Origin of the sequence: Variovorax paradoxus, assembly GCA_016806145.1 — a bacterium.
In the GTDB taxonomy this organism is placed as follows: domain Bacteria; phylum Pseudomonadota; class Gammaproteobacteria; order Burkholderiales; family Burkholderiaceae_C; genus Variovorax.
The window spans coordinates 115,343-173,013 of sequence record CP063168.1; the positions used below are offsets into that span (position 1 = coordinate 115,343).

Below are 57,671 nucleotides of genomic sequence, written 5' to 3' on the forward strand. Positions count from 1 at the left end.
ACCATTTTTCGGGCGCAGGGCTTTGCAAAAGGCGCCTTGCTCTATTCACATCAATAGTAGCGCTATGGTCGGACGGATACAACAATCATCCCGGATTTGTGGGGCTCAACACTCTGAGAGGCCTGCGCCATGAAGAAATCGAACAAGTTTTAACCTAAGCGTGAGCTGCAGTCAGGGTGCTGCAGGAGCGCCGTGGGGAGTATCCGTAGCTGTCGGCGCACTCGAGTCGATCGCACGGAAGATTGTCACAGGCACTGAATGAATGGGTCAAGCGCTACGAGGTTGACAACTGCGATCGAGAAGGCGGGACGACGGCGAGGCCCGGCCGCTGAAGGAACTCGAACGAGGTCAAGGAATTGCGCCGGGCCAACAAGTTCTGATACCTGCGAGCGTTCTTTTTGCCTCGGCGGGGCTTGACCGCCGACTCGAGTCTGCGGCATTCATCGACAAGCATCGCGCCACCTACAAGGTCAAGCCGATCTGCAACACCTTTGCAGGTCGCTCCGGCGGTTTATCGGCGGCATTGGAATTCCCGATAGCACCGCCCAGTAGGCCCACGATGAAGCTGCGGCTGCGCTTCAGGCTACTCGCTTCGAGGTTACCTGACAAGCGTGAATCTCTCTCGGACGAGGCCAGTGCCGTATTGGCAGCGGCGGCACTGCCAATTGTCTACCGCTAGCAGTGCAACCGCTTATGCAATTTACTTCCGCTGTAGCGGAATCTTGCCGGCGTCCTTCTCCAAATTCCACCTGCAGAACCTTCGAGCTAATAGATTCGCGCTTGCATCGAATTGATCGATTCGATGGTAAGGGTGAAAAGAATATTTTCAATACAGTTCTGTCAGCTGAAATGTAGGTGAGAGTCTTAGTGGCAGTGATAGGTTTAAATAAGAAACTCGGACTCAACTCTTGAGCGCCAGGCGGGATAGCTGGTTGGGACGGTGGGTTCCAGTTCTTGAGCGATTCGCAGTAGAAGGATGTTGAGTTCGTCAGACATTAGAGAGACACCGGCAATATTCGCAGTCGACTGGATGATTTTCCGAGTTCCGTCAACGACGTCCAGGCTTCGAAGTATTGTCTCGTCGTGCGCCAACGTGAAAAACCAGTTCTGCAGCGAAGAAACAACTTTGCCTTCGCGGTAGGAAGTATGAACGAGATCTGCGTCCGGCATAGCATAGACCAAGGACATGATGTCAAAGCTCGATAGCTCTATCAAAGAATCCGAATCTTCCTTCATATTTTTTAGCAGGCGGATGGCTTTCTTGCATCCACCAGCAGTGCGATCGTCCTTTGCATTTATAAAGGATCGGACTTTAAAAGGATAGTTGGTTATTATTTTCCCGCTTTTTTTGTCGTATATCTGAACTCCCCTGTCATCGCTATTTTGAGTTCGCTGATAGGTCGCTGTTTTGTAGATCACCGCGGGGACTACGTCAATCTCCCGAAGGAGTGAGCCTTCTGATACTGTTATGCACTTTGCGCCGGAATCATCAATCTTTGCGGCAGGAAATGCGGAGCGAATTACGGTACAGCATTCGGCGCGCAACCCTGATATAGTCGCTGGCGCAGTACTTTTACTCGCGGTATAGGTCGACGCGGCCGGTCCATGTGGGTCATAAACGAAATAATCCGTTGGAGCTACGAGCATATCTACATCACTCACGCGCCGCAGATGCACATTTAGTGGAAGCGAGCCTTGAAGCTCCACCGTCACAAGCGTCGAGCGCCTTTGCAATCCACTATCAATCTGCTTGGCTACTCTTTCGGCCTCGCGGTAGCTAATGGCTGTGTACTGCGCGTCGACTTCTTGCATCGACACGAGGGCATACTGAAAACTCGAAGACCTAGTTTTTTTCTGATAGCCTTTTGTGACTGAATCTAAGATGGAACTGTCTTGAGCAGTTGTAGCACTTTCTCCAAAAGATACGGCTCCACTGTTGCGCCGTGCATTTACTCGACTGATGCGCTTTGAATAGTCAGTTGCCACGGGTTCTCCTGGTTATTTTCATTCGACCGCCTGTATGGCGCCCTCCACCATTAAAGTAGATCGCGTCGGCACTTGAGCCGTCGGCAGAGATATGCCATTCGGCGTAACCGTGATGCGCTTTTAGTTGTGGCTCTCCAGGCCGAGGCTCATTACGATAGCTGTACATTAAGATATAGCCCAGATCTTCTTCGACAATGATTGAGGCCGCTACACTGTGAGAGCGCGAGTTCTTCGTTTGAGAGTAGATCCTGATCTTTTCCCAGCCTTGCGAGACGGTAATCTCTGACGACCATTGGTACTCGACGTGTCCTGTGGTTGGATTGATTGTCTCGCCAACACAATCCCATTTCCCGCGCAAGTCGGGTATATCAAGAGCATAGTGTACGAGCCATGTGCGCCAAGCCCATTTATCAAAAGCCAAGTGCCCCAAAGCATAAAAAATGGCCGCCGTGAGTGGCAAAGACCAAAATGCACGCTCTTGAATAAGACCCCAGCGCTCAGCGTAAGTTATCAGCGTGGCAACTAAAACGGCCAAGGATGAACTTGCTAAGCCTGCAAGGATTCCGAGAAATCGTCCAACAGTGGCCCTGCTGTGTCCAACTACAGCATACTCATGGTTTGATGCCAATGACTATTCTCCTTGCGATCTTTTTCTGGATCTGTGAATTATCACGGCCAAGGGAAATTCGTCAGTTGTTAATTAATTTTTAAAAAGACTTATATCCCAAAGGGTACATTTTGCGGTTAATTGAAAATTAATTTGAACACAAGGGTTGATGCGACCCTTATTCCTATCGTCTAGCGGAGGCGCGGGGGCAGGCGGCTTTGCTTCATCATCCGTGTCGGTACTTCAGTCTCTTCGACAATTATCGCACCATCGGCTTCGGTATCGTTCAAATTTGTCTCTGAGATCTGCGCATCGCAACAGATCGCCTCGAAGTGGGCCTTTCGGGGCATTCAATGAGTGAAAGGCCCGCCATCCTCATATGGATCGCTTTTTTGCTGCGTACGCACTTGGCTCGGCGCGACGCGCACTGAGCGCCATCGATTGATGCCTAGTTCTTCAGTTCAGGTGGCTTAATACGTCTGTGACTTTTTCTAGAGCAGGCATGCCGGACCCTGCCGCCGCATGTGCTTCTTTCGAGTGGTGGGAGTAGTTCGAGGATCTGACTCGGAACGGGGCCCGAAGAGGTAAGCCAGTCTTCGAGGATTTGGTCACGATTCAGCGCTCCAGGCGTCCCATGTTGCGGATGTCGCGTGAGCCCTCGGACGCAATGGGTCCCCCGGCTTTCATAGAAACCGGGCGGTATGAAGGTCAGTCTGGCGAGTTACGAGGGGTAGTTTGCCTTCTGCAGGCGCGTGCTAAGCAACGGATTCGAGCAGGTGATTATTCCGAACCGGGCTATGAATTCAATCGCCGCAGTTGCAATGAAATAAACAATCTATATTATGTTTAATCCATGTTCGTGGTTTTTATAAGCGCCATATGAGCACGGACCGGAGAAGCAAAGCAGAAAACTTGTAGGTCAAGCCGCTGGCACCTGCAAAACTCCGAAAGCGCCTTCTGGAAGTTTGAACACATTGCACCATTGATCTCGTGTCTCGATCTTAGAACGACGAGAGTCGAGAGCCTTACTCAGAAGCGAAGATAGCTCATACGCGTACCTATCGCTCAAGTCTTCGCAACGTAGAAGTACAGGTGCTTCCGAAGCCGCGTCTTGAAGATAAATGTCGCTTTTCGCAAGCTGAATTAAAATTCCAGCGTACACATTTATCGCTTTTGAGTCTTTGAGTTGGATTTCTTGGATTTCTTGCGGAACACTTAATAGTATTCTTATTGCTCTCGACGCAATTACCGTTAACTCCGAATCGTCGGGCATTCCCTTGGCAAGGTTTTCCAGCGCAGACCGATGACTCTCTACATCGAACTTTTTAGAAAAGCAGGCGCCCACACCTATGAGTACCAGCAACGCTCGCCTGGTTGAATCTTTATTGCACGCTTCAATTAGAGGCAGCAAATTATTTTCCATCAATCTGGAGGGAGCCCATCTTATAAACCTTGTACATTCCAGAAGTAAGTGTACGCAAGCCTCATCGCTCCACGTCCGGTCATGAAGCGAAAAATAAAATGTCGAGTATGGACTTGCAGTTTCCAGTCTTAGCGATTCTGTTAGAAAATCTTGCAAGACGGCGCCAGGCTCAACGTTGCTGGAATCCCAGCCGACCGTGCAAAAGTTGCATATCTGGATGAGCTTTTTCTTTGCCTTATCCGCGATCCCATGACCAATCGCACGGCTAATTAATTTTTTAAGATACTGATCTTTGTCGCTTGTGTGGGAAATTTGAAGGCCGATAGCAAAAATTGGCACTCCAGCCGCCGATATGTGTGAACCAAAAGGCGGTTTTGAGCTAGCACTTGCAAAATCATCAAAGGACAAACCGGTCGTAATCCAGCGATCCTGAGCATCGGCCCAGTCAGCCGAGGTGCCGTGCTCGCCGAGTTCAATATCGCGCGCAAGATCCTGAAGCTGTTCCTCGGAATCTATGTAATCAATAAAGTTGGCAATCTGCCAGGGAAGCAAACGTAGAATAGTTTTTGCAGAATTTAAGCTCACCCCGAGGCCAATTTCTCTCAAGCAGGCCGCTAGTGCTGCAGGACCTGGATTATTGGCAAAACGGGCCGCCCATCGGATAGGGGCCCAGCCCGAACTCAAATTTTCAATATCCGCAGCATTTGCAAGCCAGCCGCGAAAATGCTCGGTGGACCTTAGGTTTAAAGTAAGTCCCGTTGACGCCTCGCCAAGCGATAACTTACAACCTATCCGTCCTTTGTCAGAGTTCCAAGGAAGGATCAACGTGCTCAACCTTGCATATTTTTCTCTTTCCAAATCACCTATCTTTGTGGGTTGATCCCGCTCTAGGAAGTGCGCAAGACGATCTGAAAATTCGTCGAGACTCAAACCAAGAGGGTCGCTTCTCGATATCAAATGCGTTAACGCTTCCGGTCCAATCCCGGCAGGTAGCGGCAACGGGAGCACATCCAATAACTGTAAAACCGAGTCAGAATCTAAAGGGAGTAGAGACGAGAGAAGTGGGGAAAACTTGCCTGGATCCATAGAGCACATGTGAAGTAACAACTCCCATCCTTGCTTGGCCGCCGGCAACGGCACAGAGCCTAAATGGTTCGAGAGGCTGTCTATCGCGATAGTGCTGGTGCTCGCCTCGAAAAGATCTGGCATGCGCGGGTCGAGCCGCTGCGCAGGACAGCTCACCAACTCGAGGGCGTGTTTGGCTAAAAGGCGCCTTGAGAGCGGATGGTCCACTCCTATGCCGTCCACAAACATCTCCAGCGCCAGCTTGGCGCCGACTTTCACGGTTTCATAAGGATTGCCCAGTTCAATCTCCCGGGGAATTCCTACGATGGATCCTCTCAAGTGATGAAGAACATCCTCGGCAAAACATCGGCTTGCAGCGATGAGGAATACGTGGCGCCAATGCGCGCTACGAGCAAGTAGCCCGAGCCGTTGCAATACAACTTCATGAGGTCCAGCAGTTAGCGCACCAGCTGCCATAAATTCTTGAAGCGATCGCACATCGAAAGTGATACGACCTTCATCCCTGGCCGCTAACAATACAAGCCGATGCAGAGCGACTTTTACCAACTCAAAAGCTCGGGATTCCACCTCCTCGGAATCGTGCCCTTGCTCTAGAAGATATTCTTTTACAAGCTTTATGAAGCGGGATTCAGTCAAATACGACTGCGCCGCGCCCCGATGCTCACTATCGGTTTGAAGAATCAATCCGGCGCGCTGGTGGATAGGCCCAAGAATGGTCCAATTCTTCTCGATGATTCTCTGATTACCTCCGCCTTTGGCCTTTTCACGCTTTCGAAGTATATCGAAATACTCATTGAAAAGGCTCCATCTGGCGCTTGGAATGCTCCCACCTGTATCAACAATCATATGCATGATGGTGACTTGTAGCGGGCTAATCATTAGCCGTGAAATCGCCGGCTTCTCTGTGGCAGCTTGAATTTGAATTAAAAGTTCGTTTCGCCGATAGCTGTCATCCGGGTATCTTGCCTCACCCAATGCTTCGCCGTACGCAATAGCTTCAGCCGGAGAAAGATCCGCTAAGGTCCAATGCTCCCAAAGGCTGCCCGCAAAATCATCGTTGTACCCTTGGGGTCTAGTCGTGACAATGAGGAGGGCATCCGCTTCTGCGGAAATAATCTCTCCCTCTAATACTTGGACAGCTTCTAGTACGGACGAACGCTCTCCTGACGGCGGGACCTCGTCGAGGCCATCTAAAACAATCACCCAAGGATATTGTTTGAGCCAATTTCGAAAATCTGCTTTATCAATGTTTTCATCTGCCACATCGCTCAAGTCACTCACAATATGAGACAGTAGGGTAGGAATTCTTTCCCGCTCTTCCCGAGCGGAACTTATAGAATCGGCGAAACGCGGCAGAGAAATGAAAAGTGGAAATCTTCTTGCAAAGTTTTCATCAATACCCTGAGTTCTGGCGCGCTTAATTATTTCCTCCGACAATTTAAGCGTTTGCGGATCGTTCGCGGCGGCCCAATCATGAAGAAGATGGGCTCGAAAAAGTTGCACTATAAAAGTACTTGCCGTCGATTTTCCCTGCCCCGGCCCTCCGAGCAAAACAATTTTGTTGCGAGGCGCGGTGCTCGATAAAGTCAAAGCCGCGCCGCGTTCAGGCGAAGGAGTAGTTAAAAATTTCTCTTTTGAACGCTGGGTTAGTGAATCAACTACCCGTGCGCGCCCAGACTCCGGGTCTGAGACTGAAGAACGTAATGGAAGATCTACAAAAATTTGGCTGGTTCGAATTTGAGGATCTGCAACATCACCTGCGTCTCTCAGTCGAGCAAATTGGTCTTTCCTAAGTGAATTTCTCAGGGATCTTCTTATGATCTCGTGAAACGCAGATTTTTTAGTATCAAGATCTTCCATTAGCTTGGCTATTACATCCCCGGGAGTCAACCAAGCCGCATAAGCCTTCCGTATGGCGTCATGATGCATTAAAAGATCTGAAATCTTATCTGCCGGCCATACGTCGAAGCCTTTGGTTCCAATGTCTTTCCAACCGGAAAGAGTGTCCTTTATTTTTGTTAAACCACCCTTAGTCTCGGTGGTTCCAGATTTTCCATCGGCGCCCGAAAGACGTACATTGGTTGCAACGATATAGTACACAGGCGCGCGTAAATTTCGCTGTTCGTATTTTTTGTGTTCACCGGACAGCTGCTTTTTCAGCCACGCCAGATCTTGAGCGGCGGACTGAAGTCTCTCTTTAAACTTCGCCTGAACAACAAGGTACCCGTCCCACCCATAATCTTTAATTGCGCCTTCGAATGTAAAATCTCTGGCGCCGTCTGCTCCTGCAGAGAAGACGGTTCCTGCCGTCCCGAAGACTTGGAAGCAAAGCGCCCGAACTAAGCGCTCGAACGACTGCTCATTAAAGCGACCAAATTCCAAGTTCATGATTAGTAAATTTTTCGGTGGTGGTCTGACGCAAGGTGATAATAATCGAGTACGCGATGGTCGAATGCGGTTTTATGCTGTATGTCGGATGTTTTTCCCTTTTCTGTAGCAGCATTTGGTGCGTACTGGGTGCTCAGTAGGGACGAAGACTATGAAGGCGAGAACCGCATCACGGTCGAACACCCCTTTCGCGTGCGAGACTGCGTCAATGGCATCCGTACAAGGGTATGAGCGTGCGCTCATCGCGAGTTGAGGTTCAAGGGTGACCGTATACAGCGGCAACCTCAACTGCGACAGTCGCAAGGGCCGTAGAAATTGGCCGCTGAGCGCGCTCGCCATAGGGCGCCCTTCCGTCTCCGGGCCCATCTAGGTGAGAGAAGGGCTTCGACGCCCTTTTCTTAACCTGCCCTCCCCCTCAGCTCTTGTGCTTCATAATGGCGTCTGCGAGGACCCACATCGCGGATTAAGCTTCACCCCCTGATCGATGCCCTGCACGGCGCGCGTCGAAGTCCGACGGTTCGTGCGCGTACGGGCGTCGAGACCCCCGCGCATGACGTTCTCCTGCACCCGATTGAAGGTGGTCCACAGGTCCGAGCCTTGATCGGCCAGAGGACGGGGTCGAAGTAGCTGGTCTTCGGTGATCGGGGCGGGCTTTGTGACGCTGGGTTCGTAGCGATACTCAAGAACGGCCCTTGCGTATGCCTGCTGTTCGCCCTGGTCCAGCGTGATCCGTCGCATGTCGTCACGGACCTCCCGCACGAGGTCGAATCCGTCGAGGACATCGTAGGCTCCTTGGATGACGCCATCCACTGCGTTCCCGCAATGCTTGATCCGTACGTCCTCGACCACGTCCCCGCAAACCAGCCCGTTCTTGCAGACGAAGCGAAGGGCTCCCGCTAGCATTTGGTAGGCGCTCGTGCCGTCGTGAGAATTGAGCAGGATCACTTCATCGACAGCCTCTTGATCCGCCTTCCGCGTCGCATGGCGAAGCCGCATCATGTGCTTGGTGTACTCGCGGCGACCCTCATCGCGCACGCGCGTCTGTGCAACCATGAACGGCTCGAATCCTTCTTTGCGCAATCCGGCGAGCACCGTCGCCGTGGGGATGTAGCTGTACCGTTCGGAGCGGCTCGCGTGAGGTTGATCGGCAAAGATCGACGGCGCCACCCGGCGAATCTGGTCGTCCGAGAGAGGGGTAGAGCTGTACAGCACGGGGGCATTGCTGCCAAAACGAGAAGCGAGTATTGGGAGTTTCTTTTCTTTCATCACTGACCGGGTTCCAAGATTCAGAGCCCTTAGGTTTTTGGCTCTGAGGGCATGCGGCAGATCCGGTGTTTTTGGCGCCGTACTTCCTGAGTTCGTCGCCCGGTGCGCTGCCGCGCAGGGGCTGGACTGGGAGCAAGGGCGGGCCCGGAGACCGCATGCGCAGCGCAGCCGCAGGCGAGCAGCGAACGGGTGAGGACCTGGGCGCAGCCGGACCCTTGCAGCGAAGCGGGCCCTGGCCAGGCATGGAGCAAAGTCACCGGAAGAAGCGATGAACTCAGGAAGTGCGGGGACAACGGCAGAGCCGTGCGGGCACTCAGATGCCGGCGCGCGCCGAGCGCCTATCAGGCCGCAGGCCTGCCGATCGCACGCATGTGCAGGAAGGCCGCTCGAGCGGCCGTGGCCGGCGCCGGCGGCGCGGGCCTCGAGGAGCTGCAGGCGCAGCTGCGGATCGGCGGCGGCAAGCGGCAGCGCAGCGCCGGCGGTGCCGGCGCGAAGGGGAATGGGAGAGCGAGATCCGCTGCAGGCGGCTGGTCGACGAGCTCGGGCCGCAGGCCTGGTGGTTGGGCGCGCAGCGCGGTGCGGCCGCTGGCGCGGCCGTGGCCAACGCCCACGGCGCAGGCCTGGCAGAGCTGCAGGCACGGCTGCAGGTGATCAGAGGGCGTGCGGATGCGCGCCGCGCCGGCGACGCCGGCGCCAGGAGCTGGGGAAGGAGTTCCGCTGCAGGTAGCTGGGCAGCGGGCTCAGGCCGCAGGCTTCGTGATGGGACCGCAGCGGGATGCGGCCTCCAGCTGCGGTCGGCGCATACGGCACACGCACGCACGGAGCCGCAAACGCAGTGAAGAGGCCACAACGACAGCAGCTGCCTGCAACGCAGCGGTGCGTTGGTCATGGCAGAAAAAATAGGAGGCCCTGCCCGGACTCGAACCGGGATCTTCGTGCTGGAGGCCACCTTCCGGGGGCGGCATACGCACGACGCTCTTTCCATTGAGCTACAAGTCCACCGACGCCTGGATTTGAACCAGGACCTCCGGTGCATTACTATGGGATACCACCCCCAGTCGTTAGCCCTTCTCCGCGAAGGGCACGCGCACCGGCGCTACTTCCTTTGAGCTTCGTCGGATAACCCTTCTGCCCCCGCCCCGGCATCAGGCACGGGTTCGGGAGGCAGTGAAGTTGTGTCGCCGGCAGGCCTTCGCCTCCCAGCCAAATAGTTCGGATTCGCGGGGGCTGCCGCGGGCACCTGCGCCAACGGCGTCAGCGCGAACCCCTTCAAACGCGTCACCGTGCCCTGCAGGTCATAACGGGTGACTGTTTGGTTTTTGCCTTTCATGGTCACTTGCCCCTTGACACGGGCAATCAGCCCCTTCTTTTCCAGCTTATCCAGACAACGCTGCACCGTCCGGGGCGACGCGCCCATGCGCGTCGCAATCGTGGCTGTCCGGGGATACGGGCGGTCATCGGCGTACCACCAGTGCGACAGCAGGTTGAGAAGCACGACCAAGTCGTTATCCGCCAGCCCAAGTTCGCTCTGACGCCGGAGCAACTCGAGGGGAATCACGACGAACCCCCTGCCGAGTGCTTGGCCCCATTTCTCCTGAAGTTCCGTAGACGTAGCTTCGCTGCTACTAACTTCACTGTTAGCAGTAGAGGAACTGAGCGCTGCGTTGTTCATGGTGGCTACTATCTCAAAAAACGGGAGGGTTTTCAATACATATTATTCAATGCGACACCAGCGACGCAAAATTTGTGGCGCATGCCTGCTTCGGGCGGCCAAAAGGAATCCGCCCCGGCGCTCGGACAGGAAACGGAAACCGGAGAACTGATGAGTCCAGCCGCGGGCCCCGCCCTTGCCTGCCGACTCTGGCGCTGCACGGCCTCACCAAGCCGTCTCTACTTGGTCAGTGCGTCGCACACCAGCGTCTGCTGATCCATGTCGAGGTAGATGTCATAGGGTGCGCCCTTCGCGTCCTCAACGCGAAGGACGCGCTGAGCGTCCAGAAGAAGCGCGAACTGCGCTTCCGAAATGCATGCACCGACGACCTCGAGATCGTCATCCAGGTGAATCACGATCACCGCGCCTCGGTGAGCCTCGGAGGGAGCGGGAGCAACGCCCGCTGCGCCCGTTGCTGCGCTGTCCGTGATGGGAGTGTGCTGCGTCATGACCTAGTCCTTTCGTGTTTGTAGATCTGCTCTTCGGAGCCGCCTCGACGCTATGGAGCGCCGGCGGGGGCCGTGAGCAACGCCGCGCGGAGGCCGCAGCCCGCAGGGACCGGGCGAGCACGGAGGCAGCGGGAGGGCCACGACTGCGCTATGCGTCGAAGAAGGGGCGGTCCCGGAAGCGACCTACGAGGAGGACTGGCCGGGCCCGGCGCTGCCAGCGGCAGCGTTGCGCAAGTGGTGGCCTGAAGGGGCGGCGACGCCGAGTCCGCAGGACCAAGCGCGGACGCGCGCGCCCAGAAGGGCATCCCGGTTCTCGCGAGAGAATGCGCCTTGGATGCTCCCCAACTGCCCCGGTTCACAGCACAGTTCGACCCCGAAGCGATCGTCACGATGATGAAGCTGTGGCGTGATGCGGTAGATCTGCGCATCCCGCTCAGAACGGACATGCAGCCGCACTTCCTCGAACGACGCAAGCACATGCTCTACAACTTCGAGTCGCAAGGTAGAGCTTGGAGGCTGCTGCTACAGAGCTTCTCGGCCGAAGGGAGCGATGTTGATGGGCTCGACCAACTGCGGCGACAAGTAGACGACTTCTGGGAATGGGCCGATGAAGGCCTGACCGAGTTGGAAAAGCTCGCGCTCGAGCTAGCGGAATCGAACCACGACACGGAGATCCTGGCAGACCCCCTGCTCGAGTCGCACATCCGCAAGTTGAGGAGGGGCCCTCCAGAGGGCGAGAGGCCCTGACGCATACTCGCAGCCTCTGGACAACCCATTTCCCCATGAATCTGACCCACACCGAAGAACACGCTTGCTTTGACTTGCGCTACTTCGTCGACGGGACCACCGGGAGACTCGGTCCTGCCAAGGGCGGAAGGGTCGAAATCTTGCGCAAAGAGGTGTGTGAGTGCTGCCTCGACACCATCGATCGGCTGCGCGCCATGTGTTGGGAGTGGATTCGCGAGCAAGACGCTCGCGACTTTCAGAAGGTGGACTTCCAAGCCACGGAGTTCTGACGGAGAGCGCGTGGTCGAGGCCAGCGGAAACTTCAGGATCTACTTCGCGGGGCCTGACGTCTTAGACGTTGATGCGTCAGCCCGGTTGACCCGCATCAAGCAGCTGGCCGCGGCACGCGGCCTGCAGGGCCTGGTCCCCGTTGACGTCCCCGGAACCGAGCAAGGACCGGAGAAAGCGGCGCGGATCTGCAGCGCAAATCTGGCGCTGTTACGTCAGGCCAACGTCGTGATCGCAAACCTCCGCCCTTTCCGCGGCCTCGAGCCGGATCCGGGAACAGTCTTCGAGGCCGGCTTCGCAGTGGCGCTTGGGATCCCCGTGATCGGCTACGGGCTGCCGTCCGGCACTTACGCGCAGCGCGTCAGTGCCGCGCTCCCATGCGGCACCGACGAAACCGGCGTGTTGCGCGAGACGCGAGACCGCGTGGCCGTCGAAGACTTCGACCTACCGGTGAATCTGATGCTTTCATGCACCGCTGTCGGTGTTGTGGGAACCGCGGACGAAGCCCTGGCGCTGGCGGCTGAGCTGGCGAAGGCTCAGCGATGAAGCTCAAGGTCAGCGAGCTCTCCACGAAAGAGCTCGATCACTTCATCGCGATTTTGGAGCGGAGGGAGCCTAGGCCCGACTTTTCCCCATCTACCCTGCATGCGGACGGAAGCCAGCTGCTCGACCGCGAAGACGTCATGCTGTCGCCGATGCCCATTGAGGCGCGCGATTGGCTAGCGGTGGCCATGGACCGTGAGGGAGCGCCGCGGGGGCTGAACCGCGGCACGTACCAGCGGGGTTCGAGCCAACTGATCGCAGGCATGCGTGCGATGCTTTCGAAATACGTCGGGCCGGAGTTCGAGGCGGCCGACGTTGTCGCGACATCAACGCGCAGACGGCGCCCGCGCTGAGCCAAGCAGCAGCACTGAAGAAGTTAGCGCTTGAGCTTCCCGGCCAGGTGCGCGCGCACCGCCTCGGCCGAGTTGCCCACCTCTTTCACTGCGTCGCGAAGCTGCGTTTCTGAGCACCCGAGGTTCTCAGTCCAGGAACGCACTTCGTGCGGTTCGGTGAGAGAAATCAGCTTCCGGTCCAGACCGGGCTTGCGGGGATCGTCTGTCATCGCAGCTCCTGAGGTCGAAGACAGCGTTTTTCCGACAGATGCGGAGGACCTGGCGTAGGCCAGGCTCCGACGGTCGCTGACAGCGGCGGCCGACGCCTCGTGCCATGCTGGATTTCACGTCGCTCCGCCCGATGCTCCAGGATGAGCGGCCGATCGACATTGCCGACCCCGGCTGGATCGTAGAGCTCAAGCAGGACGGGTGGCGGTTGATGGAGCAGGTCGACGCCGGCGTCGAACTGCGTACCCGAGGCTGGGCCAACGCAACCACGTGGTTCCCGGAAGTCGCGAACGGACTTGCCGGCCTGAAAGGCGGCCGCTTCGTATTCGACAGCGAGCTGGTTGTGCAGGACGAGCTGGGACGAAGCGATTTCGACCGCCTCCAGGACCGTGCGAAGCGCCGTCGGCTCTACCCCGGTGCGGATCCTGTCGTCTACTGCATCTTTGACCTGCTGGTGCACCGCGGCACCGACGTCAGTCAGCGCCCGCTCAAGAAGCGGAAGGCGATGCTGGCAAAGCTCCTCGCACGACTGCTGGCCAACATCCTCTACGTCAGGCACTTCTCCGGCGCCGACGGCGCAGAGGTGTTCCACCAAGCTGTGCTGCCGCTCAAGCTCGAGGGTCTGGTGGCAAAGCGGAAGACGAGCGTCTACCAACCCGGGATTCGATCGGCCGACTGGGTGAAAGTGAAGCGCAAAGGGGCCATCCCGCCGGAAAGGTTCAAGCGTTCGAGCCGCTGACGAACGCCTTGCGCGCGGAATAACCTACGGACCCAAGGGGAATTAGGAAAAGCGCTCTGCGATATCGAAGCCCTAAAAAAGGCGCTGCACAGGGCCTTTTCCTCGACGCCAAGCCAAAAAGCCGCTTCCTTATTGATTGGTCATCGGATTCAAATCGGCCCGAATTGGCCCGATCGCTTCCCATTTATTCGCGGGCAGCATTAGAATCACGCCGGACCGCTTTTTAACCCATTGAATAGAGCGTCCAGATGTTGGGAGCAGGCGGTCTCACGCGCCCGTCCCTTCATCTGCTCCCGTCGTGGCGAAGGGAGGCGAACCACTGCACTGAGCAATAATTCCTGCGTTGCCAGTGTCGCATGGTTCGGTAGGTCAAGCCAGACCCTTTTCCCCTAACCATTCTTGAATCATGAATGTAGATGTTCGTTATGCCACGAGGCATACAGACCCGGGACGCCCAGGAGTGGCGCTGATCGGGGCGCTTGACCCGTCTGGCAGGCTGTGGACGTGCCCAGAAGAGGACGCGATTGGGCGCATCCGCCATGGCGTGCGGCACTGGGTATGGATCGGCGATGTACGTATAGAGATTGTGGTCATTCCCGGCACCGCGCTGTGGAGTGAGCACCTCGGAACGGCTGCCGACGGCCAAGCGCGCCGTGTCCTGACTGCCCTGCCTTCGGTGCCGAGGACGCTGCACTGAACGTTTGAAATCAACTTCAAACGCTGAACCCCGGTTTTGAGTCAGTTCAAAACCGGGGTTTTTTACGCATGTTCTTTTTCGTTGAATTTGAAGTACCAAATTCCCGGCGCGCTCAACAGATCGTTAATAACGAACCGCATCAACGAAACGTGGCAAAAAGGTGCGACGAAAAACGCAGCGAATTCAGCATCGCAGATGTTGCAAACGTTAATAACGAAACGTTGCACTGTTCGAGATGCCGAAATCAAGGAAGAAGATGGAGGCGAACACGACATCGAATTCAGTCCAACGAAATCAAGGCTGTTGAAACAGCGATCGTGGAGCGTGTGGGACGGCAAGACAACGACCGATCGGTCACCTCGGGAGCGGACATCTCGGTCCGTAGGGGCCTACAGGGACGCGCAATCAATTGCGGCGCGATGCGCCAGGTCATCGCTCAGCTGGCACCGGCTGGCCACGTGTTGGCGGCGTCGCAGGGTTCACGCATGCGCCCAACGACGAGCCCTGGGACCTGGGGATCATGGACTTCGATGAGCTCGCGGGGCGGAAGCCGGGCGACGACCCCCCGCCCTATGCCGAGCTGCACTGCCGCTCGGCGTTCACGTTCCTTGTCGGGGCCTCGCAGCCCGAAGAATTGGTGGAGCGGGCGGCAGAGAAGCGCTACTCGGCGCTGGCTCTCACTGACGAGTGCAGCGTTGCAGGCGTCCGGGCCCACCTCGAGGCACGGGAGCGCGGCCTCCACTTCATCGTCTGTTGGCGCCGACCGGAAACTGAGCCACTTTTGTAGGTAGGGGATGCGGACACATCTGCGGGTCTTGGCGTCGACGACGATGGCCGTGATGATGGGTTCGCCCTCTCGCTTACAGTCATGGCCAAGGCGGCCCAGTGCGGTGGTCAGCGGGTAGAACGTCAATCCGGAGCGCTCCATCACCTCGGTGTACGTCAAAGTGCCCCTGGAGCGACACACCTGCTCGAACAAAGTCCGCATTGCCGGAATCTCGAGCTGGAAGGCGTCCGTCGAGACACCTGTCTTCATGGAGGCGTCAGCCGGAAGCGGACCCTCTCCGGCTGCGATTCTGAACGTCTGCGCATGAACTGCCAGCTCGCGCAGCGGCACGAAGTCACCAAGTACTGCGGTCAGCTTGCCGTCTGGACGCATTTCAAGCCGGTCGATGCAGAACACCCCGTCGTCCCGGTATTCCTTGATTTCTCGAGGACGCACCGTGGGGTCCTTGACAGTGGCCATCACGGTGTACGCGGCAACCCCTCCAGCCCACACTGCCTCCAGCTGCCGGTAGCACTCGTCGAGGCCGTAGGAGTCTCCAGCACGGTAACCGGCCGGCTCTCGCAACACCGTTGACCCGACGCACGCCGCCATGCCTGGTGAACTCATCCGACCAGGTGCGAAGCAGCAGCGTCGAGCCTGCTGTGGCGCCCCAGGACCATCGGATGTTCTTCAGTGGAAGCCCAAGGTCGCTGAAGAAGCGGCTGATTGATTTGGCCATGCGAGGGAGCTACGGCCTGAACAGTTCTTGGTCAACGAAGCGACCGGTTTGCCGGAGCGGAGGCACAAGCTGGTCGTCCGCGTACGGGCAACCGGTGCTCGCGATGGCCTTCTGCCCCTGCTTCTCGGCCGCCTCCGGCGAGTGCCCCTGTCCGGCCAGCAGCGCCAGCAGCATCGGCCCATAACCAGGCTGCCACGCCGTCAGTTCAGGGAAGCTGGACCGCATCGCCGCGAGGATGCGTAGGCCCGACCAGTCCAAGTCTCCCCAGAAGTACGCCGGCTGGGCGCCCTTGCCGAAGAGCCATGCTTTGAACCCATCTCGCAGGTCTCGCGCGTTGCCGCCGCGGTCGGAGAAGAACAACGAGCACCCGTCGGGCGTCCGCAGCCGCTGAGCACTACCCATGAAACCGGAGGCGTACACCAGGGCCAGCCCGTCAAACTCCGGGCTGGTGGAACGTACTGCCCTGTCGTACGTCATCAGGTTCTCGATGAAAAGGACGCCGCGAAAGCCGGCTGAGGGCAGGTAGACCTGCAGTTGCACCGGCGACTCCGGGAAGGGACAGTCGTCAAGCCCGAGCAGCGCGGCAACCAACGCCTGGCGCTTGTCCAGAACCTTGGACATCCCCCAGAACAGCTGAGCGGAAACCTCGCGAAGCAGCAGAGACTTGTTCCTCAAGGCAGGCAGTTCGTTCAGGCGGGCTACGACCTCGTCCACCGTGCGGTCGGGCATGTCGATGCAGAACTCACCGACCTGGCGTTTGACCTCCTCCGAGGCCGCCAGGCCTGCGAAGACGGCTTCTCTCCACCGTTCAGAGGCACTTCGAACTCGCTCGGGCCGGCCAACGGCTGCTCGCAGGGCGGCTTCATCGAGGACTGTGACACGCGGATCCCGGTCGTACCCGGAGCGCAGCTTGGTTACGCCATCAGGTTTGACTGCCAACCAGCCCCACCGCACGATCTCGCCGAGGTGTTCCCAGAGCGTCTCCTTTGCTGACTCAAATGGCGCGTCGTAGAGGGCCGGCCAGGTTTTGGCGCCGAGCGCCACTGACTGCGCACGCGTCCCCCGCTGGTCCGCACTGTCGAGCCGGTCAACCAACAGGTTAAGCAGCTGCTGAATATCAGCGCCCTGCAGCCAGAGCGGAGCGCGCTCGCTCAAGGTGCGGCCTCCGCGGAGCTTGCAGGTGCTGCATTGGCAAGTGCCCCTGGCATGAACAGGTCGCCAGGCTGCGGCACTGCGGGCGCAGGCTCCTTCGTTTCAAAAGCCAAGCGCGCTTGCTCCCTGGCCTTCTCGCGATGGGCCTCCCACATCTCGCGCATCCGGTCTTTCTTGAAGTGACGCTCGTCGCACTCGATGATGAAGTCGAGTTCGCCGTTCATCTCGTCGACACCGGCGCGGCTGTAGCTGAACTCACGGTCAAACTCAGGACGCAGGCCGCCGGCGCCGCGGGTCGGCATGGCGCTGATGAGCTGCAGGCCCAAGCTGTCACGGAGGTACCGAAGCACCGCTCGAGCGCGCAACTCGTCCATGCGCGAGAACGACTCGTCGCTCACAAGCAGCTTCAGACTTGGCCCCCTGTCGAAGAGCTTCATCCGATTGGTCACCACCGCGGCTCGAACTATATATGCGGGCGTCTCCAACTGACCGCCGGAGCCGGTGCCCCAGGTGGACAACGCGATGCGACCGCCACTGTCGGACTCGTTCCAGATTTCGTAGCGGCGGTAGTTCCGGTAGTCGGCAATGCGCAGGAGGTCGCGTTCGGCGCGTTCCTGGTCCTTGTCCAGCAGCAGCTTCACCAGCCGGTCGCGCACCGCTTGGTGCTTGTCGGAAAGCGTCGTCTCTGCGAACAGGTCCACCGTGTCGGGAGAGTCGGCCAACTCAGCCACCGCCTTGAAGAAGCCGTAGTAGTCCTCGAACTCAGGCTCCCACTTGGACCAGTCGATGGTGAAGCGGTCGGTCCCAAACTTGAGGTTCTGCAGCTCAGCGTTCATGTGCCGCAGCGTGCGGACACCGTCGTCGACCTTGGCTTTGATTTCGACGCAGAACTGCTTGGTGAAGACGTCGTGGAAGGACCGTTCTGCTTTTCCTACCTCATTGCGGTTGTTGTAGAGGCCCACACCTTCGAGGTCTGCGTGCAACGAGCCAACGGCACGTCCCAGCTGCACAAGCGGCCCGTAGCATGGGTCGAAACCCTCGCCTTCGTGCGAATAAGGCAGGTGGGTTTGGAAGCGTTCCTCGGTCTTGGCCAGGCTTTGGTGCTCGCTAAGACGCTCCCGAACTTCCCCGATGCGCATGGCCGGCAAGCTCCGAAGTGTTTCCCTTCGGGCCATCACCTCGTTGACTGACACCACGGTCAGGAGCTCTGTCACCTGCTCGGACAGCACGGTGTAGGTGCGCTCAGGGTTTAGCTCACAGACCTGCTTGAGCCGACCAATCTGTCGTTCCAGCTCACGCAGTCGGTCGTCACGGCGCCCTTGCACCGTCTTGATAACCTCTTCCGACTTGATGGTCCGGTCGTTGGCCAACGCGATGGCGTTCTCCGCGTCCTTTCGGTCTTTCGCCACAGCGGCCAGTTGACGCTGCAGTTCGGTCAGACGCGTTTCCAGTTCATTTACCTCAGTGAGGTCAAGCTGGCTCAGGTCTCTCTGGGCTTGGTCGATTTCCACCGCGTAGTTCAGCAGCGGGTCAGGGTCGAAGTTCGGCTCCCTAACCGTTGCCAGCAACGTCCGCACGTCACCCAGCGTCTGTTGAAGCTTCTGAAGGTCATCCAGGCGCTTCTCCGCCGCTTCCAACTGGGCAATCGTCCGCTGGAGAGCGTTCTCACGAGCGGCGCGGCCGAAGACCAGCTCCCTGAATTCCGTCGGATACATCGTGCGAGAGCCCGCTGCCTTACCGTCAATCGTGATGCCACGGTGGACTTCTCGAAGCTCGTCGGAACTAGCAACCTTCTCCACCCCGCCCCACTGGTCCACTAGATAAGCCCGGGCGATTGGATGGTTGGTCTGCAGCTCGTGAATCATCGAGTCCTGCGGAACGGTGGCGGGGTTGGCGTGCCGCATGCACAGCTTGCCCTGGATGACACGAGACTTGGACTTGATGGAGTGCAAGAAGTCGATGGTTCGCGCTTCCCATTCCGGCTTCACGATGAAGTTCAGCCGTGCCATGCCCATGTAGGCTTCGATGGCAGGTTGCCATTTCGAGTTTGGTACCGGCTCCACAAGGTCGCAAAGGACGAGCACTGACGCTTCTGGCAGCTCTTGGCGGATGCGGTTCAGGGCATAGGTCGTGGCTGGGTCGTAGTTGCCGCCGCCGCCGGCCATGTTGGCTTTAGCGGCGGCGAGGTCACGGACCATCTTCTGCTCTGCGGAGATGCGCGTCTGCAGTGACGCTTCATCGGCAGCGATGGCCATTGAAACACTGTCCAGAGGACCCACCAGCGCCTTGAATACGCCAGCAAGCGCGCCATTCAGGCCTTCGAACTGCTCACACAGTTCCAGCAGCTCGTTCGGGACGAGCGAGGGCGCTTGAACGACACGATGGACGGTCTTCACAAGGTCGGCGAGATGGCCGAGCTCCGTCTTCGCATAGGCGCTGGCTACGGCCTCGACGGCTGGTAGCAGGCGGTTGAACTCCTTGGGAATTTCCTTGCCAGCAAGCTGCCTGGCCACGCTGTCCAGATTGGCCGCGGAACGTAGTCCCTTGACCAGGTCGTCCAACACCTTGCGAGCGTTGCCGGTGGCGTTGCGCAGTTGCAGCTCCAGTCGCTCCTTCACGCCGTGTGCTGCGATGCCTTGCAAACTCGCAGTCAGCTGCACCCGACTTCTGTCCAGGTTGTCCCACTGGGTCGACAAGGTGGTGATAAGCGCGAGGTTTCGTTCCTCGATTTCAGCGTCCTTGGCAATCTTGCGGCGTTCTTCGTCGATGCGGGCGTCGTCGTCGCGAAGATGTACTCGGGCCAGCAAGAGGTCGTACTGCACCTGCTCTTCAAAGGAGCTGGCGGTATCGTCGATGGCAACCTTCAGCTCTTTCAATCGAGTGACGGTGGCCGTGAGGCGCTCACCCTCCTCCCGCAGGCTGGTCACCTGACGCATGAGTTCGCTGATACGCGAGATGCTCTCCTGAAGCAACTTTCCGTCGAACTCGAGGATGTCATCGCGCACCAGGTCGTGGACCGACCCGATGGGTTTGTAGGCGATGGACTGGCTCCAAGCCTTGGCGGCGTTAGAGGTCTCGTCCCAGGTCACCGACGTGCGGCCGCGGAACCGACCGTAGAGTGCGCAGAGGTAGTCCTTCTTGTGGCTGTCGAAGGACGTGACTTTGCGGTAACGCGCCTTCAGGCGTTTGACCAAGTCTTCGACGGCGACCCACTCGCTTTGCTGGGCATCCTTGAGGAAGTCGGCGACGCTCAACGCCTCCTCGTCGACGATGATGAGTTCTAGCCGCTCGAGGCGGGCTACCCTGCGCTCCCCTTGCCCATCAACCCGAGCTGCCGCGGCGACGACCGCAGTGAACGGCTTGGCGGTGGTCTCGCCATCCTCTGGGCGGAAGACCGCCGCCACACATCCGTGCGCCCCATCGGGTCGTGAGAAGAGGCTGTACTCGGCGCCACAGATGAACGACTCCAGCGTGCGCTTGGTCTTGCCGCGCCGCCCTGTGCCGTGCGTCTCTTCTTGGCCAGGGTTGTACGCGACGATGCCTTGGTACGACGCCGTCATGACGGTTTGCAAAGCATCGAGCATCGTCGACTTGCCGGCGCCGGTAGGACCGGTGAGCAGCGTCATGTTGCCAAGCTCGTAGTCCCCCGGAGGCAGCTGCCCCCAGTTGACGAGCACCAAACGGTCAAGCTTCATGCGGCCTCCTCGCCGACGGTCGTCACCTGCTCGACGACACCATCCGTATCGAGTGCTGCGCTCATCGCGTCGTTGGAAACGACGCCAAGGATGGTCGGCCGGATGGCCAGTAGCGCGTCTTCGTCCGCGATGCTGAAGGTTGGCGAGTAGCTCAGCAGGCGGTGCTTGCGCAGTTCTGCGAGCAACTGCATCTTCTCGGTCGAGCCGTTCGGAAGTTGCCGCTTGAGCTGTGTCTGCAGAGCCACGGCCAACTCCTCGAACCCAATAAGAGCTTCGCCTTGCGGTTGAATGTCGCCGGAGTTCAGCTTGTTCTGGTAAAGGAAACGCAGGGCAAGGGCTGCGGCCACGAAGTCGGCCGAGACGCGAGCGCGCAGCGCCGGCACGGCTTCGTGCGAATCCTCCGGCAGGCCATCGACGACAGCACCTGGCGCGTAGAGCCGATAGAACTGGTTGGTGGTGTCGTGATGAAGCAGGAAACCGGCGAGGTCGAAGTAGTCTTCGAGAAGCTGTTGGATGCGCCTCGCATCGTCATACAGCGCCTGCTCCGTGCGGTCCTCGTCGCGGACGATGACGCCATAGGAGAACAGCCGGATGACCAATTCCCGGAAGCGCTCCTGCTTCATGTTGACCAGCGCCAGCTGGTCGCGAACGACGGTGGACAGGTTCATTTCTTCAGGTCGATTTCGTAGTCGCTGCCGGAATAGGCCGGGTTGTCCATGCGCGTCGGCAGCCTGCGCACTGAGAAGTCACTTCCACTGGCCCGTGCGGCTTCAACCGCCTGCATTGCTTTGAGCACGTCTTCTGCGCTCTCTGTCGGCAAGGCGGACAGCCTCACCGGGTGGCGGAAGATGCGCAGGTCCGCCCGCAGGCCCTCAGCCACAAGTTCATTGGGGAGCGAGAAAGCCTCGGCTTCGGCGCGAGCCACTGCGGCAGCGAGGCGCTCCTCGCGGGTGGTTCGCGGCCGGATGGTGACGGTGACGGCTTTGCGTCGTTGCGTCACAGTTCGCAGCTTGAAGCTCGCTGGGTCGAGCAGCCGTACCTCAGCGCTCGCCAGGTGCGCGCCGTAGTGGAGAAGAAGCCGGTCCTGCGCTTCGCGGTCTTCCGTCTGGGCCACCCGCTGGATGCCCTGTAGGTAGGCGTGGCGCGTCTGCCCCGCTCGCAGCATCAGCGACTGCATCGCCAGCCCGTTGACACGCTTGAGGTAGGTCTCCATCGCCTTGAGGAAGCCTGGCTGCTTGGTTTCGCAGGCTGCATCGACGATGGCCTCGATGCGCCTGAGAAGCCACTCGTAGACCGTGGAACCCGCGTGCTCCTTTACTGCCCAATGGGCGATGTCGTGGAGCTGTTCGTCCATCCGGCGGAACTTCGCATCGTTCACCTGGCGCAGTCGCTCCAGGTTATGGCGGATGGCCTGCCGATTAAGCATGGCGTTGTCCGCCGTCAGCTGCTTAGAGTACTCGCGCTGGAAGCGGTCGAGGAACTCGACGAATTCGCTCCACTGGTGCTGCACTGATGCCGTCTGCATCAAGTGGCGCACCAGCTCCTGAAAGTAGTCGATGCCTTCTGTCAGGTCCTCGATGACCTTTTCGGCGTACTCGTAGGCGTCGACGAGGTCGTGGGCATCGCCACGCGGCTGCAGCGCCGCGTCCAAGGCATTGCGGCAGCCACGCATGTTCCGCTGCCGGCTTCGGCTCGGGCGGTCGAGCGTCCACAGCGCTTCGGCGAACAGCTTGCCCGGACGAGAAAACCGAAATGCCGTCACCAGGCCGTGTCGGTCGGCGAACTGTTCCAGCCACCCGTCAGTGATGAGCGCTCGCATCAGCAGGTTCGTCAGCTGAAGTGGCTCGCCGTCGGCGCTGCTGAACTCGTCCTGTTCAGCCTCGGCGGTAAGCCGGTCGGGGTTGTCTCGCACGACGGCCATGAGTAGTTCGCGCAGCGAGTCCCGCGTCATCGTGTGCGCGTAGTCGGCAGCTGGACCGTGCAGGCGCTCGTACAGCGCGCGCAGGCACGCCACGACGAGCTCCCGGCGGGAGCTGTTCAGCGGTCGGAAGAAGCGCTTGCGTTCGGCCTCGAAGAACACGGGTTGACTCATGGAGTATTTCTCCCGTGTAGCGGCCGCGTGGGGTGCACCTGAAGACGGCGTCGCCTCATGCTGCTGCCACCCGTTTCACGGCGGACTTCTTCGCTGCAGATTTCTTGGCCGTGGTGGCCGCCTTGACAGGCGCGGGCACTTCGACGCCGTGACGCTCGCAGTACTCGAGGAGTGCGACCTCGAACATGTTGGCAAGGGAGCGACGCTCACTCGCGGCAGCAGCCTCCCAGGCACGCCGGCAATTGGGCGTCAGCTTGATGGTCGCCACTTCCGTCTTGGTCTTCACACGCACCACGGCGCCCTCCCTCGGGTTCAGGTATTGCCTTTATATTGCGCTTGGGAATGCCGCTCAACCTCCAAACAGGTGAAGACCGCGCCTAAATGCCATAGGTGCTATATCGGCGCGGCGTCTGTCTGGAATCGGCAACGGATGCTCGTTGTCAGCTGTACTTGCGAGCGTGTTTAACGCACAGCATGTAGAAGGCCTGCCGGTCAAAACCGGGTTTACCCGCTACGTCCACGAGTTCGCATCGCGCTGTCGCCTCGAATGCCGCCTCTGAAATCATTAGCGTGTCCTCTTCGTCGGGCTTGCTGCGGCTCTTGCGCACCCACGGTTCCATCGGCTCGTTCTTGATGAGCCTGGACAGCGCTTCCATGCGAACGGGCGCCGAGTGCGCCTTCTCGGGGTCGCGGTTGAACACCTTGATGCCAGCGAAGACCTTCGTCATAAAGCGGTCCTTCTCGTCGTCATCTTCGCCAATGGTCTCGTGGACCATGTCGCTGTAGCGCAGCAGGTCACTGGCGGTGAAGCGCGGCTTGTTGAAGCGCGCCAGCCACTCGGGCGTCACCGGGTCGCGTTCCGGCCCGATGGTCATGAAGGTGTTCTCGGGCTCAAGCTGGCCTCCTTGCGTCAGCACGTCGACCTGCCAGTCGAACTCGAGAACTGAGACCGACGCCGGCCGAATGCGGCCGTTCGGCAAGTCCTGGACGAACCGCGTTCCCATGCCCGCGCAGACCATGAGGCCAGCGAAACGGATTTCCTGGTTGAGCGCCTCGAGTTCCGATGGCGGTCGGTCGCCCCAATCCCTGCGCTTCTCATAGGGCAAGGGACACAGGGCCTTCAGCCTGTTTACCAGGCCTGATGCCACTGCAGGCGCGCCTTCAGGCTGCGAAACTACTGCGTCCATGCGGCTGAGCCACAGCGCCAGGTCAGTATGGTGGGGTAGCGGGACGCGAGGGGTCACCCGCTGCTGCACCATCAGGTCGTTCGGGTCCAGACCCAGTTCGGCCGACACGACATGAATCGCATCGAGGCAAGCGCGGCCGGCCTTGAGGTCTGCGACGTGCCTGGCGTCATCGTCCAGCGGAAATTCGAATAGCAGGTTATCCCAGCTCACTTGCGCCGTAGCAAGAGCGTTTTCGAGAAGCGGCGAATTGATGAGGCATCGGCTCGAAACGAGCAGCGCCGGCCGAGCTGAGGAGTTTGCGCACCCATTCGGCCAGGGACGTCTCGGGGTGCCGACGGGCGAAGAACGCGTAGCGCTTCCCGAAGTCCTCCCACTGAGCCTGTGTCAGCCGCGCTCTCGGGCTCCAAGGGACGTCAGCGGGAGCTCCTGCGGGCAGCTCGTGCAGAAGGGGTTGAACGGGTTCCAAGATGAGCTGGTCCGCGAAGAACAAGTCCGTGCGCAGTTTCGCGTCGAGCGTCGCGCCCTCGTTCGCCCTCACCGCTCTGCCCACCTCATATGTCCCGTCGAGCCACCCACCGAGCTTCCCTTCGACCAGCCGGCGATGTCTTTCGGCCAGGCGCTCCAACGGGCTAACCTCGCGGAAAGCCCCCTCCTTGCCGTTTGGTTGCACCGGGACCAGGAGCACCTTCCACAAGGAGCCGGTCGCCGCGCTTGTTCCGATGAACAGCAACTCGTCTCTTTGGACGCGCAGCGCTCCGAACGGCGGATCGTCCTCGTAGTTCTCGCGGATTCGCTTGCAAACCTCATCTGCCGCGGCCGCGAAGCTGGCCAGCCGCACCCGCTCGCAGCTGATGGCCGCGTCCGGGGACCACGACGCCACGTCGTATTGCAGGCGTTCACCCAAGCCGAGGTGCCCGCCAGTGCCGCGCGCTTCGGCCACAGCCTTCAAGGCGTGGGTGTGCTGGATGTTGACCCCGAGTGCCTTCAGGCGGCGCCGTAGCTCCTTGGCGGCTTGTTTTGGTTCTTCAAGAAGACCGTCCAGAGCCGCGGCGGCTTGCGGGGTGGTGATGACGTTGTCTCGCGCGGCCAAAAAGGCCAGAAGGGCGAGAGCTTGTTCCTGCAGCGGTCGACCCGCCGAGAGCATAGGGGAAGCAAGGGACATTGCATGTCTCCATACCGAAGAAGCCGTGACGGACGGTGTGCGTTGTCCCGGCTCCGGTGTGGAAACACGGGGTGTGAATGTGGGTTGCTGCCTTTGCCATGCCTTGCGGGCCGGGGCCCGCTCGGTGTACACGCTGACACGCGGCAACTTGCGTTAGCCGCTAAGGTAGCCGGAATCGCAGAGCTCCGTCAAGCCGGCGGGCCCCCGCCCGCCGTTCTGACAGTTCCGACAAGACCTTGTCGGACCGACACGGCCCTGTCGGAGGCGGCCTCAGAAGTTCCGGTGGCGTTCGAGCGGCAAGCCCTGCTCTGCGAACTGGTTGGAGCTTTCGAGCGCCCCCCGGTTTTCGTCGAGCCAACGCACGCTGCCCTCTGCGACTTCTGGAGACTTCGTCCGCCTCTGCGCACCCTGGAATGAGCGCCAGGCCCCCTTCAAAGCCTTGACGGCAGCGCTCGATGCGAACTGCGAGTGCAGGTAGTCTTCCGCTGCCTCGTAGGTGTTCGCGGTCACGGGGAAGCCCTCGTCGCCGAGGATCTCCCGTGCGATGTCGCCGGTCGGGCTGCTCCGTCCCTTCTGGCGCTCAAGCCAGCGATAAAAGGGGCTGCGCGATGCTTCGTGCGCGGCGGCCTGGGCACGAGCAGGAGCTTCCAGCATGTTCGGAGCGCCGAGCGGCCTGCGCGCCTGTTGCTCTGGCTCCCGAGTGGCCCAGCGGTTGATTGCGTCAAGTGCGCGTTTAAGCGTCTCACGCTGGTCGTGCTTTGCGAAGAAGTGGTCCGAGTCTACGAACTCATCGCAGGAGCGGCAGAAGAACTTCGTCGGATGTTCGGCGTGCTGGTCGCCGTGGAGGTAGTAGTGGTCCCTCGAGCCCATGACTCGCGCCGACGGCGGAGTCGGCGTCGCCACAGGCTTGGCGCCCGACTCGGGCAGAGCGTGCTTCTGCAGCAGCGACCAATTCTTGTACGTTGGCTTCGGCCAGCTGCTGTTGCGCTTCGTGGAGGGGTATGGATTGCTCGCGCACCATGCGTTTGGCGGCGCGCTTGAGCTGCTCGATGCGAGCGGAAGTGAGGGAAGTAGCCATGGTTCAAGTCCAAGGTCACCTTGACGCGATGCGCCCACACATCGAGCCACTGTGACCATTGAGGTCGAACCAGGACTCTGGGTCTCACGCTGCCGCGAACGGCTTAGCCTTGTGGGCGGGCGAGCCGGCGGGCGGCTACTGCTCCACAGTGTAGCCCCGACGCTTGTATCGAACAGAGGCACAGCCCACCGATGGCGCCTTTTTCTCTTCCTCTCCCGTCGCGGACTGCCCTTATGAGCGTTGCCTGCGAGTAGAGAGCGGCAGTCCTGCACCCGGCGGGCGGTACAGCTAACCATTGGTTTAGGGGGCCCGCGCGCGGCAACAGGGAGGCGAGATGTTGCAAGCCGTAACCGTTCGTGTATCGTGCTCTTCTATACAGAACGAAGAAAAAATGGCCGCCGAAAAAACCGTCGCAGTCAGCTTCCGGGTGTCGCAGCGCTTCAAAGTCCTACTTGAAGCCACAGCAAAGCACGAGCATCGCAGCATGACCAACATGCTCGAAAGCCTGCTGTTCGACTACTGCAAGAAGCAGGGGCTGGATGAGCTTGTCCCGTCCGAAACGTCGGCGCCTTCATCGGGAGCAACCACTTGAACGAAGCCGCGCCGCGCGTACTCGACCTTCTCACCTACATCGAGCAGGTCGAGAAACTCAAAACTAAACCAGCCTTCTCCGTCCCGACGGACTACTTCGTCGCCCATCAGCACGAGCTCAAGGGCCTTCCAGAGCTGCAGTTCAACCTGCAGGTGGAAGGTGACGACGTATGGCTGCGGCTTCCTCGTCTCCAAGAAATTGCCGCGCCTGAACCCGATGAGACGCTGAAGCTGTGGATTACTCTCCCCAAGACGCCAGAAAAGAGCCCCGAACTAAGGAACGAAGTCGTTCAGTACGAGGGCAAGCGCGAGGTGGGCCGCGAGCGGCTGCGAGACCACCCGGAGGTCCAGGCCCTGTTCGATTGGTACGTGGAAAACCAATGGAAGCCCTGGGCTATGGCGGAGCGTCCTCGCCGCAAGACGATTGCTCGCTACAACCAGCTGTTTGCTCTCCAGCAAGCCATCGCGTCGGACGGCGCCGAAACTGCGCTCGAGTTGGTGTGGGGAATTGGTTTCGCCGCGTGGAAGAAGGAAGGGTTTGGTACACCCGTCAAGCACCCTCTCTTTGTCCAATCCTGCGAAATCGCGCTGAACGAGAAGACGTTCGACCTCGAAGTTCGCCCGCGCGACGTCGAAGCGCGCCTTGAAGCGGACTGCTACGCGGAGATGGAGCTTCCTGGCGTCAGACAGTTGGACGCCTTCTGGCGGAGCAGCCTGGCCACGGGTGCTCACCGGGTGAACCCATTCGAAGCATCCACCTTCGATGGGGTGCTGAAGGCCGCGGTTGGTCACCTCGACCCCTCGGGGGCCTACGAGGTGAGAACGGATGATGTGACGCCTCCGACGCCCGCTGAGAAGCTGAAGATTACGAACACCTGGGTGCTGTTCGGACGGAAGCGCTCCGGAGACATCTTTCTGGAGGACGTGCGCCGCCTTAAAAAGAGCGTTGAGGCAGCGACAACACTGCCCGGCGTCATTCGCAGCTTCGTCGAGCACGGCGACTCGTCGGTCAAGGTGCGACCTGAACAGCCGTTTCGGGGCCTGTCTTCCAGCGACAGCCAGCCGGGTGCCTTCGAGTTGTACTTCCCGATGCCGTACAACGACGAGCAGGTTTCCATCATCCAGAAGCTGGAGAGCAACGACGGAGTCGTCGTTCAGGGGCCGCCTGGCACCGGCAAGACGCACACGATTGCGAACGTCGTAGCCCACTATCTTGCGAACGGGAAGCGTGTTCTTGTCACCGCCAAGGGCGAATCTGCTCTGGCAGTTCTCCAAGACAAGCTGCCGGAGCGCATTCGTCCGCTGAGCGTTTCCCTGCTCTCCGACGAGCGCGACGGCATGAAGCAGTTCGAGCACTCGATCCAAACCATCGCATCCGAAGTCGCATCCATCAATCCGACACGAGCTCTGGCCGCAATCTCAGCCGCTGAAGAGAAGCTGAACCAGCTGCACGCAAAGATTGCCAACGTCGACCAGACAGTCGCGGCGTTTGCGTCCAAGCACATGCGCAACTACATCTTCCAAGGACGGGAGGTGACGCCGGAGGAGATGGCGAAACTCGTGCTTCAGGACGCTGAGAAGCATCAATGGTTTGATGACGAGCCGACGGCCGCGGGGGACAAGCTGCCATTCGGGGATGCAGACATCTCGGCGCTGCGCGACGCACGCATGAAGGCGGGCCAAGACATCCTGTACCTGAGTGCCTCCCTGCCCTCTCCGGACGACTTCCCCGCTTGGTCAGAACTGCAGGGCTTGCACCGCGACCTGGTGAAGGCCCGGTCCATCGAAGCGAATGTTGCTCACGGGAGCATTCTCCGGTTGGTGGACTCTCGGTTCGAGACGTTCGAGAAGGCGCAGCAGTTGCAGGCCTTCCTGGACGCGCGCGTGGCCTGCAAGAGCAAGCTCAAGAGCCCGGGCTTGTCGTGGCTTACGACGCTGGGCCAACGCATGGCTGATATGCACCCTGACGACCCGCTGCTCACGGCGCTGCTGGAGACTTGCCAGCAGGTCCAGCAACTTGAGGCTACGCGACGTCAGCTCGTATCGAAGGCGGTGCAAGTCCCGGCTGACGCAGAACTCAACGCTGACTTCAAGCAAGCCGTGGCACGCATGGTCTCGGGCAAGAGCGCATTCGCCCTGCCCTTCGGCAGCGGCGACGCTCGCAAACTCGTTGCGGCGGTCACCGTCTTGGGCACGGCGCCGGCAGCAGCGGCAAAGGCTGAGTGGAGCGAAGTCCAGCGCATGCTGGACTGGCGAAGCGAGGCTCGCAAGGTTGTCGCCCGTTGGAACTCGATGTCCGAGGAGTTTGGTCTCGAACCAGCGGAGGGCTTCGAGGTTGGGTTCAAGAAGCTCGCGCTGGACCAAGCCCATGTCGACGATATTCGCCAGCTCGTATTCGAGTTCGACGCCCACATCACCGGACGCGTTGCTGCGGTGTTCGGCAGGCCGATTGCCGACCGACTCGTCGACGAAGATGAGCCATTCCTAAAGACGATTTCGGAGAGCTTGCAGGCGCACGTCGACAAGGGCCGGCTGGCCTACGCGATGAAGCGCGTCAAAGAGCTCATACAAAAGCTCGAAGGCCGTAGTGGTGGGATGGTGAACGAGCTGCGCGAGTTCCTGACGAACAACCTGGGGCGAGCGACCGCTGATGAGGCTGTGCTGCAAACCATGTGGGGCGCGCTGCAAGACGAGCTGAGGCGGCTGACTGCCTTGCGCCCGGCACTCGACGAGATTGGCCGGGTCGGAGCAGCGCTGCAGGCCGCCGGCGCCAAACTCTGGGGCGCTCGTGTGCGCACTGCCGCAGCTTCCCCCGACCACGACCCGCTAACGCCCGCCACCTGGCTGGACGCCTGGAACTGGCGGCTGGCCGTCATATTCCTCGAGCGCATCGACGGGCATCGCAAGCTGCGGGAATTGTTTGCCGAAAGGAAGACACTCACCACGGCGCTGGCCCGGACGTACCAGGACCTGGTCGCTGAGAAGACGTGGCTGGGCGTCTTCAACAATTCGCCTGACAACGTTCGGCAGGCGCTGCAGGCGTACCTGAACGCTGTGCAAGCAATGGGCTCCGGTACCGGCGTCCGCGCCATCCGTCACCGAGCGACTGCCCGCGCAGCGATGCTGCGGGCTTATCAGGCGGTACCCTGCTGGGTGCTTCCTCATTGGCGAGTGTCCGAGACACTGCCACCCGAAATCGGTTTGTTTGACCTCGTCATCGTCGACGAGGCATCCCAGTCGGACATTTGGGCACTGCCAGCTCTGCTGCGCGGCAAGAAACTTCTTGTCGTGGGCGACCACAAGCAGGTGTCTCCGTCGGCGGTCGGCACCGCAGAAGAAAAAATCAAAGAGCTCAGCAACCGCTTCCTGAACAACCAGCCGCACGGCTCTGAGATGACGCCGGACAAGTCCATCTACGACTTGGCCAAGGTTGTCTTCGCTGGTAACTCGGTGATGCTCAAGGAGCATTTCCGCTGCGTTCCGGCCATCATCGAGTTCTCAAACAGGGAGTTCTATCAAGGGGACATCCGCCCCTTGCGACTGCCCAAGGCGAACGAACGGCTGGACCCTCCGCTAATCGACGTTTACGTCAAGGGCGGCTACCGCAAGGGAGATACGAACCCTGCCGAAGCGAAGGCCATCGTCGACGAAATCGAGGCGCTGCTGGCAGACCCGCAATTCGATGGAAGGACCATCGGTGTCGTCACCTTGATGGGGCCAACGCAGGCTGCCTACATCCAGGCGCTGGTCAGCAAGCGACTGGCGCCGTCGGACATCTTGGCCCGCAAGATTGCGGTTGGTCCGCCCCCGGTGTTCCAGGGCCGAGAGCGCGACATCATGATGGTGTCCATGGTGCTGGACCCCAGCAACCGCGCGGCACAGCACAAGGCCGACATGCTGCAGCGGTTCAACGTGGCCTTGTCACGCGCCCGCGACCGGATGTACCTGTTCAGGTCCGTGACCGAGTCGACATTCGGCGAAGACACCTTGAACTCTCGGCTCATCCGGCACTTCCGACAGCCGTTCCGGCAGGACGCCCGCAAGGTGCTCGCTCTCCGGGACCGGTGCGAGTCTGGCTTCGAGTTCGAGATGTTCGACGAACTCGTGAAGCGAGGCTACCGTGTCGAGCCGCAGGTTCCATGCGGCGGTTACCGAATCGACTTCGTCGTCGAGGGCAACGAAGGTCGCCGCCTTGCCATCGAATGCGATGGCGACCGGTTCCACGGGCCAGGGCAGTGGTCAGACGATATGGCGCGACAGCGGGTGCTCGAGCGCGCTGGTTGGACGTTCTGGCGGTGCTTCGCTTCGAGCTTCGTTCGTCGCCGCGAGGCAGTCCTTGCTGATTTGGTCGAGACCCTCGACCGCCTGGGAATCGAACCTCTGGGCTCGGAGTCCGTGGACAACACGGTGTGGGTCCACAGCAAGGAGGTCGACCCCTTTGGTGTTGAAGAGGCCGACACGGCCGAAGAGCTGGAGGCGTCGTAACCCATGGCTCCCATGGCTCGTCCTCTCATGCAGAAAGGCATCACCGAGTTGGAGGCGATGTTCGGCGCCGCGCAAGGTGACGCTCGAGTCCTCAAGCAACTGGAAGCAGAACTTCGGCACCGTCAGGTGCCCCGGGCACTGACTCTGTTGGACAAGGTGCAACGGGTGCTCTCCACGGCTGCCCCGCCAGCCCCGCGTTCCATAGAGCCACCGCGGCAGCCTGCGGCGGCGAAGGTCGCACCTCAACCTGAGTTGTGGCCTCCTGTAGTGCCACCGCCTCCTACCCCCGTACCGCGAGAGCCAAAGCCATCTCCGACCGGTCAGGTCGGTGCGCAGCCTCCCGCGGCGCCCTCGCCAAGCTTCTCGGTAGAAGCGGCGTACCAGATGTTGAAGGTGCCCCCGACGGCCTCTTGGGAGGCAATCGAGCTTGCTCGTCGAAAGCTCGTCGATTTGGCCCATCCGAGCCGCGTGGCGGCGCTGGCTGCAGACAAGCGAGCCGCCGCTCAAGAGATAGCCCGTCAGGCGAACGCCGCCTACACCGCCCTGCACCTCTCGCGGACGACGGCCAGCTGAAGACTACAGGAAATTATTTAGCGGTTGTATATTTATACAGCTTCGTGTTCTGTCAGGACCATCCATGAACCAGCCTCTCCTCTTCGCCGGTGTCGCGGCTATAGCCCTTCTCGTCGGGCTTGTCGTAGGTTGGTTTGCCGGTCGAGGGCGCTCTGCTTCCCTGGTTGCGGCCGCGTCCACAGAGGCCAAGGCAGGCGTTCAAGGCGAACTAGCCACCCTGACGGAGCGGGCCAATGGCCTGGCGGCTTCACTGGCAGACGAACGTCTACAGCATTCGGCGTCTAAGCAGAGCCTCGGGGCACTGCGCTCCCAGCTGGACACCGCTTCCAACGAAATCGCCACGTTGACCGAGCGGTCCCGGCGCGTACCGGCGCTGGAGGCTGAGATTGGGACGCTGGAAACCGCCGCCGTGGCACGTGAAGCGGAACTGCGTCAGGTTTCGACCGCCAACGCACAAAGCTCGGAGCGAGCCGCGCAGCTTGCTCAGCAGCTCGCGGACGTGAACCGCGACCTGGACGAAGCTCGTGGGCAACTGCAGTCCACAGCATCCGCGCTGCATCAATCGAACGAAGCACGAGCGAGCTTGGAAGAGCAAGCACGCCGCGTCCCTACGCTGGAGGGTGAGGTCACCACGTTGAGCGCAGCTCTCGAAGGTCGTGAGGCCGAGTTGCGTCAACTGTCGACCACGAATGGCCAGAACGCTGAACGCGCGACCCAGCTCGGTCAGCAGCTTGCGGACAAACTACCCTGCTCTCCGAAACACAGCAGCGTCTCGAAACCGCATCCAGCGCGCTGCAACAATCTAACGAGCTGAAGGCCGCTCTCGAGCAGCAGGCGCTACGCGTCCCTGGCTTGGAGCAGCAGCTGACCGACCTGTCGGCTGCGCTGACCGCAGCGCGGGACGAGTTGGCTGGGGTGCGAGAGTCGACCGGCAGCGAAATCGCACGGCTTGCGGCCGAACTGGCCGCCGAGCGCGAGGCCTTGGGCCTGACTCGCCAAGAAGGAGGCGACGCACGGACTGCCGCATCGAACGCCGAAGCGCGCGTCGCGGAGTTGACTACTGAACTGACCGAGCTGCGCACGCGCACCGACGATGAACGGACGCACTCGGAGGAGAAACTGCAGATGCTTCTCCAGGCGCGTGATGCTCTGTCCGACCAGTTCAAAACGCTGGCTAGTGAAATCTTGGAAGAGAAGTCCAAGCGCTTCGCCGAGCAGAACCAGACAAATCTTGGGCAGCTTCTCGACCCACTCCGCACTCAGCTTTCCGAGTTCAAGGGCAAAGTTGAAGAGGTCTACGTCCAGGAGGGCAAAGACCGCTCGGCTCTGTCCGAGCAAGTGCGTCAGCTGGTCGCTCTGAACCAGGCGCTTAGTGAAGACGCCAAGAGCCTGACGCAGGCGTTGAAGGGTCAGGCCAAGACACAGGGCAACTGGGGCGAGCTCATCCTTGAGCGTGTCCTCGAAGCTTCGGGGCTGCGCAAGGGCTTTGAATACAAGGTGCAGGACTGAAGCGCCCCGGCTTTGAACTGACCCCCAGAAGTTGGACAAACTTCAAAGGGTTCCATGAGGAAGTACGAAACAAAGTTCAAGCTCAAGGTGGTTGAGAGCTTTCTGGCTGGAGACGGCGGCGCGAAGCTGCTCGCGCGGCGTTGGTCAGTGTCCGAGGAGAAGATTCGGACTTGGGTCAGCCACTATCGGCTGCACGGAGTGGCCGGCCTGCAGCCAAAACGCAGCGCCTACACTGCTGATTTCAAGCTCCAAGTGCTGGCGCATCAAGATCGTGAGAGGCTCTCCAGCCGGCAGGTTGCTGCGATCTACGATATTCGCAATCCGAACCAGGTTGTCGTATGGCGGCGCGCCTTCGATGGCGGCGGTGCCGCGGCACTCGAGGGCAGCAGAAAGGCGCATTCTATTGACCTGCCCGGTTTAATCGAGACAGTTTTTCCTAGAAGACGGCGGGTTGCAGGTCTTGGCGGGGTTGCTGTTTGAACTCCGCCGGGGTCAAGTATTGCAGGCTGCTGTGCGGACGCACCTCGTTGTAGTGATTGCGCCAAGCTTCGATCAGGACAGCGGCTTCGCGGCGCGAGCGGAACCACTCGATGGATAGGCACTCGTCGCGGAACTTGCCGTTGAAGCTCTCATCGGTGCCGTTCTGCCAGGGCTTGCCCGGATCGTTGAGCACGGTGGCGATGCCCGAGCCCGAGATCCACTCCAGGATGGCCTGGCTGACGAACTCGGGCCCGTTGTCCGAGCGCATGAACAGCGGCGCCCCATGCAGGCTCACCAGGCGCGACAGCACCTCGATCACGCGCTTGGAGCGAATGGCGCCCGCCACGTCGATGGCCAGGCACTCGCGGGTGTATTCATCCACGACGGTCAGGCACTTGATCTGTTGGCCGCTGGCCGTGGTGTCGAAGACGAAGTCATAGGCCCAGACCATGTTGGCCTTGAACGGTGTGTGGATGCGTGGGCGCACCGAGGCGATGCGCTTGCGCGGGCGCTTCCTGGGCACCAGCAGGCCCGCCTGGCGCCACAAGCGATGCGTGCGCGACCAGCTCAACTCGAAGCCACGGCGGCGCAAGAACACGCGGATGCGGCGGTAGCCGTAGCGGGGGTACAAGGCCGAGAGTTCCTTCATCGCCGCGAGCACCGGTGCATCCTTGGCCGGCAGGCGCAGCTCGTAGCTGGGCGTGGCCCGCGACATGCCCAGCAGCCCGCAGGCACGACGCAAACTCAGGCCCCGTGCGCGCACGAAGGCCAGTTGCTCGCGCCGCGCCAGCGGGCTCACCATTTTTTTGTGTTGATCTCCTTGAGGATCTCGATGTCCAGATCCCGCTCGGCAAGCAGCTTCTTCAGGCGGCTGTTCTCAAGCTCCAGGGCCTTGAGCCGTTTGACGTCCGCTGCCTCCATCTGGCCGAAGTGCTTGCGCCACGCATAGATGGTGGCGTCGCTGACCTTGTGCTTCTTGGCGGCCTCGGCCACCGTGGTGCGATCTGCTTCGCGCAGGATCGTGACCATTTGCTCTTCCGTGAATCGACTCTTCTTCATGGGCTCCTCTTCGGGCGGGAGCCATCTTCCTAGAAATCAATGTCTCGGAGAAACCGGGCAGGTCACTATGAAGGCTGGCAAGCAGAATTCAGAGCTGCTGGACACGGACAGCGCCAGCTCGAACCGTGCGTTGCGTGAAGAAGTTGAACGACTGCGCGCGGAGGTAGCCTACCTAAAAAAATTGGAGGCCTTGGTTCGAGCCAATCGGCAAGCTGCGCAGAAAAAGCGCAAGCCGTTCTCGAACTGAGGCCAGACTACCCATTGCCGGTTCTGTTGACCGCGGCGCGCTTGTCGCGCAGCACGTTTTACTACCAAGTTAAGGTCTTGGAGACCGGTGACAAGCACGCGGGCTTGAAATCGCGCATCAGGGCCGTTTATGAGCGTCACAAGGGTCGTTACGGCTATCGGCGCATCACAGCCGAGCTGCGTCAGTCGGGCCAGGCGGTGAACCACAAGACCGTGCAGCGGTTGATGGACGGTCTCGGCCTGAAGTCGCTGGTTCGGCCGAAGAGATATCGCTCCTACCGGGGCGAGTCCGTCTCATCGCCGAATGTGCTTGATCGCCAGTTCGACGCAGCGCGGCCGAACGAGAAATGGGTGACTGACGTGACCGAATTCAATGTCCGCGGCGCAAAGCTTTACCTGTCACCTGTCATGGACCTCTACAACGGCGAAATCGTGACCTTCGAGATGCAGGAGCGACCCCTGTACTCCCTTGTAGGGAACATGCTCAAGAAGGCGCTCTCGAAGCTGAAGGGACGGGCCGCTGCGCCACTGCTGCACTCCGATCAGGGATGGCACTATCAAATGCCTGCCTACCGCAAGCAACTCAGCGCTCACGGGCTGAGGCAAAGCATGTCACGCAAAGGCAATTGCCTGGACAACGCCGCCATGGAGAGCTTCTTCGGTACGCTCAAGTCCGAGTTCTTCTACCTCAACAAATTCGCCGACATTGAAGAATTGAAGACCGGCCTACGCGGCTACATTCACTACTACAACCATGATCGCATCAAGCTCAAACTCAATAGCCTGAGCCCGGTGCAGTACCGAACTCAGGCATCGAGATGCTAGCTCCCAACCGTCCAACTTCTGGGGGTCAGTTCAAAGCCGGGGCGATTCAGCGCGCCTATCCTTCTCGCCAAAGGTGCTACGGGATCGCTGTCGATTTGCTAACTCCGTCCAGTCCCTAGCGCGACTACTGAGTTGATACTCGGCTCTGGATTTAAAACTCAGCCTAAAATTACTTAAGCGATCTTTGTGCAGCGGGAGTCGTTGTCGCCGTCCAAATCAGAAAGTGCAGAAAGATCGTCACTGCCGAAGATCCAATTTCGCATCGGAAATTATCTTGCTCCACCGCTGGTGTTCTGAACGAATGAACGCTTCAAATTTTTTTGGCGTCGACGCCTCAAGTTCTACTGCTTGATCTTTAAGGCTAGCGGCAACGTTGGCGTCACTAACTGCTCTTGAAACAGATAATTGAAGTCTGTCGATAATTTGAACTGGAGTAGCCGCCGGGACAACCAGCCCCATCCATGCACTTGAGTTGAGTTGAGGAAAGCCTCCCTCAGCGGTGGTGGGAATAGCGGGCAGCGTCATTGTCCGATGGTCCCCTGTCAGGGCCAATGCCTTTATCTTTCCGTGCTGGATCAGCGGGACGGCTGCGCCTGCCGCAAACACAAGCAAATCGGTCTGTTCGCCCATCAGGGCACTGAGCGCTGGAGCGCCTCCTTTGAAAGGGACATGCAGCACGTCGATCTGGCTCAGCATCTTGAACTGCTCCATAAGCAGGTGGCCTGAACTTCCGGCCCCAACCGAGGCGTACGACAGCTTGCCTGGCTCCTTCTTGGCCTGTTTGACAAAGCCCTGCAGATCATTGAAAGAAGCCTTGGGGTAGGTGGCAAATACAAGCGGCACCCTCCCAACCAAGGAGATAGCCGCAAAATCCTTGAACGTGTCGTACTTCAGACCTGGATAGATCAAGGGATTAACCGCATGGGTGTCGAACACCATCAGCAAGGTGTGCCCATCCGCCGGTGATCGGGCGACAAATTCTGTGCCGATGGTGCCTCCAGCACCGGGGCGATTGTCGATGATTACAGGCTGGCCCAGGTCATCAGCCATCTTCTGCCCAACCTTCCGAGCTGTAATGTCCACGATTCCGCCCGCCGGGAATGGCACAACGATTCGGACGGGACGATTGGGGAAACTTTGGGCGACGCTCGCCGCTGCAAATGCAGTCGCACAAGCCAAAAGGGCCCATTGCCAAAATCTCGTGAGGGTTGAGCTATTGCGTGAAGGGGGAGTGTTTAATAGCATGGTTTTTTAGTCTCCGAATAATTTATTGTCGGTGCTCTGCTTATCGACCTAGGTACGATGCCTTTCTCTTTTCGCGAAAGGCTACTAACGCTTCGTCAACGTCATAGCTGTATTCCAAAGAGGTTCGAAGAGCCCATGACAGCTGATGAGCGGCTGCGTCTCCCGCGCTGACCTGCAGCTGTGCGACACGTTTCGCGCCCCTTAGCCCGAGTGGCCCCTTGGCCGCGATTTGCGCCGCGATGCCTGACGCATGGGCCTGCAACTTCCCTGAAGGCACAATCTCGGTTACCAGACCGATGCGCAGCATCTCGTCCGCGGCAACCTCCCGCCCCGTTGCCATGATCTCGAGTGCCCGGCCCGCGCCGACGATGGATGTCAGACGGACCGGCGCTCCGGCCCCGGGAAAGCAGCCGTAGCTGGTCTCATGGAAGGCCAGCGACGCATGGTCTGCGCATAGCCTGAAATCGCAGGCCAGCGCCAGCTCCCCGCCACCGGCGCGGACGGCCCCATTGAGGGCCCCGATGACGATCTGCGGCAGCGCCTGCAGCCCGTCGAATGCGTCGTTGGCCAGCTTGACGATGGCAAGAATGTCTTCCTTCGAGTAGCCCGCACGCAGCTCGGCGTTGAAGATCCCCGACGAGAAGTGCTCGACCCCTTCCGCCGAAACGACGACGCAATTCGTGCGTGGATCGACAGCCAGGGTCTGCGCGATCTGGGCGATGTGCGCCAGCGAGGCCGGCGTCAGGCGATTGTTTTCCGGCTGCCGGTCGATCATCAGAAAGGCGACGTTGTCGACAAGCCTGAAGTGGATGTCGGAGTCTTGCCGAAGATCGTCTGCGAGACTTCGGGTATAGGTTGGCATGTTCTCTTCCTTGTGACGTGGATCGATGGGTCGCCAGCGTGTCGCCGCCTCAGCTCGGGAGGTCCGGCAAGGGCTGGCGTTGCTCTTTGTACATCCGGACCATGGGGCTGAAGGCAGCCGCGACCAGAATGCGGTTGCGCTGCGTGACGATCAGCGGGCGCACCAGGGCCGTCTGGGACGACCAGTCCGGGTGGCTTGCCAACCGTGCGCGTCGCCGTTCCCGGTCGGCCATGTCGTCGTACGCCCAGAGATGGACCACCTGGTTCAGCGTACCGACCTCCGTGTGGAAGTAACCCATGAAGCCGCCGAGCATCACGCGTTGGAGCGGCAGCAGCTGGGTTTCCACGATCTTCAGGTACTCCGGCGCCTTGCCGGAGTGGAGCGTGTAGGTTCTTTCGTCGATGATCATGTGGCTCGAGCGGCTCAAAGATCGATGGAGATGTGCGTGCGCTGCCCCAACCGCGAATACACCTCCATCTCTTTCGAGATCGCCTCCTCCGTCGCTGCGGCGTTCTTGAACAGCGGCGTGACCGCGGCGTCGGAAAGGCGCGATTGAAGCTCCTGCTCCTTCATGACCTTCTCGACTGTCTCGCCAAGCCGTCGCACGACGTCCGCAGGGGTGCCAGCGGGCATCGACAAGCCCAGCCAGGTTTCGAATTCGAAGCCCGGGCTGGGCTCCGCCAAAGCGGGGACGTCTGGCAGTTGCGGCACCCGCGCGCGGGTCGTCACAGCCAGTGCCTTCAAAGCGCCGCTCTTGATCTGTCCGATCGCGGAGCTGAGCCCGACCACGGAGACATCGACCTGGCCACCGATCAGGTCCGCCAGTGCGGGCCCTGTCCCTCGATAGGGCACGTGCATCCAGTCCACGCCGAAGGCCTCCTTGATGAGCTCGGCACCCAGCTGCGCCGGCGAGCCGTTGCCAGCCGATGCGTAGGCGAACTTTCCGGGCGACGCCTTGGAGGCCTCCATGAACGCCTTGAAACTTCCATACGGCACCCGCTTGGGGTTCACCACCACGACCAGCGGGACCGAGGCGAAGGTGGCGACATGCCGGAAGTCTTTCGCGGCATCGAACGGCGGCTTCTTCGCCAAGGCGGAAGCGATCGGCAGCGCGCCTGAGCTCACGAGCACGGTGTAGCCGTCCGGCGTCGCGCGTCGCACTTCCATAGCGCCGAGCGTGCCGCCCACGCCCCCGCGGTTCTCGACCACGAAAGGCTGCCCTGTCGCGCGACCCAGTCGCTCCGCCAGGATGCGCGTGGGTCCGTCGAAACTTCCGCCAGGCGGATAGGGCAGGATCAGCTTGACCGGCCGCTCCGGATAGTCGGCCGCCAACGCCGGCCCGCACAGTGCCAGCAGCCCAAGGCCCGCGGCCACGAGAATCTTCTTCCACATGTCAATGTCTCCTGTTATTAACTCGAAAAAGCGGCAAGGATCCGCTCGGGTGTGATGGGCACCTCCCGGATCCGAATGCCGAGCGCGTCGAAGACCGCATTGCCGATGGCCGCGGCAGTGGGCCCCTGGGCCGCCTCCCCCGCCCCGACCGAAGGCTGATCGGGCCTGTCGATGAGCGAAACCTCCACCTTCGGAACTTCCGAAAAACCGAGGATCGGATAGTCCTCCCAGCTGCGCGTGGTTACTTCGGTGCGCGAGAACTGCACCGACTCCTTGAGCGTCCAGCTGCAACTCTGGATCACGCCCCCCTCGATCTGATTGCGCACCCCGTCCGGGTTGACCACCATGCCCACGTCCACGGCCACCGAGACGTCCAGCACCCGGATACTCTCCTCGGCGAGCAGGCGCACCGCCACGGCGCACCATGCGCCCGTGTTCTTGTACCGGGCGTAGGCGAGGCCTCGTCCCATGCCTTCAGGACGCGGGTCGTTCCACCAGGGCGCGCCCTCCACCGCCCGCTCGATGACTTCCTTCGCGCGCTGATCGCTCAGATGCTTCAACCGGATCGCGACGGGGTCCTGACCAGTCTCCGCCGCGATTTCGTCGAGGAACGACTCCATCGCAAAGATGTTCGTGTAACCGCCGAGCGCCCGGATGGCCGATGCCCGGATCGGCATCTCGAGCAACCTGTTCGCCACCACGGTGATGTTCGGGATGTCGTATAGGGGCACCGCGTTGCGGTCTGCGCCGCCGCCTGCACTCGCGGGAGGGTCGAGCGACACCGGCGCAGCGAAGCCGTTCTCGATCTCGCTCGCAGCGAGAAAAGAGAGTGAGCCGGCGGCCGAGCGGCCCGGTCGAGAGGTGTACCCGTTCGACCAGATCGTGTGCTCCAGCGCGACGAGCTGCCCCTGGGGGGACACGTCCGCCCTGATATCCACGAGATGGGCCGGACCCAGAGGACCGCAGCTCAGTTCGTCGGCACGCGACCAGAGCACGCGCACCGGCAGTCCCGCGGCGGCCCGGGCCAGCAACACGGCGTCGAACGCGACGTCGTCCGCCGGATTGTGCCCATAGCATCCGGAGCCTTCGACATGATGGACGGCCACCTTCGCAGGCCTCGCGTCGGCATGGTTGCGCTGCAGAAAGACCTCCAGGTCGGCCTTCACGTTGAAGATTCCCTGGCTGTGCGTCCAGACGTCGAGCGACTCGTCCGTCCACCTGGCTAGCGCGCACGATGGCCCGATCGACGCATGGGCGATGAACGGCCTGGCGTAGGTCGCGCTGAAAGACCTGGAGGACTCGACGTGCCCCGGATCGGGTTGCCCGTGTCGCTCGGCGACGACCCTCTTCTCGCAGGGAGCGCGGCGCAGGTAGTCCACGAGCGTGCCCCAGTCCGGGAGCGAGGCGGGGATGTCCCAATGCGCCAGCGCGGCCAGCTGCGTCGCGGCGCGTATCGCAGCCTCCTCGCGCTGTGCCAGTACGCCGAGGAACGAGCCGTCACGCACCACCGTGACGTCCGGGCATGCGGCGCGCAGTCCGTCCATATCGACGTCCCGCAGCCGTGCCCCCGGATTGGCCACGCGGACGACGCGCCCGTGTAGCATCTGTGGCAGGACCATGTCCTGGATGAAAGAGGGCTGGCCGAAGATCTTGCGCGTGAGGTCGTCGCGTTGAACCGGGCTGCCGACCAGTTCCAGATCGGCCATCGGCCGTGTGGGCGCCGTCGGCGAGACGGGTTGCGCGAGAAGGTCCTGGACTCCGAGTTGCCAGTAGCTGCTCGTCGCATCCGACGATGACGATCCGAACCGGCCGCCGCGGATGGACACGGCATGCGCAGCCTGGTCGAAGCGCTCGCAGTACATCGCCATCGCCACTTCACGCAGCGTCGCGCAAGCGTGCCGGATCGCCGCCCCCGAGTGCTGCACCGAGTAGCTGCCGGAGGTCACGCCTTCGTCGGGACTGGTCTCGGTGCTGACGGGCACCATGCGAACCTGGTCGAGGCTCACGCACAGCTCATCGGCAGCGACCTGCCGAAGCGCGGTCCCTATGCCCTGCCCGATCTCGACCTTTCCGGCTTTCACGGTGACCACGCCATCGTGTTCGAGGGACAGCCACTGGCTCAGTAACGGGTTCTTCTCCAGGCTCCCCTGCGAGAATCCGCGGGCCTGCGCGGTCATGCTTGCTCCCGCAGGGTTGCCTGGGCCCGCAGCACCGCCTTCACCATCCGCCCGTGCGCTCCGCAACGACACAGGTGGCGATCCAACGCGGCCCGGATCTCGCCTTCCGTTAGGGGTCGCCCCGTGTCGAGCAGCGCAGCCGAAGTTACGAGGATGCCGCTCAAGCAATAGCCGCATTGGCCCGCCTGCTCTTCGACAAAGGCGGACTGCACGGCGTGCGGGCGCTCTGGCGAGCCCAATCCGCGCACAGTGGTGATGTTCTTGTCTTCCAACGCCCACAGGGGCAGATCGCAGCTCGTGGTTGGCTTGCCATCCACGAGCACGGTGCAGGCGCCGCAGTACCCCTCGCCGCATCCGATGCGAACGTCGCACAGGCCGAGCTCGTGCCGCAGCGCATACGCCGCCTTCGTGGACGTTGCGTTCGTCAACTCTACGCTTCGACCGTTGACACAGACCTTCATGGTGGCATGGGCCTCAGAACGCTACCTTCTCGGCGCCCTTGAGCGCTAGCATCTGCCGTGCTTCGTCGGGGGTTGCCACCGCCAGCGACAAGCTTTCGATGATGGTTCGGATGCGACGCACCTGGTCGGCATTGCTGCGGGCCAGCTGCCCGGGGCCGTCCCACAGCGAGTCCTCGAGTCCGACACGAACGTTCCCGCCCATGGCGAGCGACGTGGCGGCGATCGGCATCTGCGCGCGTCCGGCACCAAGGACCGACCAGAGATAGTCGTCCCCGAAGAGGCGATCGGCCGTCCGCTTCATGTGGGCCACGTCTTCCGGATGCGCACCGATGCCGCCAAGCAGGCCGAACACCGACTGGATGAGCAGCGGCCCCTTGAGAATCCCGCGGTCCAGGAAATGCGCTGCCGTGTAGAGGTGCCCGATGTCGTAGCACTCGATCTCAAACCGCGTGCCGTTGTCGGCGCAGGACTCGAGGATGTACTGGATATCGCGGAAGGTGTTCTTGAAGACGATGCCTGCCGAGTTCTCCAGGTAGGAGCGCTCCCAGTCGTGCTTGAACTCGCCGAACCGCGTCAGCATGGGATACAGCCCGAAGTTCATCGACCCCATGTTCAGGGAAGCCAGCTCCGGCTTGAGCTGGAGCGCTGGCTGCAGGCGATCCTCCACCGTCATGCTGGTCGATCCACCGGTCGTCAAGTTGATGACGGCGTCGCAGGAGGCTTTGATCTGCGGCAGGAATTCCCGGAACAACGCGGGGTCCTGGACCGGCACGCCGGAGACCGGATCCCGCGCATGGAGGTGCACCACGCTCGCCCCGGCCTGCGCCGCCGCGATCGATTCGCGTGCGATCTGCTCGGGGGTGATCGGCAGGTGAGGTGACATGCTCGGCGTATGAATCGAGCCGGTGATGGCGCAGGTGACGATGACTTTTCGGGATTTCGAGGACATAGGGATGCTTTCGGTCGGGTCTTGATCGATCGCGAGCACCGGACGAGCCGACGTCGCGCACCCAGCACCGGCAGTGCTGTGCGTGGGCGGAGGGTGAGCTATCAGCGCGAGAAAGGATGAGGAAGGTCGCCGAACAGGCCGCTGCGCAACCGAAGCGCATCGACATTGATCGCTTTGTCCACGGCGTTCATCTCGGCCTGGATGCCGCGTGAACTGCCTTGATTCTTCATCCTCTTCATGGTGGCTGTCTCCTTTGCAGAGAATTATTCAGCCACAGCCGTCTCAAAACAATGAGACAGAATTCAAAATCATTCTGTTGATTTTCTGACAGAATCGACGAAGTCGAGGAACGCTCGCACTGTCCGAGGTGTGTGATGCTGCTTGTGGTAGTACACGTTCCAGCACGAGCGAGGTGGGGACCAGTCGTCAAGAAGTACGATCAGCAAGCCATCTGCAATGAAGGGCGCTGCAAGCTGCTGCGCGATAAAAGCGATGCCAACGCCCTGGAGCGCCGCTGAAAGCGCCAAGTTGCGTTCCGACACGACCAGCGTCCCTTCGACGGCAACCGAGTGCGTACGCCTTCCTTTGCGGAACTCCCACTTCCCCACGCCGCCGCTGCCGTGTTGACGCCAGCTGATGCAGCGGTGAGTCAGAAGATCGGGTGGTTTTGAAGGCGCGCCACATTCTGCAAGGTAAGCTGGTGAGGCGACGGCTACATAACGCATGGGGGGGCCCACCGGCAGCGCCACGACATCGTTGTCCAGCTCTTCGGTCAGCCTCATGCCCAGATCGAACCCGTGCTCGACGATGTTGACGAGCGCGTCGTCCACAGTAACGTCCAGGACGATATCCGGGTAAGCACTTCGGAAGCGCCCGAACAAAGGTTCCAGGAATACGCGAGCCGCCAGCCTAGGCAGGTGGAGGCGAAGCGTCCCAGTCGGTGAGCCGCCCAAGTTGCCGAGGTCCGTGACGGCTGCGTTGATTTCGCCGAAGGCAGGCTTGATGCGAGCATGCAAGCGCGCACCAGCGTCGGTGGGCGAGAGACTTCGAGTCGTACGGTTAAGCAAACGTGCGTTGACCCGCTTTTCAAGCCCTCGGATTACCTGACTGAGGGCCGAGGGACTAAGGCGCAGTTGCTCAGCCGCTCTCTGGAAGCTTCCCTGCTCCAGCACGGCTATAAACGCACTCAATTCAAAGTACTCAGCTCCTCGCATGGCCTTTTCGCATTTTGTCGATGCGAGCATATCCCAGGTGAGCGTCCAGTCATCCCATCCTGACCGGACAAGCGCGGCTCACTTGGCCTGCAGCTGTACTCCGACGTAGGCTACGTACTCCACGAGTTGAGGGCGGCCAGCAGTAGGTATCTCTCGGGGTCAGTTTCCACACGCCGGCACCGACGGACTCGCATTTTTATAGACTGCGATACTGACCACTGAGTTTTGCGATGATCGTCTGGCGCACTTGGTCGATGTGTTGCTCCATCGCACTACGCGCTGCATTCGCATCTCCGGTGGCTAACGCTTCGACAATGGCGAGGTGCTCCCGCATGACGTCATGCCGGCGCGACGGCAAACGGCCGAAACGAAACATCGACGTACGCGTGCGCAGGTTTCGGATCATCTCTTCCAGGACCGGATTGCCCCCTGCCGCAGCGATCACCGTGTGCAAATCCTCGTCGTCCTGAGCCTCCGGCACAGCAGCACCCGGTGGCAGACCTAGCACCGCGTGCGCACGGCTGCGCAGCCGCTCAAGTTCGGTGGATGGGATGCGACCTGCGGCCAAGCTTGCAGCCTCGCTTTCAAGCACGCGTCGCACATGCAGGATGCTGATGTATTCCTCGATCGGCAATGCCCGCACCACAAGCGTTCCGGAGCGTTGCCGTTCCAACAGCCGCTCGCCCTCGAGGCGCCGGAAAGCCTCGCGCAGCGGGGTCCGCGAAATGCCGAGTTGAAGCGCGAGCTGCCTCTCCGCAATGACCTCGTTCGGAGCCAACTCGCCGCTGAGGATCATGGCCATGAGCGACCGGTGCGCGCGCTCGGAGAGCGGCTGAGCGTCCTCGGCGTCAGCGTGTTCAAGGACATCGGGCACAGCTGGCACGGGCGACTTCGAAGGCATCCTGGAAGTATCCCACCGCCGTCGGACCATCTGCATGCAGGTGGTATACCATTTGACGACCAATGGAATTTTGTTTACGCTAGGTGCATGATTTCCTCCTCCACCATAAATGTCCTGGTGCCGACCGGCGCCCTCGGCGCTGGCATCCGAGCTGAAGACGTGGACGCCGGCCTTGCGGCTGGCGCCCATGCGATCGCCTGCGATGCCGGATCCACCGACAGTGGCCCGGCATACCTCGCGCAAGCCAGATGCAAATACTCGCGCGCCGCCATCAAAGCAGACCTCGCCATCCTCATGCGCGCTCAGGCGCGCTCCAGGGTGCCACTGCTGATCGGCTCGTGCGGCACCTCCGGCTGCGACGAAGCCGTCGACTGGACGCGTGACATAGCACTGGAGATCGCGCAGGAACAGGGACTTGAGCCGCGCATCGCCCTGTTGTACTCAGAACAGGCGCCGGCGCAGATGCAGCGCGCTGCGCAGCGCGAGGCCATCCGCCCACTCCCTCCGATCACCACGGTCGACCCGTCAGCTTTCGTGCAGTGCGATCACATCGTCGCTCTCATGGGGCCTGAGCCCTACGTGGCCGCTCTCGAGGCGGGCGCGGACATCGTCCTCGGGGGGCGCACCACCGACACCGCCGTCCTGGCGGCAGTTCCGCTGATGAGGGGCATGAGCGAAGGCGCAGCCTGGCACGCGGGGAAGATCGCCGAGTGTGGGGGGCTGTGCGCAACCAGCCCACGTGAAGGCGGCGTGATGGTGCGTGTCGGCGTCGATTTCTTCGATGTGGAGCCCCTGCGTTCGAGCAACCGGTGCACGCCGTACACCGTATCGGCGCACATGCTCTACGAAAACAGCGACCCGTTCCTGCTGACGGAGCCCGGCGGCGTACTGGATGTGTCGCAAGCAAGCTATCGGGCGCTCGACGAGCGCAGCGTTCGCGTGACAGGGTCGCGTTTCGTTCGCACGCCCTACACGATGAAACTGGAAGGGGCCGCCGCCTCGGCGTACCAGACGATCATGCTAACGGGCATCCAAGATCCCAAGCCTCTCGCCGATCTTGGGCCCTTTCTCTCGCGCATGCATCAGGCATTGACTGCGAGGGTGGAGGAGACCCTGGGTGCCGCCGCGGGCAGCTATGACATTTCATTGCGTCCCTATGGATGGAATGCTGTGACTGGCATCGAGGAGGACTTTGTCCCGCGGGAGATTGGATTGCTGTTCGTTGCGACCGCGGCAACGCAGGATATGGCGACACAGATCGCCAAGACCTGCAATCCGTTGTTCTTCCACATGCCCGTGCACCGGGAAGCAGAGCTACCGAGCTATGCCTTTCCCTTTTCACCGGCGGAGATCGAGCGCGGGGCGGTCTACGAGTTTCGCCTCAACCATGTCATCGAGGTAGACGATCCGCGCGAGCTGGTCCGCACCACCTTCATCAACCTCGGAGAGAAAGCCCATGCCTAAGCTGATGGATGTCTGTCGACACGTCCGTTCGAAGAACGCCGGACCGTTCTGGATCACCGTAGATCTCTTCTTCAAGGATGCCGAAGCCTACTCCCAGCACGTCGATGCTCTCGCGCTTCAGCCCGAGGCTGTAGCGCGCGTCTTCGGTATCCAGTCTTCCGCCGTCAAGCGCTTTCCGGTTCCAGATCTCGATGTGCTGAAGCTCTCGTTTCCCCGCAAGGTTCCGCAAGGGGGAGTCCTTGAGCGCGACATGCACGGAGGGCAGCAGTACGTCCGACTTCTGTCCATCGAGCTCTGACCTCCACCACCGATTCCCGCCCCTATGAACGCCATGAATCGCTCCCCAATTTCACGCCGAGCCCTTGTCCTCCGCTCCCTCGCGACGCCTCTCCTGGGCTTGCCGCTGGGCGCCTTCGCGCAGCACGCGTGGCCCAGCCGTGCAGTACGGCTGCTCACCGGCACGCCCGCAGGCGACTCCACCGATGCCAGCGCACGACAGATCGCGCAGCGATTGTCTATAGCCCTCGGCCAGTCCGTTTTTGTCGAAAACAAGCCCGGTGCGCACGGCTTCATTGTCAGCGAGACTGTCAAGAATGCGCCCAAGGATGGCTACACGTTGCTGATGTCATCGGGAGGCCAGATGGCGATCAATCCCTCGCTGTACAGGAAGATGCCCTACGACCCGGTCAAGGACTTCGTTCCCGTGATTCAGATCAATAACGGCTTCCTGTACCTTGCGGTCAACAACGAAGTACCGGTAAAAACCGTGACGGAATTCATCGCATACGCGAAGGAACGGGCGGGCAAGCTGAACTACGGCTCTGGGGGCAGCGGGACGACGCAGCATCTCACGATGGAACTGCTGAAGAAGCGGGCAGGCCTGTCGATCTCCCATGTTCCCTATCGCGGCTCTCCCCTCGTGCTTCAGGACCTGATGGGGGGTTCCATCGATTGCGCATTCGACGCGGGTGCGTCGATCCTGCCACAGGCCCGACAGGGCAAGGTGCGTTTGATCGGCGTCACCAGCCCCACCCGCCTGCCCTCCTCGCCGGAGGTGCCCACCTTCATCGAGCAAGGGCTGAGCGGTTTCGAGTCTCGCGTGTGGTCCGGGCTGTTCGCACCTACGGGCACGCCGCCGAACGTGGTGCAGCGCCTGAACCGCGCGGTGAACGACATGCTTCGCGACCCCTCGTTCATCGACTTCATCCATCGCTCCGGCGGTGAGCCTGCGGGCGGGAGCAGCGAAGCGCTCGCAAGCTTCTTGTCAGCGGAAATCGCCAAGTGGGCGCCTGTGGTGCGCGAATCGGGAGCGCAGGTTGACTGACTGGACCAGCGACCCCATCTGTACGCCCAATGCGCCGTTTCAGGATGGCCTTCCACGCGCCCGCGCTGAGGAAAAGGGCCTGAACCCACGGGCCATCGAGGCTTTCATCGAAGACGCAGAGAGGCTCGGTGTCGTTTTTAACAGCCTCATGGTGTGGCACTCAGGTCACGTGATCGCCGAGTCCTGGTGGTGGCCATACCGCGCCGACCGCCCTCACATGATGCATTCGGCCACCAAGAGCTTTTTGTCAGCCGCGGTGGGCATTGCTCTGGCCGAAGGCCGCTTCGGCTTGCAGGATCGCGTGGTCGATTTCTGCCCGCAACACTTGGTTCAGCCAGCCGACGCCCGCCTCGCGCGCATGACGGTCGAAGACCTGCTCACGCAGACCTGCGGTCACGGCCATGGCACGTCTGGCGCCCAATGGCGAAGCATCTCCACAAGTTGGATCGCGGAGTTTTTCAAGATTCCGGTGGTCTTCGAGCCAGGCACGACGTTCCGCTACACGAGCGCGACGAGCTTCATGCTGTCCGCCATCATCACCCAGACCACGGGACAGAGCACGCACGCCTACCTGCAGTCGCGCTTCTTGCAGCCAATGGGTATTCGTGGGTTGCAGTGGGACATGGGTCCCGAGAACGTCAATCCGGGCGGCAATGGGATCAGTTGCACCACTTCCGATTTGCTGAAGCTCGCAATCGTGCATTTGAACGAGGGCCAATGGAACGGAGCGCAACTCCTGCCGGCTGACTGGATCCGCCGCGCTACGTCGCCCTTGCGCGGCAATCCGTATGGCTACCACTGGTGGGCAGGGCCGAGCAACAGCTTCTATGCGTACGGCGTGTTTGGACAGTTCGCGATGGTCTTTCCGGAACACGATGCAGTCGTCGCCATCACCAGCGCCACGCCGCCAGGCGAAGAAACATTGCGCTCCGTCATCTGGCGGCATTTCCCAGGCGCCCTGTCGATGGTGGGCGTTCCCGGACTGCGAACAAACGCCCCGGCCCCCATACTGCCGGACCATTCGGCTTGCCGCGCATCGCCGCCGGCACACCTACGCCAGGACTCACCCACGATCGCCTTGGTTCATGGGAAGAGGTACGTCGCATCGCCCAACGACGACGGCATCTTGTCTGTTCGACTCGCGTTCGACGCCGTTTGCTGTCGACTCCACATCGAAGACGCGCGCGGCGATCACCTGATTCAAGTGGGACTCGACGACTGGCTCGAAAGTGAGACGACACTGAGCGGCGCGGCACTCCATCATGGCTACGAACCCGGCTCGATGCGCGTCATCGCGGCGGGTGCTTGGGCGGCGCCGGACCGCTTCGTTGCCCAACTACGATTCGTGGAAACATCGTTTTGCGACGAACTGGTGCTGAGCTTCGATGACCGAGAGATGAGGCTTGAGCGTCGGGTCAACGTCAATTCCCGCCTGACCTATCGCCCCGTCGTGTCGCTGCAGCTTCTGCAGGAGAACTAAGTCATCGCACACGCAGCGTTTTGAATCAGCTGCCTCTGCCACGAGGCGCGACATGGCGTTCACGCCAATGAGCCAGCTACACTGATTTTGCGCCGTATCTCACGCGAGGCGCGCTGTCGAGCAAGGCGCATAGCGCTTCACCGCATCCGCATCCCAGACCATCCCGTAGCCCGGCCGCTCCATGGAACAGGTGTGGAAAATATTCGACGCGCGCGCGTGCGGATCTCACAAAGTGCTTGGGCTCTCGCCTTCGCCGCCGCACCGCTACTCCGCCCTGGTTCGACAGCCTCGCGCAGCAAAGCCGTACCGAAGCTATTGAACCAAATGCGGTCGCTTTGCTTCGCTCGCCTCGGCCAACTGGGCGCTTCGTGACACTTGCACGGCCGGGGCGCAGTCCTGAAACCCTGCCGCGCTGCCTAGGGACGGCGAGCACGCCTATTTTTATGGCCCCGAAGTGGGTCGAAGTACCGCCACTAAAGGCTTCCCACGCTTTTGTCAGGGCGCGCGTCCGGGCGCTTTGCCGCACTCAGTCCAAAGGAACCGCCATGAACGCCGCTCCCGTCGCCCTTTGGCAGACTGCTTCAGGCCTCGCCAGCCGTGAAGCAGCGAGCCTCTACGGGTTATGCGAGTGCCTGTAGGGATTGCGCTCGCCCGCCTTCACGAACGGCACCGTTCGCAGGCCATATTTACTCTATGCAGGCCGATTTTGCAGATTTTGTGCAAAAATGTCGTTTTTGGAGGCCTTTATGCTGATCGATTTCCGCGCTAGCAACTTTCGGTCGATTCAGGAGGAGGTCGTCTTGTCGATGGTTGCCAACGCCGACAAACAGTTCATCAATACGAACACGGTGAAGACGGAGGTGCGGGGGGTCGATCGCCTTCTTCGCGCCGTCGCGATCCTAGGAGCCAACGGGAGCGGCAAGTCGAACGTTCTCCTCGCGCTTTCGAGCATGCAGCACCTGGTAGCTGCCTCCGCCGCTCGATTTAAACCGGGCCAGCAGTTACCTTATCAGCCGTTTGTGCTGGGAGACAGCCTCTGCGAATTCACCGAGTATGAACTAACCTTCGTGCACGAGGGAGTCAGACATCAGTACGGGTTCAAACACGATGAGACCCGTATTTTGGAAGAGTGGCTGCTAGTTTATGTCTCCAGCAAGCCGCAAACCTGGTTCATCCGCACTTATGACCATGAAGCTCAAAAGTACGTGTATCGCAACAGCGATTTTTTGAAAGGAAAGAAAGAGTTGTGGCAAGAGGCAACGCGTGAGAACGCCCTCTTCCTCTCAACCGCGGCACAGCTCAACAGTGAGCAACTACTACCAATCTTTCGCTGGATTACCGAAGACATTGTTGTCCTAGCTGCCGGTCAGTCGCTGTCGGCGGAATCAACCTTGGAAAAATTGCAATCCTCGCAAGACCACAAGCTCATCCTCGACCTCTTGAACGCAGCCGACTTCGGAATTTGTGAGGTCGATGTCACTCAACAGAAAGTCAAGAGCGTCGAATTTCACAAAGACGGCACGGTTGCATTTGAGGACAGAGATGAGAAGACGCCTGTCTTCAGTCATCGATCGGCGTCGGGTGCGGTCACGAAATTTCTGCTCGAACAGGAATCTCTGGGAACGCAGCGATTCTTTCTGTTCGCTGGCCCTCTGATCGATATCCTGAGAAATGGCAAAGTTTTGGTCGTGGATGAACTCGACAACAGCATGCACACCTTGCTTTGCCGGCGTATCATCGAACTCTTTCAGGTAGATGGAGTTGGGGGGCGAGCGGCTCAGCTTATCTTCACAACCCACGATACCTCCCTCCTAGACGCATACGGACTTTTGAGGCGCGATCAAGTTTGGCTTGCAAAAAAGTCCAGCGGCCAAAACTCGGAGTTAATCCCTCTGACCGACTACATGCCACGCAAAGGTGAAGCACTCGAGCGCGGCTACGTTTCCGGCCGATATGGCGGAACCCCCACGGTCGATGTTGATCTCTTCTCACAAGTGAGAGATGCCACTCAGTCGGATCGCATACGAATCAATCTCAACGAGCCACATGAGGTGCGATTTTGGGCCGGGTCGTTTGGCATCGACGAGGATGGCTTGCGTCGTGCAGTAAAGTCCGCGGGTAACAATGCCGCGGACGTCCGCAATTTCTTGGCCCATCGCGATCCCCGCGCGGTTCCAACTACTCCCGCTCGGGGCTGACGACTGCTATGGGCGCGGACAACAGTGCAAGGCATCGGCAGGCCAGCAAGCTAAAGCGAAGGGAGCAGGCGCGAAGAGGGGCGGGAAAGCGCGTGCTGATCGTCTGCGAAGGCGAGAAGACTGAGCCTGAGTATCTCAAAGAAGTCAGACGCGCTCGGCAATTGCAGGCGGCAAACGTACAAATCATGCCCTCGGCGTTTGGTACCGATCCTCTGAATGTTGTCAGGTACGCAAAGCAACTCTTTGAGGAAGGTGATTCGCACAGGAAGATCGAGCCGCGAGCATTCGACGAGATCTTCGCGGTATTCGACCGGGACGAGCATCAAAACTATGTTGTTGCTCTTCAACTGGCCGCGTCGATCAGCAACACCCTGCGCAACGACCTCCGACAATTAGTCCGTTTCGTGGCGATTGCTTCTGTCCCCTGCTTTGAGATCTGGCTGTTGCTGCATTTTGAAGACATCCGGCATCCGATTTCTCGTTCGGAGGCGCTACAGCGGCTTCGGCAGTACTTACCTGGCTACGAAAAAGGGGCTGGCTCCCATTATTCCGCTACCAGCGACAGGCTGGAAGTTGCGATCGGGCGCACGCTCGCGCTGAATGCACTCCACAACGCCCAACAAGGCGTCGAACTTCACTGCGACATGCCTCAGCTTCTCGCTGCCATGGTCTAGGCTGAATCTCTCGGACGGCTGTTGTCCCGCACTAATTCTGACACCTTGCGGCGCATCAGAAGCTCCTCATCCCCAATCGATCCTGAGCGGTCCTATCCCCGGCTGCTGATTTCCATCCAGAACCCTGGGGGTGCGGATAAAAACTTGGACTGGTTTTGAGTCCAGGTTTTCGTCCACAACCCCGAATCGGCCCGGATGGAATTGCTGGGCGCTCACGTGAGAGTGGAAGACTGCAATGATTGACAACATGAAGCAACTGCGATTGAGTCGTAAGCTGCGCTGTCCGTGCCTGAAAGATCTTCCGGCGTGATTGCGGTGTAGAGGAAAGACTGGGGCGTTGACGCACACCAGCAGTGAGTCAAGTTCCCCGGGTATCGAATACAGCAGCAGGCCGCTCGCCTGCTAGCGCTTGTAGCAAGCTTGTCGTCGCAAGCGCCGCCATTGCGTGTCGTGTTTCGTGCGTTGCCGAACCGATGTGAGGCAGAGGCGTCACGCGGGGGTGTGATCGTAGAGGCGATTCCCAAGGTAACGGCTCGTTTGCAAAAACGTCCAGGCCCGCTGCGCGAAGACGGCCGCTGTCCAAGGACGCGAGCAACGCGTTTTCGCTGACTGTTGCACCTCGTCCGCCATTGATAAAAATCGCTCCAGGTTTCATTGAGTTGAAGACTTGCGCATCGATTAACCCTCGCGTTGCTTCGGTGAGCGGAAGCATCGCGACAACAAAGTCAGATTGAGCCAACAGCGCTTCGCGGGTTGCGTAAGCGACTTTGCCCACCAACTCAGGGGCTTGCTTCGCTAGATCAACCTCTCGGCGGACGTGGTAGTGCACCTTCATGCCAAAACCGAGGGCTGCGCGTCTTGCGATGGCTTGGCCAATGCGCCCAAAGCCAATTAGCCCAAGCGTCTTACCGTGCACGTCAAAGCCGAAAAGATCTTCGCCGAACTCGCGTGGCCATCGGCCTTCTCGTACCAGATTGGACAATTCGACAAAGCGTCGGCTGGTTGCGATCAGGAGTCCGAACACCGTATCCGCGACGGTCTCGTCGAGAACGCCGGGTGTGTGGCACAGGAGAATATTGCGTCGCTCCAACTCCGCCAGGTCGTAGTTGTCCACGCCCACCGAGGCGCTGGAAATAACCTCTAGTGAAGGCGCTTTGGCGAGTAGCTCCGCCGTGATGGGATAGCTCGCGCCGATCAGGCCTTGAGCCTTGGGAAGAGCCTTATAGAACGCGTCCGGTGCGGTTTGAGGGTCCGCAACGGTGACGTGATGCACGGCGCTGAGGCGTTCAAGCTGGTCGGATGGAAGCGCCTTGAAGACGATAACGTTTTTCATGAATGGAAACCGAATTAAGTGGCCGAAAGGCACTCGCGTGCCCGTAGACAAAACCGAGTGGCGTCAATGTTTCGGTGGTGAATCGAGGATCTGGCCCAGGAACTGCCGGGTCTTCTCGTTCTTCGGGCTGCCGAAGAATTCCTCGGGCGGCGCCTGCTCCACGATCCTGCCCTCTGCCATGAAGATCACGCGGTCGGCCACGCTGCGCGCGAAGCCCATCTCGTGCGTCACGCACAGCATGGTCATGCCGTCCTCGGCCAGGCCGATCATGGTGTCGAGCACTTCCTTCACCATCTCGGGGTCGAGCGCGGAGGTGGGCTCGTCGAACAGCATGATCTTGGGCGTCATGCACAGCGCGCGCGCGATCGCCACGCGCTGCTGCTGGCCGCCCGAGAGCTGGCTCGGGTACTTGTTGGCCTGCTCGGGAATGCGCACGCGCGTGAGGTACTTCATCGCCACCTCCTCGGCCTGCGCCTGCGTCATGCCGCGCGAGCGCATCGGCGCCAGCGTGCAGTTCTGCAGGATCGTGAGGTGCGGGAACAGGTTGAACTGCTGGAACACCATGCCGACCTCGGCCCGCACCGCGTCGACGTTCTTGCCGCCGGCCGTGAGATCGATGCCGTCGACCTCGATGCGGCCCTTCTGCACCGTCTCGAGCCGGTTGATGCAGCGGATCAGCGTCGACTTGCCCGAGCCCGAGGGCCCGCAGATCACGATGCGCTCGCCCGCGCGCACGCTGAGGTCGATGCCGGTCAGCACCTGGAAGTCGCCGTACCACTTGTAAACGTCGTCGAGCTGGATAATCGTATCACCCAGTTTGTGTCCTGCCATTGTTGGCACCCCTCAGGAGTTCGGCAGCGCAGGGAAATCCGTAGCCAGCCACTTCTGGTAGAGCTTGTTCAGCTCGCCGTTGGCCTTATTGCGCACGACAAAGTCGTCCACGGCTTTCTTCAGCTCGGGTTGGCCTGGGCGCAGCACAATTCCCATGACTTGCTCACGGAGGACCATCTTCTGCTCGAATGTGTTTGCCGGTGCCCGTTTGGCGATCTGCGCCGCCACCGTGGTGGAGCATCCAATGGCGTCAACCTGGCCGGAGAGCATGGCCTGCATGGCCGAAGCGTCGTCGTCAAAGCGACGGATCTCGGTGCCCTCCGCGGCCATGGCTGTCAGTGCGACGTCTTGCGTGCTGGCTCGGGCCACACCCAGACGCTTACCTTTGAAATCTCCGGCCGTCTTGATGTCGACCTTCTTCGCGCCGTAAAGCACCACGGAGGCGGCCGCATAGGGAATCGAGAAGTCAACCTGTTTCGCGCGCTCGGGCGTGATGGCCAGCGAGGCGACCAGCAAGTCGACCTTGTTGGTCAGCAGGAAGGGAATGCGGTTCGGGCCCGTGACCGGCACGATGTTGGCCTTCACGCCCCAGTCCTTGGCCAGCAGCTTGGCCACGTCGGCGTCGTAACCGTCGGGCTGGTTCTTCGCGTCGGTGGTGCCATAGGGCGGGAAGTCGACCAGCATGCCGATGGTGATCTCGCCCTTCTTCTTGATGTCGGCCACGCTCTGCGCCGAGGCGAAGGGGGCGAACACGGTGAGGGCGGCTCCCAGACTCAGGGACGCGAGGGCTGCGATCGCTGCGCGGCGGGTGGTGGTGGTACGGGTCATGGGATGTGTCTCCTGAAAAAGAAAGGAAGCGACGGAAAAAACGAAAGCGACGGGGAAATCAGCGGGCCAGCGCGCGAGCGCGCTTGCGTTCCATGCGCGCGGCCAGCAGCGACAGCGGCCAGCAGATGACGAAGTAGATGGCGGCCACCACCGAGAACACGACCAGCGGCTGGAAGGTGGCGTTGTTGACGATCTGGCCGGCGCGCGTGACCTCGACGAAGCCGATGATGGCCGCGAGCGAGGTGCCCTTGATGATCTGCACCAGGTAGCCCACGGTGGGCGCGAGCGCGATCCTGAAGGCCTGCGGCAGCACGACGTCGCGCATGCGCGCGCTGTAGTTGAGGCTCAGCGCCTGCGCCGCCTCCCACTGGCCGCGCGGAATGGCCTCGATGCAGCCGCGCCAGATCTCGCCGAGGAAGGCCGCGCTGTTGAGCACCAGCGCCACGCCCGCGGCAACCCAGGGGTTGATGTCCAGCCCCAGCACCGGCGCGCCGAAGAACACCAGGAACAGCTGCAGCAGCAGCGGCGTGCCCTGGAAGATCTGGATGAAGGTGGTCGAGACGCCGCGCGCCCACGCCGATTCGGACGTGCGCATGAGCGCGATCGCGAGCCCCAGGATCGCGCCGCCCACGAAGGCGATGGCCGAGAGCGCGAGCGTCCATTGGGCCGCTTCGAGGATGAACAGGAATTCGGGAAAGCCGAAGGTGCGCATGGTGTGGTGGTCTCCGTCGGTCGACGCTTACCGGCGGTCCGGGTAGTTGAGCGTGCGCTTGTAGATCAGCTTGAACATCGCCGAGAAGGCGAGCGCCAGCGCGAGGTAGATGGCCGCGACCACGATGTAGATCTCGAAGCTGCGGAAGGTCTGCGACTGCAGGTTGGCGGCCACCGAGGTCAGGTCGTCGGCCGAGATCACCGAGACCACCGCCGAGCTCAGCATCAGCAGGATGAACTGGCTGGTGAGCGCGGGATAGATGGCCTTGAGCGCGGGCTTGATGATGATGAAGCGGAAGATCTCCCAGGACTTGAGGTTGGGCGCGCGGCCCGCCTCGATCTGGCCCTTGGGAATGGACTCGATGCCGGCGCGGATGATCTCGGTGGCATAGGCGCCGAGGTTCACCACCATCGCCACCAGCGCGGCCGTCTGCGGCGACCAGCGCAGGCCGATGGCCGGCAGCGCGAAGAAGAAGAAGAACAGCTGCACCAGGAACGGCGTGTTGCGGATCACCTCGATGTAGGCGTTGATCACGAAGCGCAGCCAGCCCGGCCCCGAGGTCTTGCCCCAGGCGCAGAAGATGGCCACCACCAGCCCGAGCACGGTGGCGACCAGCGACAGCTGGACGGTGATCCACGTGCCCTTGAGCAGCAGCGGCCAGGCGGCGAAGACGGCGTCGAATTGAAACTGGTAGTTCACGCCGGTCCCTCTGTAGCGGTTGTGGAAAAGCGCCGCCCAGGCATCGCTCTGATCGAACAAGGGCCGCCTTGCGTTGGTATGCGATGGCCGGTATCGCCCCAAGCGCCGTCTTTGAACCCATATACGGCCAACATCTTCTCCACGTTGAACTGGGCTAGGATGTACTGGCTGTCCGCCGTGAAGACGATGCCCTGCCCGGCCTCTCCCGCCGGTAAATCGCCTGCTGCGTGCGCCTGACCGTCGCGAAGCTCGAAAAGTCGTATTCGTCCCCGTTCGCGTCGGCCGGGATTGTCTGGCTTGAGGTTGGAGCCATCCATAGTGAGGGCGGCGATCCAACGACCATTCGGCGAGATCGCCACGCCCTCCGGCAAGGCGGGAACGGACAAGTGCTGCACGGCCCGAAAGGGACGCCTGGAGATGTCCACGAGCGTGACCGTGTCCGCATCTCCCGCCAATTGACCGGCGAAGCCGGGAAGTCCGGCGAGGCCGACATTGCCGATCACAGCCCAGCGTCCGTCGCCGCACACGTCGACGGCATACGGGGCCACGCCGGTCGATATGCGCTCATTCGTAAGGTGAACCGAGGACCCTTCAACCTCGAGCACCGCAGCACCTTGCGCGTCGCGCAGCAGGACGATGGCGGTCGTGCCGTCGGCGGTGAAGGTCACGCCCGAAAGACGGCCGCTGGAGACAATCATCTCGCTCGTGCGCACCAATCGCTGTCCTTCCACAGCAAATGACTCAATCGTGCCGCCCACCGTTGCGGCCAGTAGGAGGTGGCCGCTCGGGTGAAACGCCACGCCTTGCGGATGGTGCGAG

Annotated in this window: 50 protein-coding genes, 1 tRNA gene, 2 pseudogenes and 1 other annotated feature (2 of these 54 running past the window's edge); of the genes and pseudogenes, 20 read left to right on the forward strand and 33 right to left on the reverse strand. The window is 60.7% G+C overall.

What is annotated here, in order from left to right; all coding sequences use genetic code 11:
• Positions 1–57: the 3' end of an SMP-30/gluconolactonase/LRE family protein gene (locus INQ48_43020; GenBank protein QRF63398.1), read on the forward strand. It extends 966 nt beyond the left edge of the window; 57 of the gene's 1,023 nt are visible here — the last part of the coding sequence; the start codon falls outside the window, past its left edge; the stop codon is at positions 55–57.
• Positions 58–390: 333 nt separating this feature from the next.
• Positions 391–506 (forward strand) — a sequence feature (AL1L pseudoknot).
• Positions 507–882: 376 nt separating this feature from the next.
• Here INQ48_43020 and INQ48_43025 read toward each other — a convergent pair.
• From INQ48_43025 to INQ48_43040, 4 genes and pseudogenes are all read right to left on the reverse strand, one after another.
• Positions 883–1,986: a hypothetical protein gene (locus INQ48_43025; GenBank protein ID QRF63399.1), complete on the reverse strand. Its 1,104-nt coding sequence runs from the start codon at positions 1,984–1,986 to the stop codon at positions 883–885.
• Positions 1,976–2,614, reverse strand: coding sequence for a hypothetical protein (locus tag INQ48_43030; protein QRF63400.1), 639 nt, complete (start codon positions 2,612–2,614; stop codon positions 1,976–1,978). Before INQ48_43030 ends, INQ48_43025 begins: the two co-directional genes overlap by 11 nt.
• A gap of 898 nt (positions 2,615–3,512) precedes the next feature.
• Complete coding sequence (locus tag INQ48_43035; GenBank protein QRF63401.1) at positions 3,513–7,490, reverse strand: hypothetical protein; 3,978 nt, start codon at positions 7,488–7,490, stop codon at positions 3,513–3,515.
• A 415-nt stretch (positions 7,491–7,905) separates the two neighbouring features.
• Positions 7,906–8,756, reverse strand: a pseudogene (locus tag INQ48_43040) (DUF945 domain-containing protein).
• Positions 8,757–9,125: 369 nt separating this feature from the next.
• Here INQ48_43040 and INQ48_43045 point away from each other — a divergent pair.
• Positions 9,126–9,407 (forward strand): hypothetical protein, encoded by a 282-nt coding sequence (locus INQ48_43045; protein QRF63402.1) that lies wholly within the window; start codon positions 9,126–9,128, stop codon positions 9,405–9,407.
• Between the two features lie 253 nt (positions 9,408–9,660).
• Here the strand turns inward: INQ48_43045 and INQ48_43050 are convergent.
• The 3 genes from INQ48_43050 to INQ48_43060 all read right to left on the reverse strand — a co-directional run bounded on the left by INQ48_43050 (position 9,661) and on the right by INQ48_43060 (position 10,916).
• Positions 9,661–9,755, reverse strand: a tRNA-OTHER gene (locus INQ48_43050).
• Positions 9,756–9,852: 97 nt separating this feature from the next.
• On the reverse strand, positions 9,853–10,428 hold the full coding sequence (locus INQ48_43055; protein QRF63403.1) for a helix-turn-helix domain-containing protein: 576 nt from the start codon (positions 10,426–10,428) through the stop codon (positions 9,853–9,855).
• Positions 10,429–10,646: 218 nt separating this feature from the next.
• Positions 10,647–10,916: a hypothetical protein gene (locus tag INQ48_43060; GenBank protein ID QRF63404.1), complete on the reverse strand. Its 270-nt coding sequence runs from the start codon at positions 10,914–10,916 to the stop codon at positions 10,647–10,649.
• A gap of 330 nt (positions 10,917–11,246) precedes the next feature.
• Between INQ48_43060 and INQ48_43065 the strand changes: the two genes are divergently transcribed.
• From INQ48_43065 to INQ48_43080, 4 genes are read left to right on the forward strand one after another with little or no spacing between them, the layout of a single operon-like run.
• A complete protein-coding gene (locus INQ48_43065; protein QRF63405.1) occupies positions 11,247–11,663 on the forward strand; it encodes a hypothetical protein in 417 nt (138 codons plus the stop codon).
• A gap of 35 nt (positions 11,664–11,698) precedes the next feature.
• The gene (locus tag INQ48_43070; protein ID QRF63406.1) at positions 11,699–11,932 is read left to right on the forward strand and encodes a hypothetical protein; all 234 of its coding nucleotides are present in this window, start codon (positions 11,699–11,701) and stop codon (positions 11,930–11,932) included.
• 10 nt (positions 11,933–11,942) lie between these two features.
• Entirely contained in the window at positions 11,943–12,476 is a 534-nt protein-coding gene (locus INQ48_43075; protein ID QRF63407.1) for a nucleoside 2-deoxyribosyltransferase, read from the forward strand.
• Positions 12,473–12,826 carry a hypothetical protein gene (locus INQ48_43080; GenBank protein ID QRF63408.1) on the forward strand — a complete coding sequence of 118 codons (354 nt, stop codon included), beginning with the start codon at positions 12,473–12,475 and terminating at the stop codon, positions 12,824–12,826. The genes INQ48_43075 and INQ48_43080 overlap by 4 nt, the downstream gene beginning before the upstream one ends.
• A 23-nt stretch (positions 12,827–12,849) precedes the next feature.
• On the opposite strand, the gene INQ48_43085 is transcribed toward INQ48_43080, so the two are convergent.
• The gene (locus INQ48_43085; GenBank protein ID QRF63409.1) at positions 12,850–13,035 is read right to left on the reverse strand and encodes a DUF3606 domain-containing protein; all 186 of its coding nucleotides are present in this window, start codon (positions 13,033–13,035) and stop codon (positions 12,850–12,852) included.
• A 104-nt stretch (positions 13,036–13,139) separates the two neighbouring features.
• Between INQ48_43085 and INQ48_43090 the strand changes: the two genes are divergently transcribed.
• Both INQ48_43090 and INQ48_43095 read left to right on the forward strand, forming a co-directional pair.
• Entirely contained in the window at positions 13,140–13,772 is a 633-nt protein-coding gene (locus INQ48_43090; GenBank protein ID QRF63410.1) for a hypothetical protein, read from the forward strand.
• A gap of 1,217 nt (positions 13,773–14,989) precedes the next feature.
• Entirely contained in the window at positions 14,990–15,256 is a 267-nt protein-coding gene (locus INQ48_43095) for a PHP domain-containing protein (protein QRF63411.1), read from the forward strand.
• A gap of 727 nt (positions 15,257–15,983) precedes the next feature.
• Here INQ48_43095 and INQ48_43100 read toward each other — a convergent pair.
• The 8 genes from INQ48_43100 to INQ48_43135 all read right to left on the reverse strand — a co-directional run bounded on the left by INQ48_43100 (position 15,984) and on the right by INQ48_43135 (position 26,132).
• The gene (locus tag INQ48_43100; protein QRF63412.1) at positions 15,984–17,129 is read right to left on the reverse strand and encodes a hypothetical protein; all 1,146 of its coding nucleotides are present in this window, start codon (positions 17,127–17,129) and stop codon (positions 15,984–15,986) included.
• The gene (locus INQ48_43105) at positions 17,126–20,821 is read right to left on the reverse strand and encodes an AAA family ATPase (GenBank protein ID QRF63413.1); all 3,696 of its coding nucleotides are present in this window, start codon (positions 20,819–20,821) and stop codon (positions 17,126–17,128) included. The genes INQ48_43100 and INQ48_43105 overlap by 4 nt, the downstream gene beginning before the upstream one ends.
• The gene (locus INQ48_43110) at positions 20,818–21,489 is read right to left on the reverse strand and encodes a DUF4194 domain-containing protein (protein QRF63414.1); all 672 of its coding nucleotides are present in this window, start codon (positions 21,487–21,489) and stop codon (positions 20,818–20,820) included. Before INQ48_43110 ends, INQ48_43105 begins: the two co-directional genes overlap by 4 nt.
• Positions 21,486–22,901 (reverse strand): ferrochelatase, encoded by a 1,416-nt coding sequence (locus tag INQ48_43115; protein ID QRF63438.1) that lies wholly within the window; start codon positions 22,899–22,901, stop codon positions 21,486–21,488. The genes INQ48_43110 and INQ48_43115 overlap by 4 nt, the downstream gene beginning before the upstream one ends.
• A gap of 67 nt (positions 22,902–22,968) precedes the next feature.
• Complete coding sequence (locus INQ48_43120) at positions 22,969–23,208, reverse strand: hypothetical protein (GenBank protein ID QRF63415.1); 240 nt, start codon at positions 23,206–23,208, stop codon at positions 22,969–22,971.
• Positions 23,209–23,353: 145 nt separating this feature from the next.
• Positions 23,354–24,310 carry a hypothetical protein gene (locus INQ48_43125; protein QRF63416.1) on the reverse strand — a complete coding sequence of 319 codons (957 nt, stop codon included), beginning with the start codon at positions 24,308–24,310 and terminating at the stop codon, positions 23,354–23,356.
• A complete protein-coding gene (locus tag INQ48_43130) occupies positions 24,297–25,262 on the reverse strand; it encodes a hypothetical protein (GenBank protein ID QRF63417.1) in 966 nt (321 codons plus the stop codon). The genes INQ48_43125 and INQ48_43130 overlap by 14 nt, the downstream gene beginning before the upstream one ends.
• 270 nt (positions 25,263–25,532) lie before the next feature.
• Positions 25,533–26,132, reverse strand: coding sequence for a hypothetical protein (locus tag INQ48_43135; GenBank protein ID QRF63418.1), 600 nt, complete (start codon positions 26,130–26,132; stop codon positions 25,533–25,535).
• 599 nt (positions 26,133–26,731) lie between these two features.
• Here INQ48_43135 and INQ48_43140 point away from each other — a divergent pair.
• The 5 genes from INQ48_43140 to INQ48_43160 all read left to right on the forward strand — a co-directional run bounded on the left by INQ48_43140 (position 26,732) and on the right by INQ48_43160 (position 33,978).
• Positions 26,732–26,932, forward strand: coding sequence for a hypothetical protein (locus INQ48_43140; GenBank protein QRF63419.1), 201 nt, complete (start codon positions 26,732–26,734; stop codon positions 26,930–26,932).
• Positions 26,929–31,416: an AAA family ATPase gene (locus INQ48_43145; protein QRF63420.1), complete on the forward strand. Its 4,488-nt coding sequence runs from the start codon at positions 26,929–26,931 to the stop codon at positions 31,414–31,416. Before INQ48_43140 ends, INQ48_43145 begins: the two co-directional genes overlap by 4 nt.
• Positions 31,417–32,053: 637 nt before the next feature.
• Positions 32,054–32,803, forward strand: a complete 750-nt coding sequence (locus INQ48_43150; protein QRF63206.1) for a hypothetical protein — start codon at positions 32,054–32,056, stop codon at positions 32,801–32,803.
• Positions 32,782–33,498 carry a DNA recombination protein RmuC gene (rmuC, locus tag INQ48_43155; protein ID QRF63439.1) on the forward strand — a complete coding sequence of 239 codons (717 nt, stop codon included), beginning with the start codon at positions 32,782–32,784 and terminating at the stop codon, positions 33,496–33,498. The genes INQ48_43150 and rmuC overlap by 22 nt, the downstream gene beginning before the upstream one ends.
• Positions 33,499–33,552: 54 nt before the next feature.
• A complete protein-coding gene (locus tag INQ48_43160; protein QRF63207.1) occupies positions 33,553–33,978 on the forward strand; it encodes a transposase in 426 nt (141 codons plus the stop codon).
• On the opposite strand, the gene INQ48_43165 is transcribed toward INQ48_43160, so the two are convergent.
• Positions 33,935–35,037 (reverse strand): IS3 family transposase gene (locus INQ48_43165; GenBank protein QRF63208.1). Its coding sequence is split into 2 segments (ribosomal slippage): positions 33,935–34,791 and positions 34,791–35,037, totalling 1,104 coding nucleotides; the frame shifts between segments, so codons are not numbered across the junction. The two genes, INQ48_43160 and INQ48_43165, sit on opposite strands and share 44 nt — an antisense overlap.
• Before the next feature lie 130 nt (positions 35,038–35,167).
• On the opposite strand from INQ48_43165, the pseudogene INQ48_43170 reads away from it, so the two are divergent.
• A pseudogene (locus INQ48_43170) lies at positions 35,168–36,108 on the forward strand (IS3 family transposase).
• A gap of 237 nt (positions 36,109–36,345) precedes the next feature.
• Here the strand turns inward: INQ48_43170 and INQ48_43175 are convergent.
• The 10 genes from INQ48_43175 to INQ48_43220 all read right to left on the reverse strand — a co-directional run bounded on the left by INQ48_43175 (position 36,346) and on the right by INQ48_43220 (position 45,210).
• The gene (locus tag INQ48_43175; protein ID QRF63209.1) at positions 36,346–37,158 is read right to left on the reverse strand and encodes a tripartite tricarboxylate transporter substrate binding protein; all 813 of its coding nucleotides are present in this window, start codon (positions 37,156–37,158) and stop codon (positions 36,346–36,348) included.
• 235 nt (positions 37,159–37,393) lie between these two features.
• Positions 37,394–38,215, reverse strand: a complete 822-nt coding sequence (locus tag INQ48_43180) for an enoyl-CoA hydratase/isomerase family protein (GenBank protein ID QRF63210.1) — start codon at positions 38,213–38,215, stop codon at positions 37,394–37,396.
• A gap of 49 nt (positions 38,216–38,264) precedes the next feature.
• Positions 38,265–38,624, reverse strand: a complete 360-nt coding sequence (locus INQ48_43185) for an NIPSNAP family protein (GenBank protein QRF63211.1) — start codon at positions 38,622–38,624, stop codon at positions 38,265–38,267.
• A 14-nt stretch (positions 38,625–38,638) separates the two neighbouring features.
• Positions 38,639–39,607: a tripartite tricarboxylate transporter substrate binding protein gene (locus tag INQ48_43190; GenBank protein ID QRF63212.1), complete on the reverse strand. Its 969-nt coding sequence runs from the start codon at positions 39,605–39,607 to the stop codon at positions 38,639–38,641.
• Positions 39,608–39,624: 17 nt separating this feature from the next.
• Complete coding sequence (locus tag INQ48_43195) at positions 39,625–41,784, reverse strand: xanthine dehydrogenase family protein molybdopterin-binding subunit (GenBank protein ID QRF63213.1); 2,160 nt, start codon at positions 41,782–41,784, stop codon at positions 39,625–39,627.
• A complete protein-coding gene (locus INQ48_43200) occupies positions 41,781–42,245 on the reverse strand; it encodes a 2Fe-2S iron-sulfur cluster binding domain-containing protein (GenBank protein ID QRF63214.1) in 465 nt (154 codons plus the stop codon). Before INQ48_43200 ends, INQ48_43195 begins: the two co-directional genes overlap by 4 nt.
• Before the next feature lie 13 nt (positions 42,246–42,258).
• Complete coding sequence (locus INQ48_43205) at positions 42,259–43,194, reverse strand: 3-keto-5-aminohexanoate cleavage protein (GenBank protein ID QRF63215.1); 936 nt, start codon at positions 43,192–43,194, stop codon at positions 42,259–42,261.
• Positions 43,195–43,295: 101 nt separating this feature from the next.
• The gene (locus INQ48_43210) at positions 43,296–43,433 is read right to left on the reverse strand and encodes a hypothetical protein (protein ID QRF63216.1); all 138 of its coding nucleotides are present in this window, start codon (positions 43,431–43,433) and stop codon (positions 43,296–43,298) included.
• A gap of 69 nt (positions 43,434–43,502) precedes the next feature.
• Positions 43,503–44,408 (reverse strand): LysR family transcriptional regulator, encoded by a 906-nt coding sequence (locus tag INQ48_43215; GenBank protein QRF63440.1) that lies wholly within the window; start codon positions 44,406–44,408, stop codon positions 43,503–43,505.
• 196 nt (positions 44,409–44,604) lie between these two features.
• The gene (locus INQ48_43220) at positions 44,605–45,210 is read right to left on the reverse strand and encodes a GntR family transcriptional regulator (GenBank protein QRF63217.1); all 606 of its coding nucleotides are present in this window, start codon (positions 45,208–45,210) and stop codon (positions 44,605–44,607) included.
• Between the two features lie 186 nt (positions 45,211–45,396).
• Here INQ48_43220 and INQ48_43225 point away from each other — a divergent pair, with 186 nt between their 5' ends.
• From INQ48_43225 to INQ48_43250, 6 genes are all read left to right on the forward strand, one after another.
• Positions 45,397–46,773, forward strand: a complete 1,377-nt coding sequence (locus tag INQ48_43225) for an acyclic terpene utilization AtuA family protein (GenBank protein QRF63218.1) — start codon at positions 45,397–45,399, stop codon at positions 46,771–46,773.
• Entirely contained in the window at positions 46,766–47,071 is a 306-nt protein-coding gene (locus tag INQ48_43230) for a DUF4387 domain-containing protein (GenBank protein QRF63219.1), read from the forward strand. The genes INQ48_43225 and INQ48_43230 overlap by 8 nt, the downstream gene beginning before the upstream one ends.
• Before the next feature lie 33 nt (positions 47,072–47,104).
• Entirely contained in the window at positions 47,105–48,097 is a 993-nt protein-coding gene (locus tag INQ48_43235; GenBank protein QRF63220.1) for a tripartite tricarboxylate transporter substrate binding protein, read from the forward strand.
• On the forward strand, positions 48,090–49,577 hold the full coding sequence (locus INQ48_43240) for a serine hydrolase (protein ID QRF63221.1): 1,488 nt from the start codon (positions 48,090–48,092) through the stop codon (positions 49,575–49,577). The genes INQ48_43235 and INQ48_43240 overlap by 8 nt, the downstream gene beginning before the upstream one ends.
• 746 nt (positions 49,578–50,323) lie before the next feature.
• Entirely contained in the window at positions 50,324–51,775 is a 1,452-nt protein-coding gene (locus INQ48_43245; protein QRF63222.1) for an AAA family ATPase, read from the forward strand.
• Between the two features lie 8 nt (positions 51,776–51,783).
• Positions 51,784–52,449: an RloB domain-containing protein gene (locus tag INQ48_43250; protein ID QRF63223.1), complete on the forward strand. Its 666-nt coding sequence runs from the start codon at positions 51,784–51,786 to the stop codon at positions 52,447–52,449.
• A gap of 358 nt (positions 52,450–52,807) precedes the next feature.
• Here the strand turns inward: INQ48_43250 and INQ48_43255 are convergent, their stop codons facing one another.
• From INQ48_43255 to INQ48_43280, 6 genes are all read right to left on the reverse strand, one after another.
• Positions 52,808–53,782, reverse strand: coding sequence for a D-glycerate dehydrogenase (locus tag INQ48_43255; protein QRF63224.1), 975 nt, complete (start codon positions 53,780–53,782; stop codon positions 52,808–52,810).
• Positions 53,783–53,845: 63 nt separating this feature from the next.
• On the reverse strand, positions 53,846–54,613 hold the full coding sequence (locus INQ48_43260; GenBank protein QRF63225.1) for an amino acid ABC transporter ATP-binding protein: 768 nt from the start codon (positions 54,611–54,613) through the stop codon (positions 53,846–53,848).
• Positions 54,614–54,625: 12 nt separating this feature from the next.
• The gene (locus INQ48_43265; protein QRF63226.1) at positions 54,626–55,441 is read right to left on the reverse strand and encodes a transporter substrate-binding domain-containing protein; all 816 of its coding nucleotides are present in this window, start codon (positions 55,439–55,441) and stop codon (positions 54,626–54,628) included.
• Positions 55,442–55,499: 58 nt separating this feature from the next.
• Positions 55,500–56,153 carry an amino acid ABC transporter permease gene (locus tag INQ48_43270; protein ID QRF63227.1) on the reverse strand — a complete coding sequence of 218 codons (654 nt, stop codon included), beginning with the start codon at positions 56,151–56,153 and terminating at the stop codon, positions 55,500–55,502.
• 27 nt (positions 56,154–56,180) lie between these two features.
• The gene (locus tag INQ48_43275; GenBank protein QRF63228.1) at positions 56,181–56,852 is read right to left on the reverse strand and encodes an amino acid ABC transporter permease; all 672 of its coding nucleotides are present in this window, start codon (positions 56,850–56,852) and stop codon (positions 56,181–56,183) included.
• Positions 56,849–57,671 carry the 3' portion of a YncE family protein gene (locus INQ48_43280; GenBank protein QRF63229.1) on the reverse strand. Its footprint extends 326 nt past the window's final position, so only the last 823 of its 1,149 coding nucleotides appear in the window; the start codon falls outside the window, past its right edge; it ends in the stop codon at positions 56,849–56,851. The genes INQ48_43275 and INQ48_43280 overlap by 4 nt, the downstream gene beginning before the upstream one ends.

Coding starts and splice junctions, on each gene's coding strand:
- INQ48_43035 (QRF63401.1), bottom strand. CDS start 7,490: ATGAACTTGGAATTTGGTCGCTTTAATGAGCAGTCGTTCGAGCGCTTA.
- INQ48_43045 (QRF63402.1), top strand. CDS start 9,126: ATGTGCAGGAAGGCCGCTCGAGCGGCCGTGGCCGGCGCCGGCGGCGCG.
- INQ48_43055 (QRF63403.1), bottom strand. CDS start 10,428: ATGAACAACGCAGCGCTCAGTTCCTCTACTGCTAACAGTGAAGTTAGT.
- INQ48_43060 (QRF63404.1), bottom strand. CDS start 10,916: ATGACGCAGCACACTCCCATCACGGACAGCGCAGCAACGGGCGCAGCG.
- INQ48_43070 (QRF63406.1), top strand. CDS start 11,699: ATGAATCTGACCCACACCGAAGAACACGCTTGCTTTGACTTGCGCTAC.
- INQ48_43080 (QRF63408.1), top strand. CDS start 12,473: ATGAAGCTCAAGGTCAGCGAGCTCTCCACGAAAGAGCTCGATCACTTC.
- INQ48_43085 (QRF63409.1), bottom strand. CDS start 13,035: ATGACAGACGATCCCCGCAAGCCCGGTCTGGACCGGAAGCTGATTTCT.
- INQ48_43090 (QRF63410.1), top strand. CDS start 13,140: ATGCTGGATTTCACGTCGCTCCGCCCGATGCTCCAGGATGAGCGGCCG.
- INQ48_43095 (QRF63411.1), top strand. CDS start 14,990: ATGGACTTCGATGAGCTCGCGGGGCGGAAGCCGGGCGACGACCCCCCG.
- INQ48_43105 (QRF63413.1), bottom strand. CDS start 20,821: ATGAAGCTTGACCGTTTGGTGCTCGTCAACTGGGGGCAGCTGCCTCCG.
- INQ48_43110 (QRF63414.1), bottom strand. CDS start 21,489: ATGAACCTGTCCACCGTCGTTCGCGACCAGCTGGCGCTGGTCAACATG.
- INQ48_43130 (QRF63417.1), bottom strand. CDS start 25,262: ATGTCCCTTGCTTCCCCTATGCTCTCGGCGGGTCGACCGCTGCAGGAA.
- INQ48_43135 (QRF63418.1), bottom strand. CDS start 26,132: ATGGGCTCGAGGGACCACTACTACCTCCACGGCGACCAGCACGCCGAA.
- INQ48_43140 (QRF63419.1), top strand. CDS start 26,732: ATGGCCGCCGAAAAAACCGTCGCAGTCAGCTTCCGGGTGTCGCAGCGC.
- INQ48_43150 (QRF63206.1), top strand. CDS start 32,054: ATGAACCAGCCTCTCCTCTTCGCCGGTGTCGCGGCTATAGCCCTTCTC.
- INQ48_43160 (QRF63207.1), top strand. CDS start 33,553: ATGAGGAAGTACGAAACAAAGTTCAAGCTCAAGGTGGTTGAGAGCTTT.
- INQ48_43175 (QRF63209.1), bottom strand. CDS start 37,158: ATGGCTGATGACCTGGGCCAGCCTGTAATCATCGACAATCGCCCCGGT.
- INQ48_43180 (QRF63210.1), bottom strand. CDS start 38,215: ATGCCAACCTATACCCGAAGTCTCGCAGACGATCTTCGGCAAGACTCC.
- INQ48_43185 (QRF63211.1), bottom strand. CDS start 38,624: ATGATCATCGACGAAAGAACCTACACGCTCCACTCCGGCAAGGCGCCG.
- INQ48_43190 (QRF63212.1), bottom strand. CDS start 39,607: ATGTGGAAGAAGATTCTCGTGGCCGCGGGCCTTGGGCTGCTGGCACTG.
- INQ48_43195 (QRF63213.1), bottom strand. CDS start 41,784: ATGACCGCGCAGGCCCGCGGATTCTCGCAGGGGAGCCTGGAGAAGAAC.
- INQ48_43200 (QRF63214.1), bottom strand. CDS start 42,245: ATGAAGGTCTGTGTCAACGGTCGAAGCGTAGAGTTGACGAACGCAACG.
- INQ48_43205 (QRF63215.1), bottom strand. CDS start 43,194: ATGTCCTCGAAATCCCGAAAAGTCATCGTCACCTGCGCCATCACCGGC.
- INQ48_43210 (QRF63216.1), bottom strand. CDS start 43,433: ATGAAGAGGATGAAGAATCAAGGCAGTTCACGCGGCATCCAGGCCGAG.
- INQ48_43215 (QRF63440.1), bottom strand. CDS start 44,408: ATGCGAGGAGCTGAGTACTTTGAATTGAGTGCGTTTATAGCCGTGCTG.
- INQ48_43220 (QRF63217.1), bottom strand. CDS start 45,210: ATGGCCATGATCCTCAGCGGCGAGTTGGCTCCGAACGAGGTCATTGCG.
- INQ48_43225 (QRF63218.1), top strand. CDS start 45,397: ATGATTTCCTCCTCCACCATAAATGTCCTGGTGCCGACCGGCGCCCTC.
- INQ48_43230 (QRF63219.1), top strand. CDS start 46,766: ATGCCTAAGCTGATGGATGTCTGTCGACACGTCCGTTCGAAGAACGCC.
- INQ48_43235 (QRF63220.1), top strand. CDS start 47,105: ATGAATCGCTCCCCAATTTCACGCCGAGCCCTTGTCCTCCGCTCCCTC.
- INQ48_43245 (QRF63222.1), top strand. CDS start 50,324: ATGCTGATCGATTTCCGCGCTAGCAACTTTCGGTCGATTCAGGAGGAG.
- INQ48_43250 (QRF63223.1), top strand. CDS start 51,784: ATGGGCGCGGACAACAGTGCAAGGCATCGGCAGGCCAGCAAGCTAAAG.
- INQ48_43255 (QRF63224.1), bottom strand. CDS start 53,782: ATGAAAAACGTTATCGTCTTCAAGGCGCTTCCATCCGACCAGCTTGAA.
- INQ48_43260 (QRF63225.1), bottom strand. CDS start 54,613: ATGGCAGGACACAAACTGGGTGATACGATTATCCAGCTCGACGACGTT.
- INQ48_43265 (QRF63226.1), bottom strand. CDS start 55,441: ATGACCCGTACCACCACCACCCGCCGCGCAGCGATCGCAGCCCTCGCG.
- INQ48_43270 (QRF63227.1), bottom strand. CDS start 56,153: ATGCGCACCTTCGGCTTTCCCGAATTCCTGTTCATCCTCGAAGCGGCC.